44 protein-coding genes (1 of these 44 cut by a window edge) are annotated in these 44478 nt (G+C 68.0%); 30 read left to right on the forward strand and 14 right to left on the reverse strand.

Annotated features, from left to right (window positions below):
* Positions 1–777: the 5' portion of a glutathione-disulfide reductase gene (gene gorA, locus QTI51_RS34515; RefSeq protein ID WP_116910175.1), read on the reverse strand. The gene continues 591 nt to the left of window position 1, outside the view; 777 of the gene's 1368 nt are visible here — the first part of the coding sequence; the start codon lies at positions 775–777; the stop codon falls past the left edge of the window.
* Between the two features lie 76 nt (positions 778–853).
* Complete coding sequence (locus tag QTI51_RS34520) at positions 854–2962, reverse strand: DUF6600 domain-containing protein (protein WP_116910174.1); 2109 nt, start codon at positions 2960–2962, stop codon at positions 854–856.
* Positions 2963–3164: 202 nt separating this feature from the next.
* On the opposite strand from QTI51_RS34520, the gene QTI51_RS34525 reads away from it, so the two are divergent.
* The 5 genes from QTI51_RS34525 to QTI51_RS34545 all read left to right on the forward strand — a co-directional run bounded on the left by QTI51_RS34525 (position 3165) and on the right by QTI51_RS34545 (position 9571).
* Positions 3165–5180: a PEP/pyruvate-binding domain-containing protein gene (locus QTI51_RS34525; RefSeq protein ID WP_165840355.1), complete on the forward strand. Its 2016-nt coding sequence runs from the start codon at positions 3165–3167 to the stop codon at positions 5178–5180.
* Between the two features lie 73 nt (positions 5181–5253).
* Complete coding sequence (locus QTI51_RS34530) at positions 5254–6174, forward strand: LysR substrate-binding domain-containing protein (RefSeq protein WP_116910173.1); 921 nt, start codon at positions 5254–5256, stop codon at positions 6172–6174.
* Positions 6175–6259: 85 nt separating this feature from the next.
* Positions 6260–7501 (forward strand): CaiB/BaiF CoA transferase family protein, encoded by a 1242-nt coding sequence (locus tag QTI51_RS34535; RefSeq protein ID WP_116910172.1) that lies wholly within the window; start codon positions 6260–6262, stop codon positions 7499–7501.
* On the forward strand, positions 7498–8511 hold the full coding sequence (locus QTI51_RS34540; protein WP_116910171.1) for a hydroxymethylglutaryl-CoA lyase: 1014 nt from the start codon (positions 7498–7500) through the stop codon (positions 8509–8511). The genes QTI51_RS34535 and QTI51_RS34540 overlap by 4 nt, the downstream gene beginning before the upstream one ends.
* 64 nt (positions 8512–8575) lie before the next feature.
* Positions 8576–9571 carry a Bug family tripartite tricarboxylate transporter substrate binding protein gene (locus QTI51_RS34545; protein WP_116910170.1) on the forward strand — a complete coding sequence of 332 codons (996 nt, stop codon included), beginning with the start codon at positions 8576–8578 and terminating at the stop codon, positions 9569–9571.
* Between the two features lie 40 nt (positions 9572–9611).
* Here the strand turns inward: QTI51_RS34545 and QTI51_RS34550 are convergent, their stop codons facing one another.
* From QTI51_RS34550 to QTI51_RS34560, 3 genes are all read right to left on the reverse strand, one after another.
* On the reverse strand, positions 9612–11561 hold the full coding sequence (locus QTI51_RS34550; protein ID WP_116910169.1) for a TRAP transporter large permease: 1950 nt from the start codon (positions 11559–11561) through the stop codon (positions 9612–9614).
* Complete coding sequence (locus QTI51_RS34555) at positions 11558–12211, reverse strand: TRAP transporter small permease subunit (RefSeq protein WP_116910168.1); 654 nt, start codon at positions 12209–12211, stop codon at positions 11558–11560. Before QTI51_RS34555 ends, QTI51_RS34550 begins: the two co-directional genes overlap by 4 nt.
* A 116-nt stretch (positions 12212–12327) precedes the next feature.
* A complete protein-coding gene (locus tag QTI51_RS34560; protein WP_116910167.1) occupies positions 12328–13443 on the reverse strand; it encodes a TRAP transporter substrate-binding protein in 1116 nt (371 codons plus the stop codon).
* 175 nt (positions 13444–13618) lie between these two features.
* Between QTI51_RS34560 and QTI51_RS34565 the strand changes: the two genes are divergently transcribed.
* Positions 13619–14026, forward strand: coding sequence for a rhodanese-like domain-containing protein (locus tag QTI51_RS34565; RefSeq protein WP_116910166.1), 408 nt, complete (start codon positions 13619–13621; stop codon positions 14024–14026).
* Between the two features lie 122 nt (positions 14027–14148).
* Here the strand turns inward: QTI51_RS34565 and lysM are convergent, their stop codons facing one another.
* Positions 14149–14622: a peptidoglycan-binding protein LysM gene (gene lysM / locus QTI51_RS34570; protein WP_116910165.1), complete on the reverse strand. Its 474-nt coding sequence runs from the start codon at positions 14620–14622 to the stop codon at positions 14149–14151.
* Between the two features lie 193 nt (positions 14623–14815).
* Here lysM and QTI51_RS34575 point away from each other — a divergent pair, with 193 nt between their 5' ends.
* Positions 14816–15601, forward strand: a complete 786-nt coding sequence (locus tag QTI51_RS34575) for a type III pantothenate kinase (protein ID WP_116910164.1) — start codon at positions 14816–14818, stop codon at positions 15599–15601.
* Positions 15602–15616: 15 nt separating this feature from the next.
* On the opposite strand, the gene QTI51_RS34580 is transcribed toward QTI51_RS34575, so the two are convergent.
* From QTI51_RS34580 to QTI51_RS34590, 3 genes are read right to left on the reverse strand one after another with little or no spacing between them, the layout of a single operon-like run.
* Positions 15617–16954 (reverse strand): serine hydrolase domain-containing protein, encoded by a 1338-nt coding sequence (locus tag QTI51_RS34580; RefSeq protein ID WP_116910163.1) that lies wholly within the window; start codon positions 16952–16954, stop codon positions 15617–15619.
* Positions 16955–16974: 20 nt separating this feature from the next.
* Positions 16975–17790 carry a crotonase/enoyl-CoA hydratase family protein gene (locus QTI51_RS34585; RefSeq protein ID WP_116910162.1) on the reverse strand — a complete coding sequence of 272 codons (816 nt, stop codon included), beginning with the start codon at positions 17788–17790 and terminating at the stop codon, positions 16975–16977.
* Between the two features lie 39 nt (positions 17791–17829).
* Complete coding sequence (locus QTI51_RS34590; protein WP_116910161.1) at positions 17830–18678, reverse strand: 3-hydroxybutyryl-CoA dehydrogenase; 849 nt, start codon at positions 18676–18678, stop codon at positions 17830–17832.
* 187 nt (positions 18679–18865) lie between these two features.
* Here QTI51_RS34590 and purT point away from each other — a divergent pair, with 187 nt between their 5' ends.
* The 10 genes from purT to QTI51_RS34640 all read left to right on the forward strand — a co-directional run bounded on the left by purT (position 18866) and on the right by QTI51_RS34640 (position 29332).
* On the forward strand, positions 18866–20068 hold the full coding sequence (gene purT / locus QTI51_RS34595) for a formate-dependent phosphoribosylglycinamide formyltransferase (protein WP_116910160.1): 1203 nt from the start codon (positions 18866–18868) through the stop codon (positions 20066–20068).
* Positions 20069–20218: 150 nt separating this feature from the next.
* Positions 20219–21160, forward strand: coding sequence for a LipP1 family hormone-sensitive lipase (lipP1, locus tag QTI51_RS34600; protein WP_116910159.1), 942 nt, complete (start codon positions 20219–20221; stop codon positions 21158–21160).
* Positions 21161–21269: 109 nt separating this feature from the next.
* Entirely contained in the window at positions 21270–22100 is an 831-nt protein-coding gene (locus QTI51_RS34605; RefSeq protein WP_116910158.1) for a helix-turn-helix domain-containing protein, read from the forward strand.
* 19 nt (positions 22101–22119) lie between these two features.
* Entirely contained in the window at positions 22120–22995 is an 876-nt protein-coding gene (locus QTI51_RS34610; RefSeq protein ID WP_116910157.1) for a branched-chain amino acid ABC transporter permease, read from the forward strand.
* A 93-nt stretch (positions 22996–23088) separates the two neighbouring features.
* Positions 23089–24165, forward strand: coding sequence for a branched-chain amino acid ABC transporter permease (locus tag QTI51_RS34615; RefSeq protein WP_116910156.1), 1077 nt, complete (start codon positions 23089–23091; stop codon positions 24163–24165).
* Positions 24162–24980 (forward strand): ABC transporter ATP-binding protein, encoded by an 819-nt coding sequence (locus tag QTI51_RS34620; RefSeq protein ID WP_116910155.1) that lies wholly within the window; start codon positions 24162–24164, stop codon positions 24978–24980. The genes QTI51_RS34615 and QTI51_RS34620 overlap by 4 nt, the downstream gene beginning before the upstream one ends.
* On the forward strand, positions 24977–25750 hold the full coding sequence (locus tag QTI51_RS34625; protein ID WP_116910154.1) for an ABC transporter ATP-binding protein: 774 nt from the start codon (positions 24977–24979) through the stop codon (positions 25748–25750). The genes QTI51_RS34620 and QTI51_RS34625 overlap by 4 nt, the downstream gene beginning before the upstream one ends.
* Positions 25751–25755: 5 nt before the next feature.
* Positions 25756–27612 (forward strand): AMP-dependent synthetase/ligase, encoded by a 1857-nt coding sequence (locus QTI51_RS34630; RefSeq protein ID WP_116910153.1) that lies wholly within the window; start codon positions 25756–25758, stop codon positions 27610–27612.
* Positions 27613–27687: 75 nt separating this feature from the next.
* A complete protein-coding gene (locus QTI51_RS34635; RefSeq protein WP_116910152.1) occupies positions 27688–28851 on the forward strand; it encodes an ABC transporter substrate-binding protein in 1164 nt (387 codons plus the stop codon).
* A gap of 7 nt (positions 28852–28858) precedes the next feature.
* Entirely contained in the window at positions 28859–29332 is a 474-nt protein-coding gene (locus QTI51_RS34640; protein ID WP_116910151.1) for an EVE domain-containing protein, read from the forward strand.
* Between the two features lie 34 nt (positions 29333–29366).
* Here the strand turns inward: QTI51_RS34640 and QTI51_RS34645 are convergent, their stop codons facing one another.
* Positions 29367–30020: a MarC family protein gene (locus QTI51_RS34645; protein ID WP_116910150.1), complete on the reverse strand. Its 654-nt coding sequence runs from the start codon at positions 30018–30020 to the stop codon at positions 29367–29369.
* 3 nt (positions 30021–30023) lie between these two features.
* Complete coding sequence (locus tag QTI51_RS34650) at positions 30024–30770, reverse strand: SDR family oxidoreductase (protein ID WP_116910149.1); 747 nt, start codon at positions 30768–30770, stop codon at positions 30024–30026.
* Between the two features lie 196 nt (positions 30771–30966).
* Between QTI51_RS34650 and QTI51_RS34655 the strand changes: the two genes are divergently transcribed.
* Positions 30967–31575 carry a 2-hydroxychromene-2-carboxylate isomerase gene (locus QTI51_RS34655; protein ID WP_116910148.1) on the forward strand — a complete coding sequence of 203 codons (609 nt, stop codon included), beginning with the start codon at positions 30967–30969 and terminating at the stop codon, positions 31573–31575.
* A gap of 60 nt (positions 31576–31635) precedes the next feature.
* Positions 31636–32319, forward strand: coding sequence for a dienelactone hydrolase family protein (locus QTI51_RS34660; protein WP_116910147.1), 684 nt, complete (start codon positions 31636–31638; stop codon positions 32317–32319).
* Between the two features lie 45 nt (positions 32320–32364).
* Here the strand turns inward: QTI51_RS34660 and QTI51_RS34665 are convergent, their stop codons facing one another.
* Entirely contained in the window at positions 32365–33279 is a 915-nt protein-coding gene (locus QTI51_RS34665; protein WP_116910146.1) for a LysR family transcriptional regulator, read from the reverse strand.
* Between the two features lie 133 nt (positions 33280–33412).
* On the opposite strand from QTI51_RS34665, the gene QTI51_RS34670 reads away from it, so the two are divergent.
* Entirely contained in the window at positions 33413–33748 is a 336-nt protein-coding gene (locus QTI51_RS34670) for an alpha/beta hydrolase (protein ID WP_116910145.1), read from the forward strand.
* Positions 33749–33971: 223 nt separating this feature from the next.
* Positions 33972–34340 carry a DUF4148 domain-containing protein gene (locus QTI51_RS34675; protein WP_116910144.1) on the forward strand — a complete coding sequence of 123 codons (369 nt, stop codon included), beginning with the start codon at positions 33972–33974 and terminating at the stop codon, positions 34338–34340.
* Positions 34341–34436: 96 nt separating this feature from the next.
* On the opposite strand, the gene QTI51_RS34680 is transcribed toward QTI51_RS34675, so the two are convergent.
* Positions 34437–35606, reverse strand: coding sequence for a magnesium transporter CorA family protein (locus QTI51_RS34680; protein WP_116910143.1), 1170 nt, complete (start codon positions 35604–35606; stop codon positions 34437–34439).
* A 17-nt stretch (positions 35607–35623) separates the two neighbouring features.
* Entirely contained in the window at positions 35624–36637 is a 1014-nt protein-coding gene (gene hemB / locus QTI51_RS34685; RefSeq protein WP_286517535.1) for a porphobilinogen synthase, read from the reverse strand.
* 342 nt (positions 36638–36979) lie between these two features.
* Here hemB and QTI51_RS34690 point away from each other — a divergent pair, with 342 nt between their 5' ends.
* The 9 genes from QTI51_RS34690 to QTI51_RS34730 form a co-directional block, all read left to right on the forward strand.
* Positions 36980–37408: a CopD family protein gene (locus tag QTI51_RS34690; RefSeq protein ID WP_116910141.1), complete on the forward strand. Its 429-nt coding sequence runs from the start codon at positions 36980–36982 to the stop codon at positions 37406–37408.
* A 14-nt stretch (positions 37409–37422) separates the two neighbouring features.
* Positions 37423–38550, forward strand: a complete 1128-nt coding sequence (locus QTI51_RS34695; RefSeq protein WP_116910140.1) for a VanZ family protein — start codon at positions 37423–37425, stop codon at positions 38548–38550.
* Positions 38551–38597: 47 nt separating this feature from the next.
* On the forward strand, positions 38598–38951 hold the full coding sequence (locus tag QTI51_RS34700; RefSeq protein ID WP_116910139.1) for a (2Fe-2S) ferredoxin domain-containing protein: 354 nt from the start codon (positions 38598–38600) through the stop codon (positions 38949–38951).
* A 45-nt stretch (positions 38952–38996) separates the two neighbouring features.
* On the forward strand, positions 38997–39629 hold the full coding sequence (locus QTI51_RS34705; RefSeq protein ID WP_116910476.1) for an alpha/beta hydrolase: 633 nt from the start codon (positions 38997–38999) through the stop codon (positions 39627–39629).
* A gap of 40 nt (positions 39630–39669) precedes the next feature.
* Positions 39670–40839, forward strand: coding sequence for a D-alanyl-D-alanine carboxypeptidase family protein (locus QTI51_RS34710; RefSeq protein WP_116910138.1), 1170 nt, complete (start codon positions 39670–39672; stop codon positions 40837–40839).
* A gap of 193 nt (positions 40840–41032) precedes the next feature.
* Entirely contained in the window at positions 41033–41410 is a 378-nt protein-coding gene (gene rpsL / locus QTI51_RS34715; protein ID WP_013543948.1) for a 30S ribosomal protein S12, read from the forward strand.
* 150 nt (positions 41411–41560) lie between these two features.
* Positions 41561–42034 (forward strand): 30S ribosomal protein S7, encoded by a 474-nt coding sequence (rpsG, locus tag QTI51_RS34720; RefSeq protein ID WP_013543947.1) that lies wholly within the window; start codon positions 41561–41563, stop codon positions 42032–42034.
* Positions 42035–42129: 95 nt separating this feature from the next.
* Positions 42130–44229 (forward strand): elongation factor G, encoded by a 2100-nt coding sequence (gene fusA, locus QTI51_RS34725; protein ID WP_116910137.1) that lies wholly within the window; start codon positions 42130–42132, stop codon positions 44227–44229.
* Between the two features lie 143 nt (positions 44230–44372).
* Positions 44373–44478: GTP-binding protein (locus QTI51_RS34730; RefSeq protein ID WP_007829589.1), on the forward strand; the 106-nt coding region annotated here is incomplete at its 3' end.

Consider the following 44478-nt stretch of genomic DNA (forward strand, 5'->3'; position numbering starts at 1 on the left):
CGTGTCGGCCTCCACCTGCTGGCCGCGCGCCAGCGTGACGGTGAGCGCGTGCTTGCCGTGCGGGTTGCGCGCGACCGACGCGGCCTCGCTGTTGAGCCGGATGTCGACGCCGGCCTTGCCCATCTCGCCCGCGACGAACTGCCGCACGTCGTCGTCGAAACCGGTGAGCAGGTGCGCGCGGCGGTGCAGCTGCGTCACCTGCGAGCCCAGGCCGTTGAAGATCGATGCGAACTCGCACGCGATGTAGCCGCCGCCCACCACCAGCAGGCGCCGGGGGAAGGGGTCGAGGTCGAACATGGCGTCAGAGGTCACGATGTGCTCGCGCCCCGGAATGTCGGGCACGTAGGGCGTGCCGCCGGTGGCCACCAGCAGGTGCTCGGCGGTGTGGCGCTTGCCGTCGACTTCCACCGTGTGGGCATCGACCAGTTGCGCCCAGCCCGTGACCAGCACGACGCCCGAGTTCTTCAGCAGCGAGGCGTAGATGCCGTTGAGCCGCGTGATCTCCCTGGCGCGCTGCGACTTGAGGTGGGCCCAGTCGAAGTGCGGCTCCTTGTGCAGCTTCCAGCCGAAGCCCGCGGCCTCCTCGAACGATTCGGCGTAGCCGGCCGCGTAGCTGTAGAGCTTCTTCGGGATGCAGCCCACGTTGACGCAGGTGCCGCCCAGGTCGGCGGCCTCGGCCAGGCCGACGCGCGCGCCGGTTTGCGCCGCCATGCGCGCGGCGCGAACGCCCCCGCTGCCGCCGCCGATGACGAAGAGATCGAAGTCGAATGTGCGCATGAAAGGCTCCTTGGCCGCCGACTGTAGCGGCGGGCCGAAGGCAGCGCTTCAGTCGGGGCTTGCCGCCGGCGCGCGTTCAGCGCGAATCGGGCGAGGTCAGCAGCCGGCGCCGTTCGTCGGCGGCGCTTTGGCCTTGCGGCTGGGGTCCCGGCGGCTGCGGCTGGATGCCGCGCTGCTGCTGGAGCGCGCGCAGCTGGGCCTCTTGCGCCTGGCGCATCGCGTTCTGCTGGGCCTGCTGCTGCGCCTGCACCTGTTGTTGCATCTGCTGCTGCATCTGCGCGGCGCGCAACTGCTGTTGCTGCGCCAGCGCCTGTTGCTGCTGTTGCGCGAGCGCCTGCTGCTGGGCCGCGCGTTGCTGCTGCAGCTGCATCTGTTGCATCTGCTGTTGCTGGAGCAGTTGTTGCTGCTGCTGGGCTTGCGCCTGCGCGGCGCGCTGTTGCATGTCCTGCTGCATTTGTTGCTGCATTTGCTGCTGTTGGCGCTGGGCCTGTTGCTGCTGGAGCTGCAACTGCTGCTGTTGTTGCTGCTGCTGTTGCCAGCGGTCCGGCTCGCCGCGCTGGCGCCAGTCCTGGCGCTGCTGTTGTTGCTGCCAGTCTTGCTGCTGACGCGCGTCCTGCTGCTGGCGCCAGCCCTGCTGGCGTTGCCATTCCATCTGTTGCTGCTGCTGTTGCTGGGCCGCCTGGGCGGCTTGCGCGGCGCGCTGCTGCTGCGCCCACTGCTGCTGTTGGCCCTGCTGGAACTGCTGGGCCTGTTGCGCTTGCTGCGCTTGCTGCGCTTGCTGCGCCTGCTGCGCCTGCTGTGCGTGCTGGAACTGGATCTGCTGCTGCCGCGCGATCAGCGCCGCGGGCGGCACCACCGCGGCGGGCCGGCCGAAGCCGCCGCCGAAGCCGTTGGTCGAGATGCCGGGCACGGCCACCACCGGTCCGCGCGCGAAGCGGTCGTCGGGCAGCCGCACCAGGTCGCGCCGCCCGAAGGCGCCGCGGCCGAAGCGCTCGGCGGGCAGCACGCTCATGGCGCCGGGCAGCTGCTGGTTGGCATAGAAGTCGTTGCGCTGCACGCCCTGGCGGCCTTGCAGCGCGGCGCGGTTCACCTGCGCCACGTAGCGCTCGCTCGCGCGGTAGCCGGGGCGCCACTGCTCGCCGGGGGCCAGCGGGAACCAGCCGACGCCGTTGCGGCCGTTGCCGATCTGCACGCCCGCATTGCCGCTGCCGCCACCGCCTACGAAGCCCACCAGCGCCGGCGAATACACCGGCCGCTCGTTGGTGCGTCCCGGCACCCAGCCCCAGCGCGGACCCACGCGGGCCCAGCGGCCGTAGTGCGAGGGCGCGAAGCCCCACGGCGCGGCGTCGACCCAGGTCAGGCCCCAGGGCGCGACGTTCACCCACTGGCCGTCGCGGTAGGGCGCCCAGTCGGCATCGACGTTGCGCGGGAACCAGACGTCGCCGTAGCTGGCGTCGTTCTGCCAGTCGCCGTAGGCGTCGAGCTGCTGGTAGCCGACCACCTCGCGCGACACGTAGCGCGCGGACACCGACTGGTCTTCCAGCCGGTTGCGCTCGGCCACCCAGTTGTCGAAGGCGCCGCTGCGCGAGGGCGCGCCGGCCACCGTTTCCAGGTTGCGGCCCGACACCGTGAGCTGCTGGCGCGCGCCCAGCGACTGCTGCTCGCCGTTCTCGCCGTACAGCGTCACGCGGCCCGAGGCCACTGCCACCCAGGTGGTGCCGGCGGCGGGGTCGGAGGCGATGCGGTACTCGCCCGGCGCGTCGATCACCACGGCGAGGTTGCCGGTGTCGACCTCCACGCGCTGGCCGGCCAGGTCGTCGCGCACGCGCAGCTGCAGGTTGCCCTGGTTGGAGGTGATGCGCGCGGTGTCGTCGTCGATCTCGGTGAACTCCACGTGCGTCTGGCCGTCCAGCCGCAGGGCGGCCGAGCCGATGTACAGCTCGGCACGCGCGTTGCGGTCGGTCCAGAGCCGGTCGCCGGTGGTGATGGGGCGGTTGGGCTGGGCGTCGTACCAGCTGTCGTCGCCGGCCGGCGCGAAGCTCACGGTGCCCTGCTGCAGGTTCAGGCGCGCGATGCGGCCCGGCGGGTCTTGCTGGGCGCTGGCGGCCAGGCCCACGCACAGCAGCGCCAGGCCGATCAGCCATCGGCGGGGGGTGGAGAGCACGGAAAGGTCGGTCGGGTTCATGGGTGTGGTTTCTCTGATCCGCTGGGCGAACGCTTCGGGTTGGCTTGATTTGTAACGCGCGAGAATCCGCTTCCGCTGTCAGCGCCTGCCCAGGGATTGGTGAAGCGCGCGTGCATTCGGCAACCGACTGTAAGGAGGGACTCCAATGAAGAACCAACAAGGCACATGCCCGATGCGGCGTGAGCGCTCACGGAACAACACCATGGCCGCGCCGTTGCTGGCCTGGCTGCCGTGCATGGCGGCGGTGGCGCTGCTCGCCGCGCACCCCGCCAACGCCCAGCTTGCGCGCAAGCCCTCTTATTACCAGCAACAAAGCCAGCAACAGAACCAGCCACCCGAAGGCCCTGCCGCCCAGCTGGCGCCGCGCCCCTCGGTGCCGTCGTCGCTGCCCGCGCTGCGCAGCCAGGGCGACTTCGACCAGCTCGCGCGCGTGTACGACGCCGGCACGCCGATGCAGCTGGCGCACGTGCTGTTCGCCATCGACCGCCAGGCGAAGCCGCCGCGCATGCACTACATCGACACGCCGCGCTACCAGCTGCACGTGCGCTTCCTGCGCGACACGCGGCTCGTGGCCAGCACCGCCAAGCGCGACATCGACCGCAACTACCTGGTGCCCGAGCGCCGCTTCCTGTTCGGCACGCTGAGCTGGCAGCAGAACATCGGCAGCTTCACCTACGAATTCTGGGAGGGCGACCGGCTCACGCCCGCGCTGCTGCGCGAGGCCGACGCGCACGTGAAGGCCAGCTTCTTCGCGCCGGTGAAGTTCAAGACCAATTCCACGCTGCACGAGCGCGTGGCGCAGGAGACCGGCATCGACTTCGTGAGCCAGGAGGCGCTGATCCGCGAGCAGCCCTACCTGCCCATGAACCTGGGCACCGCCACCGGCCGGGTGCGCATCGTGGAGGACGAGGGCGCCATCAACGCGCTGCTGCCCGACGACATCGCCGTGCTGCGCCAGGTGCCCATCGGCCTGCCGCCGGTGGCGGGCGTGCTGACCGAGCGGCCGTCGACCGCGCTGTCGCATGTCAACCTGCTGGCCAAGGGCTGGGGCATTCCGAACGCCTATGTGCGCGACGCGGCCACGGTGCTGAAGGAACACGCCGGCCAGTGGGTGGCGCTGAAGGTAGCGGCCTCGGGCTACCAGGTGCGCCGGCTCACGCCCGAAGAGGTTTCGGCCCTGCCGCCGCGCGCCGCGCGCGTGGCGGCCACCGGCGCGGTGCCCGGCGGCGCGCGCGCCCTGCAGCCCGACCTGCGCGAAGCCCGCCTGCTGCCGCTGGCCGCGCTGCGCGCGCGCAACAGCGCGCAATGCGGCGTGAAGGCCGCCAACCTCGGCGCGATGCAGGCCGCGCGCATTCCGGGCACGTCGGTGCCCGACGGCTTCTGCATTCCGTTCGCGCACTACGACCGCTTCATGCGCGCCAACGGCCTGGCCGCGCGCATCGCGCGCATGCAGCAGCAACCCGGTTTCGCCAACGACCCGAAGTCCCGGCAGAGGGCGCTGGCGCAGCTGCGCGACGAGATCGTGCAGTGGCCCGTCGACCCCGCCACCGCCGCCGCATGGCGCGCGGCGTGGCAGTCGCAGCTGGGCGGCGGCGGCGTGTTCGTGCGCAGCTCGTCCAACTCCGAAGACCTGCCCGGCTTCAGCGGCGCCGGCCTGTACTCCACCGTGCCCAACGTGAAGACCGGCGACGCGCTCGAGGCGGCGGTGAAGAAGGTGTGGGCCTCGGTGTTCAACCCCGAGGCCTGGGAGGCCCGCGGCGCCGCGGGCTTCGGGGCCGAGTCGGTGCTGATGGGCGTGTTCGTGCAGACCGCCATCGACGCGACCAACGCCGGCGTGATGATCACGCGCGACCCCTTCGACGCGGGCCACCCGCACGTGACCTACATCTCGGCCAAGCGCGGCATCGGCATTCGCGTGGTCGAGGGCCAGCGCGTGGCGGAGCAGGTGATGTACTCGAGCTGGTCGAAGGCCGTGCAGGTGCTCAGCCGCTCGGCCGAGGACACGGCGCTGCAGCTCGACAAGGACGGCGGCGTGAAGGAGGTGCCGGTGGAGGCCGGGCGCAAGGTGCTCACCGACGAGCTGGTGGTGCGCCTGGCCGCGGTGGGCGCGGCGGTGAAGCGCACCTTCAACGCGGTGGACCAGGACATCGAGTGGGCAACGGTGGGCGAGCGCATCGTGCTGTTGCAGGCAAGGCCGTATGTGGAGCGGCGGCGTTGAAATGCTTTCAACTTGCGTGTAGAGCGGCGGCGTTGAAACTCTCTCCCCCCGCATGCCTCGCACGGAGCCGACCATGAACCTGCACCGCCTCGACCTCGTCTCGCTGTCGCTCTTCCACCTCGTGGTGCGCACCGGCAGCATCAGCAAGGGCGCGGAGCTCGCGCACCTGGCGGTGGGCGCGGCCAGCAAGCGCATTTCCGACCTGGAGGCGGCGGTGGGCACCGAGCTGTTCGAGCGCCATTCGCGCGGCGTGACGCTCACCGTGGCGGGCCATGCGCTGCACCGCCATGCGCAGCGCATCCTGAACGATGTCGACCAGCTCGCCGCGGACCTGTCCGACTACGCCTCGGGCGTGCTGGGCGTGGTGCGGCTGTGGGTGAACACCTCGGCGGTCACTCAGTTCCTGCCGCGCGAGCTCGCGAGCTTCGTGGCGGCCAACCCCGGCATCCGCATCGAGCTGGAGGAGCAGAACAGCAGCGAGATCGTGCTCGCCGTGCTCGACGGCCGCGCCGACGTGGGCATCTTCGCCGACCGCACGCCCTCGCTGGGCCTGCACCTCGTCAACTACCGCACCGACCAGCTGGCGCTGGTGGTGCCGCGCGGCCATGCGCTGGCGCGGCGGCGCAGCGTGCGCTTCGAGGAGGCGACCGAGTTCGACTTCGTGAGCCTCGCGGCCGGCACCTCGCTCGCGCAGCGCCTGCAGACCGCCACCGAGGCGCTGGGGCGAAGGCTGCGGCTGCGCATCCAGGTGCGCAGCTTCGACGCCATGTGCCAGATGGTGGCCGCGGGCATGGGCGTGGCCGTGCTGCCGCGCGAGGCGATCCAGCCGCACCTGCGCTCGATGAACCTGCGCGAGATCGCGCTGGAAGACGCCTGGGCCGAGCGCCGCCTGCTGATCGGCCTGCGCGACGCGAACGCGGTGCCGCGCCACGTGCGCACGCTGATCGACCACCTTTGCACAGACGCCACGGACGGCACCAACGTCACGGGTTAACCCTGGCGCGCTTTCGCGATCCGCGAAAGCTGGGTGCGCGGCTTTGTCATTCCGCTCGAGGGGGGCGCTGACCAGAATCGGGCCCATGAATCTTCCCCGCGTTCCCGATGTTTCCGACGTTCCCCACCTTTCCTTGAGCCCCGGCGCGCTGCAGGGCCTGCGCGTCATCGAGATGGGCCAGCTCATCGCCGGCCCCTTCGCCGGCAAGACGCTCGGCGAGTTCGGCGCCGACGTCGTCAAGATCGAGGCGCCCGGCGCCGGCGACCCGCTGCGCAACTGGCGCCTGCTGCAGGACGGCACCTCGGTGTGGTGGCAGGTGCAGTCGCGCAACAAGCGCTCGCTGGCGCTCGACCTTCGCAGCACCGAGGGCCAGGGCATCGCGCGCCGGCTCATCGCCGAGGCCGACGTGCTCATCGAGAACTTCCGCCCCGGCACGCTCGAAGGCTGGGGCATGGGCTACGAGGTGCTGAGCGAGCTGAACCCCGGCCTGGTGATGCTGCGCATCTCGGGCTACGGCCAGAGCGGCCCGTACCGCGACCTGCCGGGCTTCGGCGCCATCGGCGAGGCGATGGGCGGGCTGCGTCACCTCACCGGCGAGCCGGGCCGGGTGCCGGTGCGCTGCGGCATTTCGATCGGCGACACGCTCGCCGCGCTGCACGGCACCATCGGCGTGCTCACCGCGCTGTATCACCGCAAGGTCAACGGCGGCAAGGGACAGGTGATCGACGTGGCGCTGAACGAGGCGGTGTTCAACGTCATGGAAAGCCTGGTGCCCGAGTACAGCGCGTTCGGCGCGGTGCGCGAGGCCGCGGGCAGCGCGCTGCCGGGCATCGCGCCGTCGAACGCCTACCGCTGCGCCGACGGCTACGTGCTGGTGGCGGGCAACGGCGACAGCATCTTCCGCCGGCTGATGCAGACCATCGGCCGCGACGACCTGGGCGCCGACCCGGCGCTGGCGAACAACGCGGGCCGCGTGGCGCGCGTGGCCGAGCTCGACGCGGCCATCGAGGCCTGGACGCTGCCGCGCCCCGTGGCCGGGGTGCTCGAGGTGCTGGGCGCGGCGCGCGTGCCCGCGGGCAAGGTCTACACCGCGAAGGACATCGCCGAAGACCCGCACTACCGCGCGCGCGACATGCTGCTGCGCCAGCGCACGCGCGACGGCCACGACATCGAGGTGCCCGGCGTGGTGCCCAAGCTCATGGGCACGCCCGGCACGGTGCGCTCTTCGGCGCCGGGGCTCGGCGACGACACCGACGCGGTGCTGGCCGGGCTCGGTTTCACATCGGAAGACATCGCCGCGCTGCGCGGCAGGAAGGTGGTGGCATGAACAGCACGGTCTTGAACGAGCCGGTCTTGAACGAGTCGGCCTGGAACGGCAACGCACGGCGCGTGCAGATGTGCGAGGTCGGCCTGCGCGACGGCCTGCAGGTGGAGGCCGCCTTCGTGCCCACCCCCGAGAAGATCGCGCTGTGCAACGCGCTGTCGCGCGCGGGCATGGCGAAGATCGAGGTCACGGCCTTCGTGTCGCCGCAGGCGATTCCCGCGCTGCGCGACGCCGAGGTGGTGCTGCGCGAGATCGAGCGCGTGCCCGGCGTGGCCTACACCGCGCTGGTGCCCAACGTGCGCGGCGCGGAGCGCGCCATCGACGCGCGCGCCGACGAGATGAACCTGGTCATGTCGGCCAGCGAGAGCCACAACCTGGCCAACCTGCGCATGCTGCGCGAGCAGTCGTTCCGCGCGCTGGCCGAGGTGGCGGCGCTGGCGCGGCAGGCGGGCGTGGCGGTGAACGTGTCGCTGTCGTGCAGCTTCGGCTGCCCCATCGAGGGCGAGGTGCCCGAGGCCGAAGTGCTCCGCTGGTGCGCGCGCTTCGTGGACGAACTGGGCGCGGGCGGCGTCACGCTGTGCGACACCACCGGCATGGCGTACCCGGGGCAGGTGCAGGCGCTGGTGCGCGCCTTCGTGCAGCGCTGGCCCGGCACCGGGCTCACGCTGCACTTCCACAACACGCGCGGCATGGGGCTGGCGAACGTGCTGGCGGGCATCGACGCCGGCGCGCGCCGCTTCGACGCATCCATCGGCGGCATCGGCGGCTGCCCCTATGCGCCGGGCGCCACCGGCAATGTGTGCAGCGAGGAGATCGTGCACGCGCTCGAACTCATGGGCTACGACACCGGCGTCGACCTGGCCCGCGTGATCGACGCCGCGCGGCGGTTGCCGGCGCTCATCGGGCATGACATTCCGAGCCAGATCGTGAAGGCCGGCCGCCGGCTCGACCTGCATGCGCCGCCGGCCGATTTCGCGGCCACGCGCGAGCGGGCGCTGGCGCGCGCAGGCTGATCCGCGCCCACGGTTGCGCACCCCCCATTCGCGATTCGATTTCAAGAACCAACGGAGACATTCAATGACCCCCTCGAACCATTTCTTCCTTACGCGCCGCCAGCTCGGCGCGCTGGCCGCCGCCGCGCTGCTGGCCGGCACCGGCACCGCCGGCGCGCAGACCTATCCGTCGAAGCCCGTCACGCTGATGGTGCCCACCGCCGCCGGTGGCACCACCGACATCGCCGGTCGCATGCTGGCCGACCCGCTGGGCAAGGCGCTGGGCCAGCCGGTGATCGTGGACAACCGCGGCGGCGCCAGCGGCGTGATCGCCGCGGTGGCGGTGAAGCGCGCCGAGGCCGACGGCCACACGCTGCTGATGCAGTACTCGGGCTACCACGTCATCTCGCCCCACGTCACCAGGCAGAAGGCGCAGTGGGTGCCCGAGGACTTCCGCGCCGTGGCCAACGTGCTGAGCGCGCCGCAGGTGGTGGTGGTGCGCGAGGGCCTGCCGGTGAAGAACATGGCCGAGCTCATCGCCTACGCCAAGGCCCACCCGGGCAAGCTGACCTACGCATCGTCGGGCCCCGGCTCGCTGCAGCACGTGACGGGCGCCATGCTCGAGCAGCAGGCCGGCATCCAGCTCACGCACATTCCCTACAAGGGCACCGGCCCGGCGCTGCAGGACCTGCTGGGCGCGCAGGTGGACATGACCTTCGGCACGCCGCCGCCCTTCATGCCGTTCATCCAGTCGGGCAAGCTGCGCGCGGTGGCCGTCACCGGCAAGACGCGCGTGGCCTCGCTGCCCACCGTGCCCACGGCGGCGGAGGCCGGGCTGCCCAACCTGGACGCGACCTCGTGGTTCGCCGTGTTCGCGCCGGCGAAGACGCCGCAGCCCGTCATCGACAAGCTCACGGCCGAGATCGCCAAGGTGGTGGCAACGCCGGCCTTCCAGCAGAAGGCCTCCGAGCTCGGCGCCACCGCCGACTACATGAACCCGCAGAAGCTGGCCGACTACAGCAAGGCCGAGTACCTGCGCTGGGGCAAGGTGGTGGAGGCGGCGAAGATCGAAGGCGAATAAGTCTTCTCGCCCGCCGCGTGTTGCCTGCGCCCGGCTGCTGTTACTTGTAGAGCAGCTGCGGCAGCCACAGCCCGATCTGCGGCCACATGTACAGCAGCACGATCGCCAGGACCTGGATGCCCATGAACGGCAGCATGCCCAGGAAGATCTGGTTCAGCGTCACGTGCGGCGGGCTCACCCCCTTCAGGTAGAACGCGGCCATGGCCACCGGCGGCGAGAGGAACGCCGTCTGCAGGTTCAGCGCCACCAGCAGCCCGAAGAACAGCGGGTCGACGCCGAAGTTGTCGAGCAGCGGAATGAAGATGGGCATGAAGATCACGATGATCTCGGTCCACTCCAGCGGCCAGCCCAGCAGGAAGATGATGACCTGGCTCAAGATCAGGAACTCCACCTTCGTGAGGTTCATGCCCAGCACCCATTCCTCCACCAGCGCTTGCCCGCCCAGCAGCGCGAACGCGGCCGAGAAGATGGCCGAGCCCACGAACAGCCAGCACACCATGGCCGAGGTCTTGGCCGTGAGGAACACCGACTCCTTGAGCACCGCGAGGTTGAGCCGCCGGTAGGCCGCCGCCAGCAGCATGCCGCCGAGCGCGCCCATGGCGGCCGCCTCGGTCGGCGTGGCCAGCCCCAGCACGATGGAGCCCAGCACCGCGAAGATCAGCAGCATCAGCGGAAAGAACGAGGCGAGCAGCAGCTTGAAGATCTCCAGCCGCGCGAAGCTCAGGAACAGGTAGAACAACGTGACCAGCGCGCCGAAGACCGCGAAGGCGACCCACCACCAGGTGGGGGCGGGGCGCTGTGTCGCGGCTTCGGTGGACGGCTCCGCGGCGGTACTTTGCGCCGCGGCAGGCGGCTCGGCCAATGGCGCAGGCGATGTCGGAGGTGTTGAAGATGCTGCGGACGGCGCTGCCGTCTCGCCTTCCACGGGCGGCTCCTGCAGCCCGCCTTCCTGCGGAGGCTCCGCCAGCCCTCCTTCGCTCGGCGGCTCCTGCAGGCCGCCCTCGCTGGGCGCGCTGCGCACGGCCCCGATCTCCTCGATGTCGTAGCGCGCCTGCGCCTCCACCGTGGTCACGGCCTTGTAGCTGAAGCACGCCAGCAGCACGAACACCACGCCCGGCAGCGCGACGATGCCGAGCTGCCGGAGCACATGCGACATCGGCACGCCCGCGTTGCGCCGCCCCTTCAGCAGCCCCACCAGCGCATGCGCCGCGGGGCTGTCGGCCAGGCGCTGCGACAGCGGCGGCAGCGGCACCACGCGCTCGGCCTGCGACAGCGGCGGCGCCCATTGCGGCTTGAGCCATGCGACGACGATCACGTACAGCACGTAGAGCGACGACAGCATCAGCCCCGGAAAGAAGGCCCCCGCGTACAGCTGCACCACCGACACGCCCGCCGTGGCGCCGTACACGATGAGCAGCACCGAAGGCGGCAGCAAGATGCCCAGGCAGCCGCCCGCGGTGATGGCGCCCGCGGCCAGCGGCACGCTGTAGCCGCCGCGCAGCATGGCCGGCAGCGCCAGCAGGCCCATCAGCGTGACCACCGCGCCCACGATGCCGGTGGCCGTGGCGAAGATGGTGCAGGTCACCAGCGTGGCCACCGCCAGCGCGCCGGGCAGCCGCGCCAGCGCCAGGTGCAGGCTCTTGAAGAGCGACTCGATCAGGTTCGCGCGCTCCACCAGATAGCCCATGAACACGAACAGCGGCACCGCGATGAGCACGTCGTTGGCCATGGTCTTGAAGGCCGACTGCACCATCAGGTCGAGCGTGCGGTGCCAGTCGCGCTCGTAGGCCAGGAAGGTGAACACCATGCCCATGCCCATCAGCGTGAACGCGGTGGGAAAGCCCAGCATGATGGCCACCACCACCAGCGAGAGCATCAGCAGGCCCAGGTGGCCGTTGGTGATGGTGTCGGCGCTGGCCAGCACCGAGCCCGCGCCGACGACGATCAGCGCCATGAACGACAGGCCGAACCAGAGTTCGCGGCGGATCATCGCGCGGCTCCTTTCAGCGCGGGGGAGGGCGCGTGGGCTGCGGACTGCGCCACCACCACGCGGTCGAGCGCGGCGATGTCCGCGTCCTTCACGTGCACCATCTGCTTGAGCTTCTCGACGTCGACCTCTTCCACGTCCTGCTCGCGCGAGGGCCACGCGCCGGTGCGGATGCACAGCACGCAGCGCACGATTTCCACGATGCCCTGCAGCAGCAGCGTGAAGCCCGCCAGCGGAATGACGAACTTGAACGGGTACAGCGGCAGCGGCTCGGCCGAGAAGGTCTGCTCGCGAATGGCCATCGACTCGCCCGCGTACACCCAGCCGGCCCAGGTGAGCGCCACGATGCCGGGCAGGAAGAACACGATGTACAGCACCAGGTCCACCAGCGCCTGCGTGCGCGGGCGGAAGAAGCCGTAGAGCACGTCCCCGCGCACATGGCCGTTCTTGGACAGCGTGTACGCGCCGGCGGTCATGAACATGGCGCCGTACAGCATGATCTGCGCGTCGAGCACCCAGGCGTGGGGCTTGTTCAGCACGTAGCGCGAGAACACCTCCCAGCTGATCAGCAGCGTGAGCAGCAGCACGCACCAGGCGAAGGTCTTGCCGATCCAGGTGGAAAACCGGTCGACCGCGAGCAGAAAGGATTGCATCGGAACGAACTCCTCGCCGCGAGCCCTTGCAGGGCTGTCGCGGCTTGCGTGCAGGCATTGCACGGACATGAAAAAGAAGGGCACCACCCGGTGCCCCCCGCGTCGCTGGGCGCGCTTCAGGTCTTCTTCGCCTGCCGTCCGAAGTAGTGGTTGTAGGCCATCTTGAAATCGACCTCGTAGTCGTTCTGCCACTGGCCGGCGCGCTCGGCGAAGGTGCGCTGCGAGTCGAGCACCTTCTTGAACATCGGGTTCTCGGCCGACTTCTTGGCGATGGTCTTGTCCCACGAGGCGAGCTGCGCGCGCAGCACGGCGTCGGGTGTCTTGTAGAACTTGATGCCGCTCTTCTTCAGCTCTTCGTAGTCCTTCGAGTTGCGGTCGATGGCCTTCCAGCTCATGTCGGCGCTGGCGGCCTGCGTGGCGTACTCGATGATGGAGCGCAGCTCGGCGGGCAGCGCCTTGAGCTTGCCGCCGTTGAACAGCACCTCGAACTGTTCGCCGCACTGGTGAAAGCTCTGCAGCATGCAGTTCTTGGCCACGTCGGGAAAGCCCAGCACGCGGTCGCTCGATGCGTTGTTGAACTCGGCCGCGTCGATGAGCCCGCGGTCCAGCGCGGGCACGATCTCGCCGCCGGGCAGCGGGTTCACCGCCGCGCCCATGTCGGTGAACACATCGACCGCCAGGCCCACGGTGCGGAACTTCAGGCCCTTCATGTCCTCGGCCTTAGCCACCGGCTTCTTGAACCAGCCCAGCGGCTGCGTGGGCATGGGCCCGTAGAGGTAGGAGGCGACGTCGAGGTTGAGGCTCTTGTAGATCTCGTCCATCAGCGCCTTGCCGCCGCCGTAAGCGTGCCAGGCCAGGATCATGTTGGCGTCCATGCCGTAGCCCGGGCCCGACCCCCACAGCGCGAGCGCGGAGTTCTTGCCGTACCAGTACGCCACCACGCCGTGGCCGCCGTCGAGCGTGCCCTTGGCCACCGCGTCGAGCAGCTGGAAGGCCGGCACCACCGAACCGGCGGGCAGCACCTCGATCTTCAGGCGGTTGCCCGCCATGTCGTTCACCTTCTTGGCGTAGTCCTGCGCGTACTCGTGGAAGATGTCCTTGGCGGGCCAGGTGCTCTGGAAGCGCAGCGAGGTGGTCTGGGCCATGCTGACCATCGGCACGGACATGGCGCCCGCGGCCACCGCGGCGCCCTTGAGCAGCCCGCGGCGGCGGGGCATTTTGCTGTCTGTCATGTGTCTCTCTCCAAGTGGGACTGACTGGGAAAACCCAGGCCGCCGTCTTGGAGTTATGGTTTGACGGGCCAAGCCGCCATCTTTGGCGCGCGGGAACACGCCGACAAACAGGGTTTTCACGAACCGGTGAAAAATTCCGCTCATTGAAAACCCGAACCCCAAGGAATCAACTCCAATGACCGAACCCGAAAACAAGGGCTACGCCGGCGACGTGACGCCCGAGCAGGCCGCCCAGTGGATGACCAGCGGCGAGGCCGTGCTGGTCGACGTGCGCACCGACGCCGAGCGCGAGTGGGTCGGCTACGTGCCGGGCGCTGTCCCCCTGGCCTGGAAGCAATGGCCGGGCATGGCGATGAACCCCGCGTTCGACGACGGCGTGGTCGCCGCTGCCGCCGGTGGCAGGAAGGTCGTGCTGCTGTGCCGCAGCGGCGTGCGTTCCGTGGCCGCGGCCAGGCGCGCGACCGAGCTGGGTGTCGAGGCCTACAACATCCTCGAAGGGTTCGAAGGGAATCCGGACGAGCAAGGGCACCGGAACCAGGTCGGCGGGTGGCGCAAGCGCGGGTTGCCCTGGAAGCAGAACTAGAACCGAGTTTTTCGAGGTGCGCCGGCGGCCTGTACACCCGCCCAGGAACCGTTCTCTTGCGCACAAAACAAAAAGGCCCGCCGATCTCCCGGCGAGCCTTCGCATGAACAGCTTCGCGGCCGTTACTTGAGCGGCGGAATCCGCAGCTTCTGCCCCGGATAGATCTTGTCCGGGTTGCTCAGCATCGGCTTGTTCGCCTCGAAGATCGCGTTGTATTTGTTGGCGTCGCCGTAGTACTTCTTGGAGATGGCCGACAGCGTGTCGCCCTTCACCACGTCGTGGTACTGCGCGGGCGGCGCCGCGGGGGCGACGAGGTTGTTGTCCACGCTGGTCACGTTGGCCACGTTGCCGGCGGCCAGCGATGCCTTTTCGCTGGCTTCCTGCGAAGGCGCGTTGCCCGCGAGGGTGACCACGCCGCTGCTCGCCGCGTAGGTCACGACCAGCCCGGTGAGGCCGAGGTTCTGTGTCTCGATGTAGGTCTTGATGGCGGCTGCCGCGGCGGCGTTGGCGTCCGGTGCATCGGGGGTGGCGGCGTGGGCCGACGAGCCGCCGAACAGCTTTTCACCGGCTTCCTTGATGAAACTGAGCAATCCCATGGTTCTCTCCTTCGTGCGGTGGTTGAGTGGCAAGGACTGGCATGGTGCGGCGGAACGCGGCGCCCCGGCGTAGGCCCATGCCGCATATGCCGTCCATGGCGCCCGTGCCACCTGTGCCACCTGTGCGGCCGCCGTGCCGCCTGCGCGACGCCCCGCAAGCAGAAGTTTTCACAATGTCGCAATAATCCCGCGCATGGCATCCCCCTTCCTCGCGATCGACATCGGCAACACCCGCCTCAAATGGGCGCTCTACGACGGGGCCCATCCGGGGGCCGCGCTGCAGGCGCAGGGGGCCGAATTCCTGGACCACATCGAGCGGCTGGCCGACGGCCCCTGGGCCGACCTGCCCGCGCCGGCGTCCATGCTGGGCTGCGTGGTGGCCGGCGACGCGGTGCGCCGGCGCGCCGAGGAACAGATCAACGAGCGCTTCGACTGCACCCCGCGCTGGGTGATGCCGAGCGCGGGCGAGGCCGGCATCGTCAACGGGTACGACCACCCCACGCGCCTGGGCGCCGACCGCTTCGTGGCCATGATCGGCGCGCGGCATCGCATGCTGGCCGAGCAAGCGGGCCGCGAAGCGCTGCCGATGGTGGTGGTGATGATCGGCACGGCGGTCACCGTCGAGGCCATCGACGCCGGCGGCAAGTTCCTGGGCGGGCTCATCCTGCCGGGCCACGGCATCATGCTGCGCGCGCTGGAGTCGGGCACGGCCGGGCTGCACGTACCCACCGGCGAGGTGCGCGAGTTTCCGACCAACACCAGCGACGCGCTCACCAGCGGCGGCACCTACGCCATCGCGGGCGCGGTCGAGCGCATGGTGCAGCACGTGCGCTCGCACTGCGGCGCCGAGCCGGCCTGCTACATGACCGGTGGCGCGGGCTGGAAGATGGCGCCCGTGATGAACGGGCACTTCGAGCTGGTCGAGAGCCTGATCATGGACGGGCTGCTGGTCATCGCCCGCGAGCGGGCCGCCGCCTGAGCAGCCCTCTCGGGCTCAGGGCCGCATCAGCGCCTCGCCCAGCGCCTGGAACGCGGGCAGCGTGAGCGGGTCGTTGGCGCCGTTGGCCGCCACCGGGTGCGCCGCGTAGCGCACGATCACCATCTCGGCCTTCGGGTCGATGTAGATGCTCTGGCCGTGAATGCCGCGCGCCATGTACGCGCCGTGCGGGTTGTGCGACACCCACCACATGTCGCGGTAGCTCCAGCCCTGCAGCAGCGGATAGCCGGCCTTCACGAACCTGGCCGGGTCGCCGCCGCGCTGGATGTCGTCGACCACTGCCTTCGCAATGGCCTGCTGCCCGTTGGTGGCGCGACCGCCGTTGCGCAGGGTTTCGCCGAAGCGCGCCAGGTCGCGCAGCACGGTGTTCAGGCCGCCGCCGCCCGACTCGGTGCCGATGCGGTCGACCATGAAGTAGGCGTCCTGCTCGGCGCCGATGCGCCGCCAGATCTTCTCGCTCAGCAGGTCCGCCAGAGACTGGTTGCTGGCGCGGCGCAGCACCCAGGCCAGCACCTCGGCGTTGACGGTCTTGTACGCGAAGGCATCGCCGTGCTCGCCTTCCTTCTTCAGCGTGACGAGGAACTCGTAGAACGACTTCGGGCCGGTGTAGTTCGGGCCCTGCGTGAGCATGCCGCCGGCGCGTGCGTAGTCCCAGATCTCGGCCTTCGGGTCGGCGTAGTTCTCGGAGTAGTGCACGCCCACGGTCATGTCCATCACCTGGCGCACGGTGGCGTCGCCGTACGCCGTGTCCTTCAGCTCGGGAATGTATTGGGTGACGAGCGCGGACGGGTCGAGCTTGCCCTCGTCCGCGAGGATGGCGGCCAGCGTGCCCACGAAGGACTTGGTGACCGACATCGCGATGTGCGGGCGCTCGGGCGTGAGCGCGCCGAAGTACTTCTCGTAGACCACCTTGCCGCGGTGCATCACGAGGATGCCGTCGGTGTAGGTGCCCGAGATCATCTGGGCGAAGTTCAGCGTCTGCTCGTTGCCCGTGCTGCCGAGCGGCTTGAACGTGACGGCCTCGATCTGCACCGGCGACGTGGCCGCGGGCAGCGGGCTCGCGGCGCCGCTGCCGCGCCACACGTTGGCCGTGGGCACGGTCTCGCGCACGTGCGAGAAGCTCCAGCGCGTGCGCGGAAACACGCCGCCGGCCGGGTTGTCGAAGGTGATGAGCTTGTCGGGCGGGGGCGGAAAGCCCTTCATCCAGCCCAGCGCGTCGACCGAGGTGGCCGCGGGGTCGGGCAGCGCGGCGGGCGCGGGCGTCTGGGCGGAAGTGGTGTTCACTGCGAGCAGGGTGAAAGCGGCGGCGAGCGCCGTGCGAATGAAAAATGCCATGGCTGTGGGTGCAAGGCTGTTCAACGGCCGCTGAAGCGCGCGGGACGGCGTTCGACGAAAGAGCGCACGCCCTCGGCGGCGTCTTCGCTGTTCGACAGGCGCTTCTGCGTCTCGATGAACTCGCTCACGGCCGCCAGCGGCCCGTGCTCGATGGCCTTCAGCACATTGAGCCGCGTGGCCACCACCGCCAGCGGGGCCTGCGCCGCGATGCGCTGCGCGATGGCCAGCGCCGCGTCGAGTTCCTGGCCGGCGGGCACCACCTTCTGCACGAAGTTCAGGCGGTAGGCCTCGGCGCTGTCGAACTCGTCGGCCGTGAGCAGGTGCAGCATCGCGTTGCCCAGGCCGGCGCGCTCGGCCATGCGCAGCGTGGCGCCGCCCGTGGCCATGATGCCGCGCTGCACTTCCATCTGCGAGAAGCGGCAGTTGTCGGCCGCCACCACGATGTCGGCGCCCAGCATCAGCTCGATGCCCACGGTGAAGCAGATGCCCTTCACCGCCGCCACCATCGGCTTGGTGCGGCGGCGGTAGCCTTCCAGGCCGAAGTCGTGCGGCTCCACCAGCCCTTGCGGAATGGCCTTTTCGCCGCGCTTCATGTACTCGGCCACCGCCGGCAGGTCGAGCCCGGCCGTGAAGTGGTCGCCGAAGGCATGCAGCACGCCCACGCGCAGGTTCGGGTCGTCGTCCAGCCGGGTGTAGGCCTCGGCCAGCTGCTTGAACATGGGCGGCGTCCAGCCGTTGCGCTTGGCCGGGCGGTTGATGCCGATGAGCAGCACGTGGTCGAGCACCTGGGTGTCGATGCAGCCTTCGGTGGGGGGCGAGGTGGGGGTGGCGGTCATGTGCGTTTGTCTCCGGTTGTTCTTGTTGAAGCGCGGTATTTAGTAGGCGTACACGCCGCGGCCGGTCTTGCGGCCCAGCTGGCCGGCGGCGACCATTTCCTTCAGCAGCGGGCAGGGGCGGTACTTGGAGTCGCCGAACTGCTCGAGGTACACCTCCATCACCGCCAGGCACACGTCCAGGCCGATCATGTCGGCCAGCGCCAGCGGGCCGATGGGCTGGTTGCAGCCCAGCTTCATGCCCGCGTCGATGTCTTCCGCCGTGGCGATGCCCTCGGACAGCACGAAGAAGGCCTCGTTGATCATCGGCACCAGGATGCGGTTGACCACGAAGCCCGGCGCGTTCTTCACCGTGATGGGCGACTTGCCCAGGCGCTCGGCCAGTTCCTTCACCGCGTCGTGCGTGGCGTCGCTGGTGAGGTAGCCGCGAATCAGCTCCACCAGCGCCATCATCGGCACCGGGTTGAAGAAGTGCATGCCGATGAAGCGGTCGGCGCGCGAGGTGGCCGCGGCCAGTTGCGTGATGGAGATCGACGAGGTGTTCGACGCGATGATCACCTCGGGCGCCAGCAGGTCGTCGACCTGCTTGAGGATCTTCAGCTTGAGCGCATGGTTCTCGGTGGCCGCCTCGATGACCAGCTGCGCGCTCTTCAGGTCTTCGTAGTTGGTGGAGCCCTGGATGAGCGCCAGCGCGGCGGTCTTCTGCTCGGCGGTGAGCTTTTCTTTCTTGATCAGGCGGTCGAGGCTGCCCGACACGGTGGCCAGGCCCTTGTCGACCGCCGCCTGGGCGATGTCCACCATCACCACCTTCACGCCGGCCACCGCGCAGGCCTGCGCGATGCCGTTGCCCATTGTTCCGGCGCCGATGATGCCGACAGTCTGGATGGCCATGAGAAAACTCCTTGGAAAAACAAAAGAAAGGGAAAAAAGGGGAGCGCTCGCGGCCGGTGCCGCGGCAGGCCGTCGATTGTGAATCAGCCCCACGGCCGCGCCGTTGCCGCGTGTGACACACCCGGCGCGCGGGTGGCTTACAGTCCTGCGGTTGCGTTTTTCCCGTCTTTCTTTTCGACTCTCGACCATGACCACCCTCGGCACCCCCCTTTCCCCCTCCGCCACCCGCGTGATGCTGCTCGGCTCCGGTGAACTCGGCAAGGAGGTGCTGATCGCCCTGCAGCGCCTCGGCGTCGAGACCATTGCGGTCGACCGTTACGAGAACGCCCCCGGCCAGCAGGTGGCCCACCACGCGCGCACCATCACCATGAGCGACCCGGCGCAGCTCAAGGCGCTGATCGAGGCCGAGAAGCCCACGCTGGTGGTGCCCGAGATCGAGGCCATCGCCACGCCCATGCTGCAGCAGCTGGAAGACGCCGGCGTGGTGCGCGTGATTCCCACCGCCCGCGCCGCCCGCCTCACGATGGACCGCGAAGGCATCCGCCGCCTGGCCGCCGAGACGCTGGGCGTGCCCACCAGCCCGTACAAGTTCTGCGATTCGCTGGCCGAGCTGCAGGCGGCCATCGACGAAGGTATTGGTTATCCCTGCATCGTCAAGCCCGTGATGAGCAGCTCCGGCAAGGGCCAGAGCAAGATCGACGGCCCCGCCGACGTGCAGAAGGCCTGGGACTACGCCATGGCCGGCGGCCGCGTGAGCCACGGCCGCGTGATCGTCGAGGGCTTCATCGACTTCGACTACGAGATCACGCTGCTGACCGTGCGCGCCAAGGGCACGGCCGGCGCGGTGGAAACGAAGTTCTGCGACCCCATCGGCCATGTGCAGGTGAGCGGCGACTACGTGGAAAGCTGGCAGCCGCACCCCATGGCGCCCGCCGCGCTGCAGAAGGCGCAGCAGATCGCGCAGGCCGTCACGGCCGACCTGGGCGGGCAGGGCCTGTTCGGCGTGGAGCTGTTCGTGAAGGGCGACGAGGTGTGGTTCAGCGAGGTCAGCCCGCGCCCGCACGACACCGGCATGGTCACCATGGCCACGCAGTGGCAGAACGAGTTCGAGCTGCATGCGCGCGCCATCCTCGGCCTGCCGGTGGACACCTCGCTGAAGAGCCCGGGCGCCAGCGCGGTGATCTACGGCGGCGTGGACGCCACCGGCATCGCGTTCGACGGCGTGGCCGAGGCGCTGCAGGTGCCGGGCAGCGACATCCGCCTGTTCGGCAAGCCCGAGAGCTTCGTCAAGCGCCGCATGGGCGTGGCGCTGGTGCACGCGGCCGATACCGACACGGCGCGCAAGTTGGCCAAGGAAGCCGCCTCGCGCGTGAAGCCACGCACGGCTTGACCTGTATGGGGCACAGACCGCATCTGCGTGATTGCGCCCTGAAAGCGTCTTGAAGGCGCCATAGCCAGTTTCCGCAAGCCGCGCCTTCACGACGCGGGCATGGTGCGGGAAGATCGAGGGACACCCACTCTCGACCCTCCCGGAGACACCATGCTGCACCCCCAGGCGCGCGCCTTGCTCGACTTCATCGAGGCGCGCGGCATTCCGCCGACCCACACCCTCTCGCCCGCCGACGCGCGCGCCTTCTACCGCGAGCGCCGCACCGCCACGCAACCGCTGCCCGCCGAAGTGGCCGAGGTGCGCGACCTGGCGGCCGACGGTCCGCACGGGCCCATTCCGGTCCGGCTCTACAGGCCGCTCGGTTCGGGCGCCGGCCCGCTGCCGGTGCTCGTGTACTACCACGGGGGCGGCTGGGTCATCGGCGACCTCGACACGCACGACGTGCTGTGCCGCGAACTGGCCAACGGCGCGGGCTGCGCCGTGGTGGCGGTCGACTACCGCATGGGGCCCGAGCACCGCTTTCCCGCCGCGGTGGACGACGTGCTCGCCGCCACCCGCTGGGTGCGCCGCGAAGCCGCCACGCTCGGGCTCGACGCGGGCCGCATGGCCGTGGGCGGCGACAGCGCGGGCGGCAACCTCGCGGCCGTGGCGGCCATTGCCGCGCGCGATGCCGGCGACCTGCCGCTCGTGTACCAGCTGCTCATCTATCCGGCCACCGACATGCGCCGCGGCCATCCGTCGCACCAGGCGAACGGGCAGGGCTACCTGCTGACCAGCGACACGATGAAGTACTTCCACGACCACTACATCACCGACCCCGCGCACGACCTCGACTGGCGCGCCTCGCCGCTGCTGCACACCGACCTGTCGGCGCTGCCGCCGGCGCTGGTCGTCACCGCCGGCTACGACCCGCTGCGCGATGAGGGCGCCGCGTATGCGCAGGCGCTCACCGCCGCCGGCAACCACGCCGCGTACGTGTGCTTCGAGCGCCAGATCCATGGCTTCATCACCATGGGCAAGATGCTCGACGAGGCCAACACCGCGGTCGCGCTGTGCGCGTCGGAGCTGCGCCGCGCGTTCGCGCAGGCCTAGGGAAAGTCCCCGCGCAAATCGCCATCGCGCGAGCGGTTCGCGCCGCTACGATCCAGCCAACCCAGACGCCACCGCAGAGTGGCAACCCATCGATTGCAGGAGACAAACCATGCAGCGAACGAGGACGACGCCACCCGAGCGTGGCGCCGCAAGGCAGGGCGAACGCCTGATGTGGCTCACGCCGCACCGCGTGTTCTATGCCGGCCTGCTCGGCGCGGCGGCCGAGCGCACGATGGGCGGCCACGGCGTGTGCGTGTCGCCCGCCGGCGCGCCGCCCAACCGCATCCGCATCGGCGGCGGCGCCTGGCAGACGGGCGAGCTCATCGTGGTGCCGCCGCACGTGCCGCACCAGGTCGAGAGCGCGCACCCGCTCATCTTCAGCCTGCTGATCGAGTCGGAGTCGGTCGACCCGGCGCGCATGCCAGCCTTCTTGCAGCACTGCGGCCCGGTGGAGGCGCCGGCCTTCGTGCAGCGCGTGCGCGACGCCCATGCCCACCTGCTGGCGGCCTCGGGCCGCGGCACCGACTTCGAGGGCTTCGACTTCGACCACCTGTTCTTCGGCGAGGCGCTTGCGCCGCGCGCGCTCGACGCGCGCATCCGCAAGGTGGCCGACGCCATCAACGCCGACCCGGCCGCGCCCATGTCGGCCGAAGACTGCGCGGCCTCGGTGCACCTGTCGTTCTCGCGCTTCCTGCACCTGTTCAAGCAGGAGACGGGCATGGCCTTCAGGGCATTTCGCGCATGGAAGCGCGCGCGCAGCCTGCTGCGCTACGTGCGCCAGGACAGCACGCTGACCGACATCGCGCTGGACACCGGCTACCCCGACTCCACGCACTTCAGCCATTCGATTCGCCAGGTGTACGGCCTGAAACCCAGCGACATCCTGGCCGGCTCGCGGCGCCTCGCGCTGCACGACGCGGCCGGCGGCTTGCGGCACTGAGCGCGACACGAAGGACCCCATGCAGATCCTTCAACTCCTGCTCTCGGGCATTGCGCAAGGTTGTATCTACGGGCTCATCGCGCTGGGCTTCGTGCTCATCTACAAGGCCACCGAAACGGTGAGCTTCGCGCAGGGCGACCTGATGATGCTCGGCGCCTTCGGCGCGTTCGCCGGCATGTCGCTGTTCGGCCTGCCGTTCTGGCTCGCGGCCGTGCTGGCCATCGTGGCCATGGCGGCCTTCGGCGTGCTGCTGGAGCTGGTGGTGATCCGCCCGATATTGGGCCAGCCGCAGTTCTCCATCGTCATGCTCACCATCGGCATCGCCTACGTGGCGCGCGGGCTCATCACGATGGTGCCGGGCATCGGCACCGAGACGCACACGCTGGCCGTGCCCTACAAGGACCAGATCTGGAAGCTGGGCGAGCTGGTGGTCAACCTGGAGCAGCTGGCCATCATCGTGGCCACCGCCGTGCTGTGCGGCCTGCTGTTCGCGATGTTCCGCTACAGCAAGCTGGGCATCGCGATGCAGGCGTCGTCGCAGAACCAGCTGGCCGCGTACTACATGGGCATTCCGGTGAAGCGGCTCAACGGGCTGGTGTGGGGCCTGGCCGCCGCGGTGGCTGCCATTGCCGGCATGCTGCTGGCGCCCATCACCTTCGTGCACGCGAACATGGGCTTCATCGGGCTGAAGGCGTTTCCGGCGGCGGTGGTGGGCGGCTTCGGCAGCCTGCCGGGCGCCATCGTGGGCGGGCTGGTGATCGGCATCGTCGAGTCGTTCGCGGGCTTCTACCTGCCCGACGGGTTCAAGGACACGGCGCCGTACATCGTGGTGCTGCTGATGCTCATGGTGAAGCCGAACGGCCTGTTCGGCGAAAAGCTGCGCAAGAAGGTCTAGAACACATGCGCCCCCACGCTCGTCACTTCGTGTACTCGCTGCCCACCGAGGGGGCGCAGCTCCGCCTCGAGCCGGCCCGGCCGCGGACCTGATATGCGCTTCATCTTCAAGACCAGCTACGACCAGGACATCCGCCTCGCGCGGCACGGCGGCCATGTGTTCTGGTACGGCCTGCTCGTGGCCTTTCTCGTGGCTGCGCCGTGGATCATCGAGGAGTACTGGCTCGCGCAGCTCACCTTCGTGCTCATCTACGGCATCGTCGGCCTGGGGCTGATGCTGCTCGCCGGCTTCACCGGGCAGTTCTCCATCGGGCATGCGGCGTTCCTGGGAACGGGGGCCTACGCGCAGGGCGTGCTGACGAACCTGGGCGTGCCGTTTCCGCTGGCGCTGGTTGCCGCGGCGGCGCTGTCGGCGGGCGTGGGCGTGGTGGTCGCGCTGCCGGCGCTGCGCGTGAAGGGCATCTACCTGGGCATCGCGACGCTGTCCTTCGGCTTCATCGTGGAAGAGGTGTTCGCGCGCTGGGAGAGCGTGACGGGCGGCAACGCCGGCCTGCACGTGAAGTCGCCGCAGCTCTTCGGCTGGTCGCTGGGCTCGGGCGATGGCTTCTACTTCCTGTGCCTGGTGGTGGCGGTGCTGAGCACGCTGGGCATCCTGAACCTGCTGCGCTCGCCCACGGGGCGCGCCTTTGTCGCGATTCGCGATTCGGAAATCTCGGCGCAGAGCATGGGCATTCACCTGGCGCGCTACAAGACGATGTCGTTCGCCATCTCGGCCGCGCTCGCGGGGCTGGGCGGGGCGCTGTACGCGCACAAGCTGAGCTTCATTTCGCCGGACCAGTTCAGCATCCTGCAGTCGATCGACCTGCTGCTGATGGTGGTGATCGGCGGGCTGGGGTCGGTGCACGGCGCGTTCCTGGGCGCGATCTTCCTGATCGCGATGCCGCAGCTGATCTCGATGGGCAAGGACTGGCTGCCCGCGGTCGTGGGGCAGGCGCCGGGGCTGCAGGGGCTGGTGTACGGGCTGGTGCTGATCGCGTTCGTGCTGTTCGAGCCGCTGGGGCTGTACGGGCGCTGGCTGAAGATTCGCACCTGGCTGCAGCTCTTTCCGTTCTACCGCAGGGGGTTGTTCAAGCGGCAGAAGTCGTTCACCAAGTCGGACCGTTTGAGATGAGCGACGACATTCTTCTTTCCGCGAAGGAGCTCAGCGTGCGCTTCGGCGGCGTGCTGGCGGTGAACAAGGTGAGCTTCGACGTGCAGCGCGGCGAGGTGTTCACGCTGATCGGCCCGAACGGCGCGGGCAAGACGACGGTGTTCAACCTGATCAGCCGCATCTACACGCCGACCACGGGCGAGATCACGTGGCACGGCGAGGACAGCGGACCGATCGCGTTGACGCAGCAGGCGCCGCATGCCATCGCGGCGCTGGGCATTGCGCGCACCTTCCAGAACATCGAGCTGTTCGAGCACGCGACGGTGTTGCACAACCTGCTGATCGGGCGCCACACGCACCGGCGCACGGGCTTCTGGAGCGAGGTGTTCTTCACACCCGCCACGCGGCGCGCGGAGATCGCGGCGCGCGAGAAGGCGGAGCAGGTGATAGAGCTGCTCGACCTGCAGCACCATCGCGATTCAATGGTGGCGGGGCTGCCCTATGGCGTGCGCAAGGTGGTCGAGCTGGCGCGTGCGCTGTGCACGGAGCCCAAGCTGCTGCTGCTCGACGAGCCGTCTTCGGGCCTCAATGTGGAAGAAACGGCGGACATGGCGTTCTGGATCCAGGACATCCAGCACGAGCTGGGCGTGTCGGTGCTGATGGTGGAGCACGACATGTCGCTGGTGTCCAAGGTGTCCGACCGCGTGCTCGCCATGAACATGGGCGAGGTGCTGGCCACCGGGTCGCCGCGCGAGGTGCAGGCCGATCCGCGTGTCGTGGAGGCCTACCTCGGGACCGTGGACGACGTGAGCAGCTTGAGGAGGGTGGCTGCATGAGCGACGCAGTCCTCCAGCTCCTGAACGTGGAGAGCGCCTACGGCCCCATCAAGGCGATTCGCGGCGTGAGCCTGAAGGTGCGGCAAGGCGAGATCGCGACCGTGCTCGGCTCCAACGGCGCGGGCAAGACGACCATCCTGAAGACCATCTCGGGAATCATCGACCCGCGCAAGGGCAGCATCGAATTCCAGGGCAAGGACATCACCGCCAAGGACCCGGCGTACATCGTGCAGCAGGGCCTGAGCCACGTGCCCGAAGGCCGCGAGGTGTTTCCGCTGCTGTCGGTGAAGGACAACCTGCTGATGGGCGCCTACACCCGCAAGGACCGCGACGGCGTGGCACGCGACATGGAAACGGTCTACAGCTACTTTCCCATTCTTCGCGAGCGCGCCACGCAGGACGCGGGGCTGCTGTCGGGCGGGCAGCAGCAGATGCTGGCGATCTCGCGCGCGATCATGGCCGCGCCGCACCTCATTCTTCTGGACGAACCCAGCCTGGGCCTGAGCCCGAAACTGACGAAGGAAATCTTCGAGATCGTGGTGCGCATCAACCGCGAGCGCGGCACCACCATCCTGCTGGTGGAGCAGAACGCCAACATGGCGCTCAATGCCGCCGACCACGGCTACGTGCTGGAAAACGGCCGCATCGTGATGGAAGACACCTGCGAACGCCTGCGGGAGAAGGAAGACATCAAGGAGTTCTACCTGGGCGTGAAAGACGACGGCGTGCGCGGCGAGCGGCGCTGGAAAAAGAAGAAGACCTGGAGGTAGGCGCCATGCAAGGACTCTGGGACCTGAACACCTTCGCCCCGCGGCTCGACGTGGTCGTGCCGGGCGAGACCATTCCCGCCATGTTCTGGAACGCGGTGAAGCAACGCGGCGACACCACCTGGATGCGGCAGAAGGAACTCGGCATCTGGCGCACCTGGAGCTGGCACCAGACGGCCGACGCGGTGCGCGAGATTGCGGCCGGCCTGCAGGCCACCGGCTTCGCGCCCGGCGAGTGCGCGTCGATCCTGTCGAACACGGTCATCGAATGGGTGCTCGCCGACCTGGGCGTGCTCAGTTGCGGCGGGGTGTCCAACGGCATCTACCCGACCGACGCGGCCTCGCAGGTGCACTACCTGTGCGAAGACTCGCGCACCACCGTGCTCTTCGTGGAAGACGACGAGCAGCTCGACAAGGCGCTCGAGGTGCGCGCCGGCCTGCCGGGCCTGCGCCGCATCGTGGTGTTCGACATGGAGGGCCTGCGCGAACTGGACGACGCGGGCGTGATGAGCCTCGAGGCATTGCGCGCGCTGGGCCGCGCGCGCCTGGCCGCCGAGCCGCGGTGCGTGGAGCGCACGGTGGCGGCGTGCCGGCCGGAGGACCTGGCCATCCTGGTCTACACCTCGGGCACCACCGGCAAGCCCAAGGGCGCGATGCACAGCCACGCGGGGCTGGTGTACACCGCGCGCGGCTACAACACGCTCATCGCGCAGGACGAGACCGACGAGCGCATGTGCTTCCTGCCGCTGTGCCACATCGCCGAGCGCATGGGCGGCGAGTATTTCGCGATGTACACGGGCTCGATCCTCAACTTCGTCGAGAACCCCGAGACGGTGCCTGAGAACGTGCGCGAGATTGCGCCGACGGTGTTCACCGCGGTGCCGCGCGTGTGGGAGAAGTTCTATTCGGGCGTGATGATCGCGCTGAAGGAGGCCAGCCCGCTGCAGCAGGCGGCCTACAAGTGGAGCATCGGCGTGGGCGAGGACATTGCCGCACGCGTGCTCGAAGGCCGGCCGGTGGGCGCGGCGCTGAAGCTCAAGTTCAGGCTGGCGCGGGTGCTGGCGCTGGACAACGCGCGCAAGCTCATCGGCATTCACCGCGCGCGCTTCCTGGTGACGGGCGCGGCGCCCATTTCGCCCGAGCTGGTGAAGTGGTACCTGGCGCTGGGCGTGCCCATGCTGGAAGTGTGGGGCATGACCGAGTCGTGCGGCGCGTCGACCGCGGTGCCGGCGGCCCGCATCAAGCCCGGCTCCATCGGCCCGGCCACGGGCTACAACGAGGTGCGCATCGACGCCGCCTCGGGCGAAATCTTGGTGCGCGGGCCCAACGTGTTCATGGGTTACCTCAACCTGCCCGAGAAGACGGCCGAGACCATCGACGCCGACGGCTGGCTGCACACGGGCGACGTGGGCGTGATGGACGGGGACGGGTATTTCCGCATCACCGACCGCATGAAAGACATCATCATCACGGCGGGCGGGAAGAACGTGACGCCCAGCGAGCTGGAGAACGAGCTCAAGTTCAGCCTCTACATCACCGATGCGGTGGTTATCGGCGACAAGAAACCGTACCTCACGGTGATCGTCATGATCGACCAGGAGAACGTCGAGAAATTCGCGCAGGACAACGACGTGCCGTTCAGCAACTACGAGAGCCTGACGCGCACGCAGGAAGTGCAGGACCTGATCCAGGGCGAGATCGACCGCGTCAACGCCCGGTTCGCGCGCGTGGAGCAGATCAAGAAGTTCTTCCTGCTCGAGACGCAGCTCAGCGCCGAGGACGAAGAGCTCACGCCCACGATGAAGCTCAAGCGCAAGCTGGTGCAGGCCAAGTACGCGGAGCGCATCGAGGCCATGTACAGGTAGACAGGTAGGCCATGCACAGGCAGCGCCACTGATATTGCCGATCCGTTTTTTTCGCCAACCCGAGGAGACAACCGCATGAAGCTCAAGACATTGACGACTTTGGCCGTGCTGGGCCTGATCGCGGCGCACGCGTCCGCGCAGCAGCAGGGCGTGAGCAAGGACGAGATCCGCATCGGCACCATCCAGGACCTGTCGGGCCCGCTCGCGGGCTTCGGCAAGCAGGCGCGCAACGGCATGCAGCTGCGCGTGGACGAGCTCAACGAGCAGGGCAACGTCAACGGGCGCAAGCTCAAGCTCTTCGTGGAGGACTCGGGCTACGACCCGAAGAAGGCGGTGCTGGCCGCGCAGAAGCTGGTGAACCAGGAAAAGATCTTCATCATGGCCGGCCACATCGGCACGGCGCAGAACATGGCGGCGATGCCGGTGCAGTTCGACAAGAACATCATCAACTACATGCCCATCACCGCGGCGCGCGAGATGTACGAGCCGCTGAACCGGCTGAAGTACTCGTTCGCGGCCACCTACTACGACCAGATCCGCCTGGCGTTGCCCAAGATGATCAAGGACAAGGGCGCCAAGAAGGTCTGCACCATCTACCAGGACGACGAGTTCGGCCTGGAGGTGCAGCGCGGCGCCGAGGCCGGGCTGAAGGCCGCGGGCATGGAGCTGGCCGAGAAGACCTCGTTCAAGCGCGGCGCCACCGACTTCAGCTCGCAGGTCGCGAAGATGAAGGCGGCCAACTGCGACCTGGTGGTGCTGGGCACCATCATTCGCGAGACCATCGGCACCGTGGGCGAGGCGCGCAAGACGGGCTTCAACCCGACCTTCATCGGCTCCAGCGCGGCGTACACCGACCTGATCCACAAGCTGGGCGGCAAGGCGATGGACGGCGTGTACGCCACCATGACCGTGCAGAACCCCTACACCGACGAGCAGTCGCAGCCGCTGCGCTTCTGGGCCAACAAGTACAAGACCAAGTTCAACGAAGACCCGACGGTGTTCTCGGTGTACGGCTACGTGATCGTCGACTCGTTCATTAAGGCGGCGACCAAGGCCGGCCCCAACCTCACGACCGACAGTTTCATCAAGGCGATGGACAGCATCACCTTCGAGCCCGACATGTTCGGCAGCCCGAAAAGCACCTACACGGCCACCAAGCGCCTGGGCAACGACCAGTCGCGGCTGTCGCAGATCAAGGACGGCAAGTGGGTGGTGGTGTCCGACTATGTGACACCATGACGGGACCATGCCCACCGAACACCCGAACTATTGGTTGATGAAGTCCGAGCCCGACGAGGTCTCGATCGACGACGCGCTCGCCGCGCCCGACGCCACCGTGGCGTGGACCGGCGTGCGCAACTACCAGGCACGCAACTTCATGCGCGACGGCATGAAGGTCGGCGACGGCGTGCTGTTCTATCACTCGAGCTGCCCGGAGCCGGGCATCGCCGGCATCGCGCGCGTGGCCTCGGGCGTGAAGCCCGACCCGACGCAGTTCGACGCGAAGTCGCCGTACTACGACGCCAAGTCGAAGCCGGACGATCCGCGCTGGCTGCTGGTGGACGTGCAGGCGCTGCGCAAGACGCGGCTGCTGGCGCTGCCCGAGCTGCGCGAGAAGCCGGAGCTGGCCGAGCTGGTGGTGCTGCGCAAGGGCAACCGGCTGTCGATCACGCCGGTGGAGCCGGCGCACTGGAAGGTCATCGAGAAGATGCTGGGCTGAACTCGTTCAACCCGCTCAACCCGTTGAATCCGGTTCACGCGATCTTCGACAGCACCGGAAACAGCTTGCCCAGTCCGTCCGCCATCACCTCGACCGCGAGCGCGGCCAGGATCAGGCCCATCAGCCGGGTCATGATGTTGATGCCCGTTTTGCCCAGCACCCGCGCGATGGGTTGCGCGAGCGAGAAGGCCAGCGCGGTCGCCAGCGCCACCACCACGCCGTAGCCGACCAGCACCGCCAGCTCCCACAGGTGCTGCGCCTTGTCGGCGTAGATCACCACGGTCGAGATGGCCGCGGGCCCGGTCAGCAGCGGGATCGTGAGCGGCACCACGGCAATGGAGGCGCCCATCGAGGCCTTGACCTCGGTGGCGCGCAGCTCCTCGACGTTGGTCTTGCTCTCGGCCGGCTTGGCGTTCAGCATCGACATCGAGCTCATGAGCAGCAGCAGGCCGCCGCCCACCTGGAAGCTCGCGATCGAAATGCCGAAGAACGACAGCAGCTGCAGCCCGAGCAGCGCGCTCACCGCGATGACCACGAACGCGCTGAACGCCGACATGCGCACCGTGTGGCGGCGCTGCGCGTCGCTGTAGCCCTGCGTGTAGTGGATGAAGAAGGGCACGATGGCCAGCGGGTTGACGATGGCCACCAGCGTGACCAGCGGCTTGATGAGGTCCATCGAGGTGCTCATGGCTCAGCGGCCTCCGGTGACGTCGAGCAGGGCCATGGTGGTGTAGCTGGCCTCGGCCGAGAGCAGCCACAGGATGGCGCCCGCGATTTCGTCCGCCGTGCCGGCGCGCTGCATCGGAATCTGCGGCCCGAGCGCGGCGGCGCGGTCGGGCAGGCCGCCGGAGGCATGGATGTCGGTGTCGATCACGCCGGGGCGCACCGCGTTCACGCGAATGCCTTCGCCCGCCACTTCCTTGGCCAGGCCGAGGGTGAAGGTGTCGATGGCGCCCTTGCTGGCGGCGTAGTCGACGTACTGCCCCGGCGAGCCCAGCCGCGAGGCGCCGCTGGAAACGTTGACGATGGCGCCGCCCGTGCCGCCGTGCTTCGTGCTCATGCGGCGCACGGCCTCGCGCGCGCAGAGAAAGCTGCCGATCACGTTGATGCGGAACATGCGCTCCAGCCGGGCCGCGCTCATGGCGTCGACGCGGGCCGTGACGTCCACGATGCCGGCGTTGTTGACCAGCGCGCTGAGGCGGCCGAGCTTGGCGTCGACCTTCTCGAACATCGCATTCACCTGGGCCTCGTCGCCCACGTCGGCCTGCACCGCCATGGCCGTGCCGCCGCCCGCGCGAATGGTGCGCACCACCTCGTCGGCGGCCAGCGAGTTGCTGGCGTAGTTGACGGCCACCGCGTAGCCGCGCTTCGCGGCGAGCAAGGCGGTGGCGGCACCGATGCCGCGCCCGCCGCCCGTGATCAAGAGCACCTGGTCCAAAACCTACCTCCTGCAGAGAAACTGCGTGTCAGTTAAAACCGTCGGCTTGGATTACATCACCCGGGGGCGCGGGCACGAACGCCGGTATCGGCGCCGCGCCGGGCCGCCCCAGGCCAGCTCGCACCGGAGTGCGAAGCACCGAGGTTGTCGGCACCGAGCGACACCAAGCGACACCGAGCGACACGGAGGTTATCGAATGAGCACCCAAGCCAAGACGGTCGACTACTACTTTGCCCCGCAGAGCCCATGGACCTATCTGGGACATTCCCGCTTCGCGGAGATTGCCGCGGCCACCGGCGCCACGGTGCGCGTGCGCCCCATCGACCTGGGCAGCGTGTTCCCGGTGTCGGGCGGGCTGCCGCTGGGCAAGCGCGCGCCGCAGCGCCAGGCGTATCGGCTGGTCGACCTGGCGCGCTGCTCGCGCCACCTCGGCCTGCCGCTGAACCCCAAGCCCAAGTTCTTTCCGGTGGCCGGCGACGACGCAGCGCGCGTCATCATCGCGGTCGACCTGCACGACGGCACCGAGGCCGCGATGCGCATGTGCGCGGCGGTGTTCGCTGCGGTGTGGGTGCAGGAGCGGAACATTGGCGACCCGAACGTGCTCGAAGCGCTGGTCGCGGAGTGCGGCCTGCCGGCCAAGCGCGGCGAGCAGTCGCAAAGCCAGGCGGTGCAGGAACGCTACGAGGCCAACACGCAGGAGGCCATCGACATCCAGGTGTTCGGCGCGCCCAGCTACGTGATCGACGGCGAGATCTTCTGGGGGCAGGACCGGCTCGACTTCGTCGAGCGGGCGCTGCGCCCTTGATTCCCTGATGCCGGAACCCCGGCATCCATTCATCCAATTGCCATCAAGGAGCAAGACAACATGGGCCAATTCATCGATCTCACCGCCAAGGACGGCTTCACCTTTCCCGCGTACGTGGCCGAGCCCGCGGGCAAGCCGCGCGGCGCGGTGGTCGTGGTGCAGGAGATCTTCGGCGTGAACTCGCACATCCGCTCGGTGGCCGACGGCTACGCGGCCGATGGCTACCTGGCGGTGGCGCCCGCCACCTTCCACCGCGTCAAGCCCGGCGTGGAGCTGGGCTATTCGGACGACGACATGAAGAACGGCTTCGGCCTGAAGACGGCGGTGGAGGCGCTGCCCGCGCCCGGCGTGCTGCAGGACATCGAGGCATCGATCGCCTACGCATCGAAGGCCGGCAAGGTCGGCATCGTGGGCTACTGCTGGGGCGGCCTGCTGGTGTGGCGCTCGGCCGCGCTGCTGCCGGGCCTGGCCGCGGCGGCGCCTTACTACGGCGGCGGCATGACCACGCCGGAAGAAGCGGCGCGCCAGCCGAAGGTGCCGGTGCTCGCGCACTTCGGCGACCAGGACCACTGGATTCCGCTGGAAACGGTGGAAGCCTTCAAGAAGGCGCACCCCGAGGTCGAGGTGCATGTGTACAACGCCAACCACGGCTTCAACTGCGACCAGCGCGGCTCCTACGACGCGACCGCGGCCAAGCTGGCGCGCGAGCGCACGCTGGCGTTCTTCGCCAAGCACGTGGGCTGAGCGCGACCGGCCTGAAAAGAAAAAACCCGGCGCTGCCGGGTTTTTTCATGCGTGGCTGGTTTTGCGCGGCGTGCTGCCGGGGCCCACGCGGGTCTGCAGGAAGTCGAGCAGGGCGCGCAGCGCGGCGCTGTTGTGGCGCCGCTGCAGGTAGGCGGCCGACAGCCACACGTCCTTGCGCGCGTAGTCCTGCAGCACGGGCACCAGCTCGCCGTGGTCGATGTGCGACTGCACCAGGATCGACGGCAGGTAGATCACGCCGAAGCCGTGCATGGCCACGCGGATCAGCGGCGCGCCTTCGGTGCAGTCCATGCGGCTCTTGACGGACACGTCGAGCGGGGTGCCGTTGTCGTCGAAGCGCCAGACCGGCTGCTGGCCGAGCAGCGAGAAGGTCAGCGCCTCGTGGGCGGCGAGGTCGCGCGGATGCTCGGGCTTGCCGTGCTTTTTCCAGTAGACGGGCGAGGCGCAGACCACCATGTTCATGAGCCGCAGCTTGCGCACGATGAGGTTGGCGTCTTCGACCGGGCCGCTGCGCAGCTCGACGTCGATGCCTTCCTCGGCCAGGTCGACGGTGCGGTTGGTCAGCTGCAGGCTGATGGTCACGTCGGGGTAGTAGCGCATGAAGTCGGCCAGCAGGTTCGGGAACTCGCCGCTGCCCATGCCGTGCGGGGCCGAGATGCGCAGCCGGCCGCTGGGCTGGCTGGCGCGGTCCTGCAGCTCGGACTGGGTGAGCTCGACCATCTCGAGCATGGGGGTGCTGCGGTCCAGCAGCAGCTGGCCGGCGTCGGTGAGGCTCACGGAGCGGGTGGAGCGGTTGAGAAGTCGCACGCCGAAACGGGTTTCCAGCTCGGCCACATACTTGCTGACCGTGGCTTTCGACATGTCGAGCCTCTTGGCTGCCTGGGAAAAGCTGCCGTGCGATGCAACTTCCCGGAAGGTTCTGATCAGATCGAGACTGTCCATGAATGTGGGCCCATTGTTTCCGTTTTGGGAACGCGATGGTTCGATTCTCTCGGGTTTTTCCTAACCTGTTCGGGCGACACTTCGGTTACACGCCGACGTCGCCAGCCAGGCTGGGTCGTTGGAAGGAACTGAAATGACACGCTCGAACCTCACTGCCGCTCTCGTCCTGTCGCTGCTCGCTGCTTCCGGCGCCTCCAGCGCGCAGGCGCAGGGCTTCGCGCCGGTGCAGCCGCTGGCGGCGGTAACCAGCCGCAGCGACGTTGCCGCGGGCGCCGACGCCGCGGCGCGGGGAGGGAATGTGTATGGCGACGTGGTCGCCGCGCCGCTGAGGTCGCAGCCGAGTTCGCGCGACCGGGCGTCGATTCGCGCCGAGGCGGTGGCCGCCGCCCATGCGCCGAACCAGAACCTGGACCGCCGCGCCTTCGTCAACAGCGAAGTGCCGCCGCAGTTCCAGACGCCAGGGCGCTGAGCCGCTGGTCATTCGCTTCGTGTGCAGGCCGGGCCGGTGCGAACCGGGCCCGGCTTTTTCATTGCTTGCATGCCTTCATGACGCGATTGTTTCAATAGAGGAAACACGGTGTCTCTGATCGGCGTGTTCTGTCAGGCCTGTTCGCCCGGAAACTCGCTGCACAGGCAAGCGAACCAGCAAGCCTGGTGGACGAACCATCCGAACACACTAGGAGAACTGAACAATGAAGACCTCGCAAATCATCGCCGCTGCCGCCCTGACCCTGCTCGCCGCCACCGGCGCCCAAGCGGAAACGTACCAAGGCGTGAACACCGCCGTCTCGACCAAGAGCCGCGACGAAGTGAACGCCGAAGCCGTGCGCACCGCATCGGCTCCGAACCAGAACGTGACCCGCGGTTCGCGCGGCCCGGAAACGGTCGCCGTGTCGAAGGACCGTTCGATCGTCGAAGCCGAAGCCGTTCGCACCGCCTACGCTCCGAACCAGAACGTGACCGCCGGTTCGCGCGTGAACAGCAAGGTGATCTCGAACATGCAACACCCGCTGGACGTGAATGTCCAAGCCCAGCAAGGTTCGGGCGCCGTCGCCAAGTAATTGAAGCGGCCCCTCGGGGCTGTGGAAATAAAAAAGGGGCCACGCGAAAGCGTGGCCCCTTTTTTTTGCCTGCGACCGGCCCGGGCCCGGGCCCGGTCAGCGCGTGCGCGCCAGGTAGCGCTTGCGCCAGAAAATCAGCACCAGCAGCACCGCGATGACCAGCATCGACGTCATCGCGATCCAGAAGCCGTCGGCCTTGTGCACCAGCGGAATGAACTCGAAGTTCATGCCGAAGATGCCAGCGATCAGGTTCAGCGGCAGGAACACGGCGGTGAGCACCGTCAGCACCCGCATGATGTCGTTGGCCCGGTGGCCCTGCACGCTGAAATGCATCTGCACGGCCGTCTCTGCGTTCTGCTCCAGCCGGTGCACGTGGTGCACCACGCGCTCGATGTGCTCCAGCACGTCGCGGCTGCGAATCAGGATGAGCTCGCGCTCGCGCTGCTCCGTGTCGCCCTTGGGCGCGGGCAGCGTCTCCAGCGAGTCGATCCAGTCCTGCATGGCGGCGCGCTGGTCTTCGCAGATCTCGTCCAGGTGGTGCAGCGACTGGCGCGCCTCCATCAGCGCGCCCCAGTTGGTGAAGCGGCTGCGCGGGTCGATGAGCTCGGTCTGCCAGTGGTCGAGCTGTTTGGTGAGCTCGCGGCGCAGGTCGAGGTAGCCGTCGACGATCTGGTTGATCACCCGCAGCATCAGGTCCGACGGGCTTGTGGGCAGGCGCGCCGAGGTGGCGCGCGCGTCCAGCGCCGGGGCGCCGCGGCCGTCGCTCGCGCCGGCGGCCAGCAGCCGGGCGGCGAAGCCGTCGCGCACCGCGCCGTCTTCCGGGTGCACCGACAGCAGCACCCGGTCGAACACGGCGAAGCCGACCGGGCGGGTGTCGACGCGGCGCAGCACGGGCGGGCCGCTGCGCGGCGGCGGGCGCTGCGGGCTGGCCGGGGCCGCCTGAGGTTGGCCCTGCACCGGGCCCTGCGCCGCACCAGCGCCTTGCCCGTTCGCCAGGCGCCGGAACACCAGCACGTCGTACAGCGAGGTGTAGTCGTAGTGCGAGGGCAGTTGGTCGTTCAGCAGGTCGGCCACGTGCAGGTCGACCAGCTGCGTGAGGCACAGCGTCTGCAGGATCTGCTGTACCTCGGGCAGCGCATTGCGGAATTCCTCGCGCGTGAGCGAGATCCAGAGGTAGCCCCCGGCGCCGCACGCGCCCGGCACGCTCAGCGGCGCCAATGCCGCGTGCTCGCTGACCTCGGTGCGTTTGATTTCGAAGATGCGCATGCCCGGTGCCTGCGCGGCTACTTCTGCAGCAGCCGGGCGGCGTCGAGCGCGAAGTACGTCAGCACGCCGTCGGCGCCCGCGCGCTTGAAGGCCAGCAGGCTTTCGAGCACCACGGCGTCGTGGTCGAGCCAGCCGTTCTGCGCGGCGGCCTTCAGCATGGCGTACTCGCCGCTCACCTGGTAGGCGAAGGTGGGCACGTGGAACTCGTCCTTCACGCGCCGCACGATGTCCAGGTAGGACATGCCGGGCTTCACCATGACCATGTCCGCGCCTTCGGCGATGTCGATCGCCACTTCGCGCAGGGCCTCGTCGCTGTTGCCCGGGTCCATCTGGTAGACCTTCTTGTTGGCCTTGCCGAGCGTCGCGGCCGAGCCGACGGCGTCGCGGAAGGGGCCGTAGAAGGCGCTCGCGTACTTGGCGCTGTAGGCCATGATGCGCGTGTGGATGTCGCCGCGGGCTTCCAGCGCCGTGCGAATGGCGCCGATGCGCCCGTCCATCATGTCGCTGGGCGCCACGATGTCCACGCCGGCCTGCGACTGGGTGAGCGCCTGCTTCACCAGCACCTCGACCGTGGGCTCGTTCAGGATGTAGCCCGTGTCGTCGAGCAGGCCGTCCTGGCCGTGGCTGGTGTAGGGGTCGAGCGCCACATCGGTCATCACGCCCAGTTCGGGAAAGCGCGCCTTCAGCGCAGCCACCACGCGGGGAATCAGCCCGTCGGGGTTGAAGGCCTCGTCGCCGTTGGGCGTCTTCAGGCTGGCGTCGATCACGGGGAACAGCGCCATCACCGGAATGCCCGCCTGCACGCACTGCTCGGCCACGGGCAGCAGCAGGTCGAGGCTCAGGCGTTCCACGCCGGGCATCGACCCGACGGCATCGCGGCGCTTTTCGCCTTCCTGCACGAACACCGGATAGATCAGGTCGTTGACAGTGAGCGCGTGCTCTCGCACCAGGTTGCGGGTGAACGTGTCGCGGCGCAGGCGCCGCGGCCGCCCGGCGGGAAACATGGCCAGGGGGGAGGTGGATGACGTCATATGCCCAAAATTGTGCCTGAAGCAACATTTCGGGGTACTTGCTGCCATGCAGCCAGTTGTCTGACAACTACGGAAAATCGTAGAACCAAGGTTCTCATTTTTTTGCTTGAAATGTTAAAGAAAGTGGGCTATTCGCTTGAAACCTTGTTTCGTCTTTGTTAAATTCTGAAGCGGGCGGCTTGCCGCTCCCCGCTTTTCCTCCCTGAGCGGGTGCCTTGATGTGTGACAGCAAAAGGGCTTCCCAGCCCGACGTGCAGACGTCGGGCTTTTTTTTGTCCGTCGCCTTGGCGGGGCAGGGCCAAAGCGGGGCGAGCCGCAGGGTGCGCCACTAAACTGCCCCGCATGCTCTGGGTCAAATCTCTTCACATCGTCTTCATTGCCAGCTGGTTCGCGGGGCTCTTCTACCTGCCGCGGATCTTCGTCAACCTGGCGATGGTGCCGCCCGAGTCGGTGGCCGAGCGCGAACGGCTGCTGCTGATGGCGCGCAAGCTGCTGCGGTTCACCACGATGCTGGCCGTTCCGGCGATCGGCTTCGGCCTGTGGCTCTGGCTGGGTTACGGCATCGGCCGCGGGCCGGGCAACGGCTGGATGCACGCCAAGCTGGCGCTGGTGCTGGTGGCCATCGGCTATCACCACGGCTGCGGCGTGCTGCTGCGCCGTTTCGTGGCGGGGCAGAACCGGCGCAGCGACCGCTGGTACCGCTGGTTCAACGAACTGCCGGTGGTGCTGTTGCTGCTGATCGTGATCCTGGTGGTGGTGAAGCCGTTCTGAGTCCGGTTCGTACCGTGGAGAAGCCGCACAAGTCCGCTGCACTTCCCCTGGCGCTCGCCTACGCGGCGCTGATCGTCTATGCCAGCCTGTACCCGTTCGCGGACTGGCGCGACCAGGGCATCGCGCCCTGGGCCTACCTGTCGGCGCCCTGGCCCAAGTACTGGACGGGCTTCGACTTCGCGATCAACGTGGTGGGCTACGTGCCCTTCGGTTTTCTCTGCGCGCTGGTGGTGCTGCGCACGCGTCCGGGCGCGGGCGTGTGGCGCGCGGTGTTGCGCGCCAGCGCGGCGGGCGCCGCCATCGCCTTTGCGATGGAAACGCTGCAAAGCTACCTGCCGGCGCGCATTCCTTCCAACGTCGACCTGGGGCTGAACACCGCGGGCGCCATCGTGGGCGCGGTGCTGGCCGCGGGGCTCGAGCGCATCGGCGCGGTGGCGCACTGGAGCCGGGCGCGCTCGCAGTGGTTCGTCGAGGAGGCGCGCGGCGGCTTCGTGCTGCTCGCGCTCTGGCCGTTCGCGCTGCTGTTTCCGGCGGCCGTCACCTTCGGGCTGGGGCAGGTGTTCGAGCGGCTGGAGGGGGCCATTTCCGAATGGCTGCTCGACACGCCCTTCATCGACTGGCTGCCGGTGCGCCAGTTCGAGCTCGAGCCGCTGGTGCCCGCGGTCGAGCTGCTGTGCGTGCTGCTGGGGGCGCTGGTGCCCTGCCTGCTGGGCTATCTGGTGGCGCGATCGGCGGTGCAGCGCGCCGTGTTGCTGCCGCTGATCCTGCTGGGCGGCGTGGCGGCCTCGGCCTTGTCGGCGGCGCTGAGCTACGGCCCCGACCATGCCTGGGCGTGGCTCGACCTGCCGGTGCAGGTCGGCCTGGCGACGGCGCTGTTCGCGGGCGTGCTGCTGCTGTTCGCGCCACGCCGCCTCTGCGCGGCATTGCTGCTGGTGGGGCTGGTGCTGCAGTTGAGCTTGCTGAACCAGGCGCCCGAGAGCGCTTACTTCGCCCAGACCCTCGCCACCTGGGAGCAAGGGCGCTTCATCCGGTTCCACGGCCTAGCGCAATGGCTGGGATGGGTGTGGCCTTTCGCGGTGCTGGCCTATGTGGTGGCGGCGTTGTCGCGCCGGGCGCGGCCGAACGGGGACACGGCTGCATGACAGCGGCGTCACAGCCGTGAAAGAGCCCCGGTCACTAAAATCGGCCGATGCCCAGCCCCACACCCGCCACGTCGTCCGGCTACTACGGCCGCCACATTTTCTTCTGCCTCAACGAACGCAAGAACGGCGAGGACTCCTGCGCCATGCACAACGCGCAGGAAGGCTTCGACCGCTGCAAGGCGAAGGTCAAGGCCGAGGGCCTGTCCGGCCCTGGCAAGGTGCGCGTCAACAAGGCCGGCTGCCTCGACCGCTGCGCCGGCGGGCCGGTGGCGGTGGTGTACCCGGAGGCCGTCTGGTACACCTTCGTGGACGGCGATGACATCGACGAGATCGTCGAGTCGCACCTGAAGCACGGCAAGGTCGTCGAGCGCCTGGTGCTGCCGGCCGATGTCGGCCGCTGAACTTTTTCGACGCCCTCCCGCTCGTACCGTTGCTTCTCCGTGCCCATGAATTCACAAACCGAAAAACTCAGCCTCCAGGGCGCCGCCGGCGCCATCGAGGTGCAGCGTGACCAGCCCGCGGACACGCCCCGCGGCACCGCGGTGATCGCCCATCCGCATCCGCTGTTCGGCGGTACCATGGACAACAAGGTCGTGCAGACCCTGGCGCGCGCCTTCGTGGCCTGCGGCTGGACCACGGTGCGCTTCAACTTCCGCGGCGTGGGCGCCAGCGAAGGCGTGCACGACGAAGGGCGCGGCGAGCTGGAAGACATGCTGCATGTCGTCGGCCAGCTGGCCTCCGACGGCCCGCTGGCGATCGCCGGGTTTTCCTTCGGCGCCTTCGTGGCGAGCGGTGCGGCGCACACGCTCTGGAGCGAGCGCGAGCTGCAGCAGATCGTGCTCGTCGGCACCGCCGCGGCGCGCAACACGGTGGCGACGCTGCCCGTCGAAGCGCACGAGCGCACGCTGGTGGTCCACGGCGAAGCCGACGACACGGTGGCGTTGTCCGCGGTGATGGACTGGGCGCGGCCGCAGTCACTTCCTGTCACAGTCGTCCCGGGGGGCGGCCATTTCTTTCACGGACAATTGCCGCTGCTCAAAAGTCTCGTTGTCCGCCATCTGCGCGCGGGCACGGCCTGACGGCCTCGCAGGCTTGTCTCCGTCTCTTTCCAAACTCCCCATGACCCGTTTTCTCGGCGCACTTCGCGCCCTGGTTTCTATTGCCGTTGCCTCCGTCAGCCTGATTGCCGCAGCCCAGGTGCCCGCGCCGCCCGAGATCGCCGCGCGCAGCTACCTGCTGATGGACGTGACCGCGAACCAGATCCTGGCGCAGAAGGACATCGACAGCCCGGTCGAGCCGGCCTCGCTGACGAAGCTGATGTCGGCTTATGTGGTGTTCGACGCGCTGCGCGCCCGGAAGATCACGCTCACGCAGACGTTGCCGGTCAGCCCGCGCGCATGGAAGATGCCCGGCTCGCGCATGTTCATCGACCCCAAGATGCAGGTGCCGGTCGAAGACCTGATCAAGGGGCTGATCGTGCAGTCGGGCAACGACGCCACGGTGGCGCTGGCCGAAGGCGTGGGCGGCACGGTGGAGCACTTCGTCGAGATGATGAACGCCCAGGCCAAGGCGCTGGGCATGAAAAGCACCACCTACAAGAACCCCGAAGGCCTGACGGCCCCCGGCCACACGACCACGGCGCGCGACCTGAGCATCCTGGCGACCCGGCTGGTGCGCGACTTTCCGGAAGAGGCCAAGTACTACGCCATCAAGAAGTACCGCTATCCGGGCACGCCGTCGACCAACGACACCAACCGCAACCTGCTGCTGTTTCGCGACCCGACCGTCGACGGCCTGAAGACCGGCCATACCGAAGCGGCCGGCTACGGCATGGTCGCCACCGCCAAGCGCGACTTTCCGAACCTGAGCGGCGGTCGGCGCCTGCTGTCCGTCGTGCTGGGCACCACGGGCGAGACCGTGCGAGCCAACGAGTCGCAGAAGCTGCTGAACTGGGGCTACACCGCCTACGACGCGGTACGCCTGTTCGACGGCGGCCAGCCGGCCGCCACCCCGGCGGTCTGGAAGGGCAAGGCCAACGAGCTGAAGCTGGGCCGCCCCGATGCCATCGTGGTCGCCGTGCCCGCTGGCACCGCCAGCAAGATCAAGACGCAGGTGTCGCGCCCCGACCCGCTGGTGGCGCCGTTCACCAAGTACCAGCCGGTGGGCTCGCTCAAGGTCACGCTGGACGAGCAGCCCGTGGCCGACGTGCCACTGGTGGCCCTCGAGGGGGTGGAGCAGGCCGGTGTCTTCGGCCGTGCCTGGGACGCCGTGCGTCTCTGGATCAAGTAACGGGCCGCTCTGAAAAGCCTGCAGGAGCACGTTCGCGACCGCGGTGCTTGCTGTTTCAGGCTCGTTTGCTATACTCGTGGGCTTTTCGGAAATTTCCGAAGGGTTTCACGTTTTCGTCATCTCCCGGTTGTTCCTGCGTCACGACAGGAGCGGTTAATAGCCAGAGCCGGGCTGTTTTGGGACTTATTCATTCATGCCAACCATCAATCAACTGGTGCGTCAGGGTCGAACGGTCGAAAAGATCAATTCGAAGAGCCCTGCCATGCAGAACTCGCCGCAACGTCGCGGTGTCTGCACCCGCGTCTACACCACGACGCCAAAGAAGCCCAACTCGGCGCTTCGTAAAGTTGCCAAGGTCCGTCTGACCAATGGCTTCGAAGTCATCTCCTACATCGGCGGCGAAGGCCACAACCTGCAGGAACACAGCGTCGTGCTGGTTCGCGGCGGTCGTGTCAAGGACTTGCCCGGTGTGCGTTACCACATCGTGCGCGGTTCGCTCGACTTGCAAGGCGTGAAAGACCGCAAGCAGTCGCGTTCCAAGTACGGCGCGAAGCGTCCCAAGAAGGCTTAAGCCTTCCTGTCGTAAAAAACAAAGCGGTGTTCGGTTGCCTTGGCGGGCACATCGAACGAAGTGACCCAATGTCGGGTCGAGTAAGTGAGAGCTCCAGCTGGCTCTCGCGGTATCGGAAACGATGCCAACTGAAGCAAAGAGGTTAAAAAAATGCCACGTCGTCGCGAAGTCCCCAAACGTGAAATCCTGCCGGATCCCAAGTACGGCAATGTCGAGCTGTCGAAGTTCATGAACGTGATCATGGAAGGCGGCAAGAAGGCGATCGCCGAGCGCATCATTTATGGCGCGCTCGACTTCATCGAGAAGAAGAACCCGGACAAGGACCCCCTCGAAGCGTTCACCGTTGCCATCAACAACGTGAAGCCGATGGTCGAAGTGAAGTCGCGCCGCGTGGGCGGTGCGAACTATCAAGTGCCGGTCGAAGTGCGCCCCGTGCGCCGCCTGGCGCTGTCGATGCGCTGGATCAAGGAAGCCGCCCGCAAGCGCGGCGAGAAGTCGATGGCCCTGCGTCTGGCCAACGAACTGATGGAAGCCACGGAAGGCCGTGGCGGTGCCATGAAGAAGCGCGACGAAGTGCACCGCATGGCAGAAGCCAACCGGGCGTTCAGCCACTTCCGCTTCTAAAAATCAAACTTCGCTTGGGCGTTGGGTGTCGAGTGTCGGGCGTTGTGCCCGTGCTCGGGGCCCAGCGCTCAACGCATTTAACCCGAAAGTAAATCATGTCCCGCAAGACCCCCATCGAGCGCTACCGCAACATCGGCATCTCCGCGCACATCGACGCCGGCAAGACCACGACGACCGAACGTATCCTGTTCTACACCGGTGTGAACCACAAGATCGGTGAAGTGCACGACGGTGCCGCCACGATGGACTGGATGGAGCAAGAGCAAGAGCGCGGTATCACGATCACGTCGGCCGCCACCACCTGCTTCTGGAAGGGCATGGCTGGCAAGTTCGAAGAACACCGCATCAACATCATCGACACCCCCGGCCACGTGGACTTCACCATTGAAGTCGAGCGCTCGATGCGCGTGCTGGACGGCGCCGTGATGGTGTACGACGCCGTCGGCGGCGTGCAGCCCCAGTCGGAAACCGTCTGGCGCCAGGCCAACAAGTACAAGGTGCCCCGTCTCGCGTTCGTCAACAAGATGGACCGCACCGGCGCCGACTTCCTGCGCGTGCGCCAGATGATGGTGGACCGCCTGAAGGCCAACCCCGTCGTGATCCAGATCCCGATCGGTGCCGAAGAGCACTTCCAGGGCATCGTCGACCTCGTGAAGATGAAGGCGATCATCTGGGACGAAGACAAGGGCGTGACCTTCCAGTACGGCGAGATCCCCGCCAACCTGACCGACGTCTGCAACGAATACCGTGAAAAGCTCGTCGAAGCGGCTGCCGAAGCCAGCGAAGAGCTGATGAACAAGTACCTCGAAGGCAACGAGCTGACCGAGGAAGAAATCAAGGCGGCCATTCGCCAGCGCACCATCGCCGGCGAAATCCAGCCGATGCTGTGCGGCTCGGCCTTCAAGAACAAGGGCGTGCAGGCCATGCTCGACGCCGTCATCGAATACATGCCCGCGCCGACCGACATCCCCCCGGTCAATGGCCTGGACGAAGACGAAGCACCGGTCATCCGCAAGGCTGACGACTCGGAAAAGTTCTCGGCACTGGCATTCAAGCTGATGACCGACCCGTTCGTGGGCCAGTTGACCTTCGTGCGCGTCTACTCGGGCGTGCTGACCAAGGGCGACAGCGTCTACAACCCGGTGCGCGGCAAGAAGGAACGTATCGGCCGTATCGTGCAGATGCACGCGAACAACCGCGAAGAAGTCAACGAAATCCGCGCCGGCGACATCGCTGCCTGCGTGGGCCTGAAGGAAGTGACCACGGGCGAAACCCTGTGCGATCCGTCGGCCATCGTGACGCTCGAGCGCATGGTGTTCCCGGAATCGGTGATTTCGCAGGCCGTCGAGCCGAAGACCAAGGCCGACCAGGAAAAGATGGGCATCGCCCTGCAACGCCTGGCTCAGGAAGATCCTTCGTTCCGCGTGAAGACCGACGAAGAATCGGGCCAGACCATCATCGCCGGCATGGGCGAGCTCCACCTTGAAATCATCGTGGACCGCATGAAGCGCGAATTCGGCGTGGAAGCCAACGTGGGCAAGCCGCAAGTGGCCTACCGCGAAACGATCCGCAAGACCGTCGAAGACGCCGAAGGCAAGTTCGTTCGCCAGTCGGGCGGCAAGGGCCAGTACGGCCACGTGATCCTGAAGCTCGAGCCGCAGGAAGCGGGTAAGGGCTTCGAGTTCGTCGACGCCATCAAGGGCGGTGTGGTTCCTCGCGAATACATCCCCGCGGTGGAAAAGGGCGTCGTGGAAGCGCTGACGCAAGGCGTGCTGGCGGGCTACCCCGTCGTGGACGTCAAGGTCACGCTGCACTTCGGTTCGTACCACGACGTGGACTCGAACGAAATGGCGTTCAAGATGGCCGCGATCTTCGGTTTCAAGGAAGGCGCACGCAAGGCCAGCCCGGTCATCCTCGAGCCGATGATGGCCGTGGAAGTCGAGACGCCTGAAGACTACGCCGGCAACGTGATGGGCGACCTGTCCTCGCGTCGCGGCATGGTGCAGGGCATGGACGACATGATCGGTGGCGGCAAGTCCATCAAGGCAGAAGTGCCGCTGTCGGAAATGTTCGGCTACTCGACCACGCTGCGTTCGATGTCGCAAGGCCGCGCCACGTACACGATGGAGTTCAAGCACTACGCCGAAGCTCCCCGTAACGTTGCCGAAGCCATCGTCGCTGCACGCGCCAAGTAAGTTTTTGAAGAATGCGGGGCCGTGCAGTGCGCGGCCCTTCTTGTCTGCGATCCGGTGCCGCCTTGTTCCCGTGCGAGGCGAACCAGCAATCGGGTGCAGACATAAAACCAATACACGGGACATGCTCTTTCAAGGATTGAAAAATGGCAAAAGGTAAATTCACCCGCACCAAGCCGCACGTGAACGTGGGCACGATCGGTCACGTCGACCACGGCAAGACCACGCTGACGGCTGCGATCGCCACGGTGC

It is taken from the genome of Variovorax sp. J22G73, from assembly GCF_030317035.1.
In the GTDB taxonomy this organism is placed as follows: domain Bacteria; phylum Pseudomonadota; class Gammaproteobacteria; order Burkholderiales; family Burkholderiaceae_C; genus Variovorax.

What these genes read in the sequence shown, in the direction of transcription:
- QTI51_RS34520 (WP_116910174.1), bottom strand. Translation starts at nt 2,962, where the DNA reads ATGAACCCGACCGACCTTTCCGTGCTCTCCACCCCCCGCCGATGGCTG.
- QTI51_RS34525 (WP_165840355.1), top strand. Translation starts at nt 3,165, where the DNA reads ATGGCCGCGCCGTTGCTGGCCTGGCTGCCGTGCATGGCGGCGGTGGCG.
- QTI51_RS34530 (WP_116910173.1), top strand. Translation starts at nt 5,254, where the DNA reads ATGAACCTGCACCGCCTCGACCTCGTCTCGCTGTCGCTCTTCCACCTC.
- QTI51_RS34535 (WP_116910172.1), top strand. Translation starts at nt 6,260, where the DNA reads ATGAATCTTCCCCGCGTTCCCGATGTTTCCGACGTTCCCCACCTTTCC.
- QTI51_RS34540 (WP_116910171.1), top strand. Translation starts at nt 7,498, where the DNA reads ATGAACAGCACGGTCTTGAACGAGCCGGTCTTGAACGAGTCGGCCTGG.
- QTI51_RS34545 (WP_116910170.1), top strand. Translation starts at nt 8,576, where the DNA reads ATGACCCCCTCGAACCATTTCTTCCTTACGCGCCGCCAGCTCGGCGCG.
- QTI51_RS34550 (WP_116910169.1), bottom strand. Translation starts at nt 11,561, where the DNA reads ATGATCCGCCGCGAACTCTGGTTCGGCCTGTCGTTCATGGCGCTGATC.
- QTI51_RS34555 (WP_116910168.1), bottom strand. Translation starts at nt 12,211, where the DNA reads ATGCAATCCTTTCTGCTCGCGGTCGACCGGTTTTCCACCTGGATCGGC.
- QTI51_RS34560 (WP_116910167.1), bottom strand. Translation starts at nt 13,443, where the DNA reads ATGACAGACAGCAAAATGCCCCGCCGCCGCGGGCTGCTCAAGGGCGCC.
- QTI51_RS34565 (WP_116910166.1), top strand. Translation starts at nt 13,619, where the DNA reads ATGACCGAACCCGAAAACAAGGGCTACGCCGGCGACGTGACGCCCGAG.
- lysM (WP_116910165.1), bottom strand. Translation starts at nt 14,622, where the DNA reads ATGGGATTGCTCAGTTTCATCAAGGAAGCCGGTGAAAAGCTGTTCGGC.
- QTI51_RS34575 (WP_116910164.1), top strand. Translation starts at nt 14,816, where the DNA reads ATGGCATCCCCCTTCCTCGCGATCGACATCGGCAACACCCGCCTCAAA.
- QTI51_RS34580 (WP_116910163.1), bottom strand. Translation starts at nt 16,954, where the DNA reads ATGGCATTTTTCATTCGCACGGCGCTCGCCGCCGCTTTCACCCTGCTC.
- QTI51_RS34585 (WP_116910162.1), bottom strand. Translation starts at nt 17,790, where the DNA reads ATGACCGCCACCCCCACCTCGCCCCCCACCGAAGGCTGCATCGACACC.
- QTI51_RS34590 (WP_116910161.1), bottom strand. Translation starts at nt 18,678, where the DNA reads ATGGCCATCCAGACTGTCGGCATCATCGGCGCCGGAACAATGGGCAAC.
- purT (WP_116910160.1), top strand. Translation starts at nt 18,866, where the DNA reads ATGACCACCCTCGGCACCCCCCTTTCCCCCTCCGCCACCCGCGTGATG.
- lipP1 (WP_116910159.1), top strand. Translation starts at nt 20,219, where the DNA reads ATGCTGCACCCCCAGGCGCGCGCCTTGCTCGACTTCATCGAGGCGCGC.
- QTI51_RS34605 (WP_116910158.1), top strand. Translation starts at nt 21,270, where the DNA reads ATGCAGCGAACGAGGACGACGCCACCCGAGCGTGGCGCCGCAAGGCAG.
- QTI51_RS34610 (WP_116910157.1), top strand. Translation starts at nt 22,120, where the DNA reads ATGCAGATCCTTCAACTCCTGCTCTCGGGCATTGCGCAAGGTTGTATC.
- QTI51_RS34615 (WP_116910156.1), top strand. Translation starts at nt 23,089, where the DNA reads ATGCGCTTCATCTTCAAGACCAGCTACGACCAGGACATCCGCCTCGCG.
- QTI51_RS34620 (WP_116910155.1), top strand. Translation starts at nt 24,162, where the DNA reads ATGAGCGACGACATTCTTCTTTCCGCGAAGGAGCTCAGCGTGCGCTTC.
- QTI51_RS34625 (WP_116910154.1), top strand. Translation starts at nt 24,977, where the DNA reads ATGAGCGACGCAGTCCTCCAGCTCCTGAACGTGGAGAGCGCCTACGGC.
- QTI51_RS34630 (WP_116910153.1), top strand. Translation starts at nt 25,756, where the DNA reads ATGCAAGGACTCTGGGACCTGAACACCTTCGCCCCGCGGCTCGACGTG.
- QTI51_RS34635 (WP_116910152.1), top strand. Translation starts at nt 27,688, where the DNA reads ATGAAGCTCAAGACATTGACGACTTTGGCCGTGCTGGGCCTGATCGCG.
- QTI51_RS34640 (WP_116910151.1), top strand. Translation starts at nt 28,859, where the DNA reads ATGCCCACCGAACACCCGAACTATTGGTTGATGAAGTCCGAGCCCGAC.
- QTI51_RS34645 (WP_116910150.1), bottom strand. Translation starts at nt 30,020, where the DNA reads ATGAGCACCTCGATGGACCTCATCAAGCCGCTGGTCACGCTGGTGGCC.
- QTI51_RS34655 (WP_116910148.1), top strand. Translation starts at nt 30,967, where the DNA reads ATGAGCACCCAAGCCAAGACGGTCGACTACTACTTTGCCCCGCAGAGC.
- QTI51_RS34660 (WP_116910147.1), top strand. Translation starts at nt 31,636, where the DNA reads ATGGGCCAATTCATCGATCTCACCGCCAAGGACGGCTTCACCTTTCCC.
- QTI51_RS34665 (WP_116910146.1), bottom strand. Translation starts at nt 33,279, where the DNA reads ATGGACAGTCTCGATCTGATCAGAACCTTCCGGGAAGTTGCATCGCAC.
- QTI51_RS34670 (WP_116910145.1), top strand. Translation starts at nt 33,413, where the DNA reads ATGACACGCTCGAACCTCACTGCCGCTCTCGTCCTGTCGCTGCTCGCT.
- QTI51_RS34675 (WP_116910144.1), top strand. Translation starts at nt 33,972, where the DNA reads ATGAAGACCTCGCAAATCATCGCCGCTGCCGCCCTGACCCTGCTCGCC.
- QTI51_RS34680 (WP_116910143.1), bottom strand. Translation starts at nt 35,606, where the DNA reads ATGCGCATCTTCGAAATCAAACGCACCGAGGTCAGCGAGCACGCGGCA.
- hemB (WP_286517535.1), bottom strand. Translation starts at nt 36,637, where the DNA reads ATGACGTCATCCACCTCCCCCCTGGCCATGTTTCCCGCCGGGCGGCCG.
- QTI51_RS34690 (WP_116910141.1), top strand. Translation starts at nt 36,980, where the DNA reads ATGCTCTGGGTCAAATCTCTTCACATCGTCTTCATTGCCAGCTGGTTC.
- QTI51_RS34700 (WP_116910139.1), top strand. Translation starts at nt 38,598, where the DNA reads ATGCCCAGCCCCACACCCGCCACGTCGTCCGGCTACTACGGCCGCCAC.
- QTI51_RS34705 (WP_116910476.1), top strand. Translation starts at nt 38,997, where the DNA reads ATGAATTCACAAACCGAAAAACTCAGCCTCCAGGGCGCCGCCGGCGCC.
- QTI51_RS34710 (WP_116910138.1), top strand. Translation starts at nt 39,670, where the DNA reads ATGACCCGTTTTCTCGGCGCACTTCGCGCCCTGGTTTCTATTGCCGTT.
- rpsL (WP_013543948.1), top strand. Translation starts at nt 41,033, where the DNA reads ATGCCAACCATCAATCAACTGGTGCGTCAGGGTCGAACGGTCGAAAAG.
- rpsG (WP_013543947.1), top strand. Translation starts at nt 41,561, where the DNA reads ATGCCACGTCGTCGCGAAGTCCCCAAACGTGAAATCCTGCCGGATCCC.
- fusA (WP_116910137.1), top strand. Translation starts at nt 42,130, where the DNA reads ATGTCCCGCAAGACCCCCATCGAGCGCTACCGCAACATCGGCATCTCC.